Origin of the sequence: Ralstonia flatus (genome assembly GCF_958439105.1) — a bacterium.
In the GTDB taxonomy this organism is placed as follows: Bacteria; Pseudomonadota; Gammaproteobacteria; order Burkholderiales; family Burkholderiaceae; genus Ralstonia; species Ralstonia flatus.
The window spans coordinates 510,120-564,463 of sequence record NZ_CAUDLI010000002.1; the positions used below are offsets into that span (position 1 = coordinate 510,120).

A 54,344-nucleotide genomic window follows, 5' to 3' on the forward strand; every position below is an offset into this window, starting at 1 on the left:
GCGCGTCTTCACCAACATCGACGGCACCGGTTACCCCGACGGCATGGCTGTCGATGAAGAAGGGTGCGTGTGGATCGCGTTGTTTGGCGGAGGCCGGATCGAGCGGTTCTCACCCGACGGCCGATGCGTCGGGCGCGTCGCCTTTCCGTGTTCCAACATCACCAAGCTCGCGTTCGGCGGCGATGATTTGCAGACCGTCTATGCAACCACCGCACGAAAGGGCCTGACGGACGAGGCGTTGCAGAAGGAGCCGCTTGCGGGCGGCTTGTTTATGTTTCGCGCGCCGGTCAAGGGGCTCCCATCCACGGAATGTGCCGTGGACGTTTCCGCAGCGAAGCCCGATCAATCCTGACGGACGAGCCCGCGCGCTGCCAGGTTGCGATACAGCGCGCGGACACCGAACGTCCACGGTGCGATCTCCGTCGACAGGCGGACCGTGTTGACCAGCGCGCCGAGGGGCGGGGCGCTGATCGTCACGCGGTCGCCGAGGTGATGCGTAAAGCCGGCGCCCGGCGCGTCGCGGTCCTTGATCGGCGAGAACATCGTGCCGAGGAACAGCATGAAGCCGTCCGGATACTGATGGTGCGGCCCACAGGTTTGCGCGACGAGGTCGAGCGGGTCACGGCTGATCTCGCTCATATGGCTCACGCCGTCGAGCACGAAGCCGTCGTCAGCGCCCTCAACGCGCAGCGATACCTGCGTCGTGCGAATCGTGTCGATCGTGAAGTGCTCGTCAAACAGGCGCACAAACGGGCCGATGGCGCAGGAGCCGTTGTTGTCCTTGCATTTGCCCAGCAGCAGCGCCGAGCGCCCCTCGATGTCGCGCAGATTCACGTCGTTGCCCAGCGCCGCTCCCACGACATGCCCGGCGCCGCTGACCGCCAGCACGATCTCCGGCTCCGGGTTGTTCCAGCGCGAGGCCGGATGCAGGCCCACATCGGCGCCGAACCCGACTGCCGACATCGGCTGCGATTTGGAAAACACTTCTGCATCGGGGCCGATGCCGACTTCCATGTATTGCGACCACGCGCCACGGCGCTGCAGTTCTTCCTTGAGCCGCATGGCCGCATCGGAGCCGGGCTTGATCTTCGAGAGGTCGGAGCCCACCACGCCGACAATGGATTCGCGCACGTCGCGGGCCTTGGCCGGGTCGCCGCCGGCCTGTTCTTCGATCACACGTTCGATCAGGCTGACGGCGAACGTCACGCCGCACGCCTTGATCGCCTGCAAGTCATTCGGGGCGAGCAGGGTGGGCGCGTTGCCTGCACGATCGGCGGCCAAGGAACGTTCGACGAGCGCTTCGACGCGGCCCAGGTTTTCCCCGGGTGCCTGCCGGGCGATGGCCAGTGCGTCAGGATGCTCGAACAGGTCCGACACGGTCGGCACCGCTTCCGTGATGTCGAAAACGACACCGTTGCGTACCACCACGACGGATGGCCCCTCGCCGTTGGCCGTTGTGCGCCACACCCGACCGACGAGCGTTGCGTGCTCAAGATCGTGCGGCAAGTAGTTGGCGATGTCGGTCATGTGCACTCCGTGAGTAGGACACCCCTGTTGCCGGGGAACCCGCGTGATCGTAGAGACGGCGATGCAGGGTGTCCAACAGCGTGACGCAATTTCCAACCTGTTGGACAATCGAGCCACTCATGAACGGGGCAGGTTTCCAGTGAAGACAGACTATGAGGTGCCGGCGCTCAAGCGCATTCATGACGTGCTGGAGATACTTTGCGCGGCGACGTCTCCTGTGCGGCCAGCGGTGTTGGCGCAGGCGACGGGCATGTCTAGAAGCACGTTGTACCTGCTGCTGGAGTCGCTCGAAAAGCGCCGCTGGATTGAAAAGCGGGCCGACGGCTACCTGATCGGCTTGACGTTGTTTGAGCTGGGCAACGCCTATTTCCGCCACGACAGCTTGCTGGCCGCGTTCCGGCGCGAATCCGCCGCCTTCGTTGCCACGCACAACGAAGTCGTGCAGCTTGCCGTGCTCGACGGCACGGAGGTCGTCTATATCGCCCGGGAGGATGCGCCGCGGCCCGTTCGCCTGGTATCGGATGTTGGCCTGCGCCTGCCGGCCCATTGCTGCGCGCTTGGCAAGGCGCTGCTGGCGAGCCTCGATGACGAAGCGGTGTGTGCGCTGCTGCCGGCGCGTCTTGCCGCCATGACGGAGCACACCACCACGCGCCGTGCCGATTTGCTCGATGAGCTTGAGCGCATTCGCGTGCGGGGCCTGGCGACGGAGCGCGAGGAGGTGGTGGCGGGGCTGGCCTGCTTTGCGGCGTTTGTGGGTGTGACGCCGCTGGGAAAACGCGTTGCGGTGAGTTCCAGCGTGCCCGTCAGCCGACTGGACGCCCGCCGGGAGAAGCGCCTCGTCGTCGGTGTTGCAGGCATGGCGGACCGCATCGGCCGCGCGCTCGGGCAGGCATAGCGGCGGGCTGCTGCGTGGCCGGTTCCGCTATGATCGCCACTCCTCTTTTTTCTTTCCTCTTTTCCTTTGGCGCGTAGGCGTTTCTCATGACCACCGGCACCACACCCCCTCGCATGGCCGATGTTGCGCGCGTTGCCGGCGTGTCGAAGATGACCGTGTCACGGGTGCTGGCAGGCGGCAGCGTGTCGCCCGAAACCCGCGCGCGCGTGCAAGAGGCCATCGACGCGCTCGGCTACGTTGCCACGGCCGCGGCCGGGATGCTGTCCAGCGGCCGATCGGAATTCGTCGCTGCGCTGGTGCCATCGCTGGCGAGTTCCAACTTTGCCGACACCGTGCGCGGGCTGACCGATGCGCTTGCGCCGCATGGCCTGCAACTGCTGCTGGGTGATACCGACTACCACCTCGATCAGGAAGAGGCGCTGGTGAAGTCGCTGCTGCGCCATCAGCCGCGCGGCATTGCCTTGACGGGGCGCCACCACAGTGCAGGCACGCGTGCGTTGCTGGAGCGCGCCGGCATCCCGATCGTCGAGATGTGGGATCTGCCTGAGCGCCCGATCGACAGGGCGGTGGGGTTCTCGAACGCCAAGGCATCGCTCGCGATGGTGCATCACCTGCACGAACGGGGCTACCGGCGCATCGGCTTCCTGTGCGGCGCAAGCGAACTGGACCGGCGCGGCACCGACCGCATGCGTGGATACCTAAGCGGAATCAAGGCGCTTGGCCTGGGTGAGCCGCGTGTGATCCGCCTGGGCGAATCGCCCATCACGATGAGCCACGGTGGCCCCGCGATGGCCGCTTTGCTGGAAGCGTGGCCCGATACCGATGCCGTGATGTGCGTGAGCGACATGTCCGCATTTGGCGCCATCATGGAATGCCACCGGCGCGGCATGTCGGTGCCCGGCGACATCGCCGTTGCGGGCTTCGGCAACTTTGAAGTCGCGTGGTGCTGCCATCCGACCATCACGACGATTTCCGTCGATGCCTATGGCATCGGCCTGCGCACGGGCGAGGTCTTGCTCGATGCGCTCGGCGTTGGCGAGGCCACGGGCGCACCCAAGCTCTCGCGCATCGACTTCAGCGTGGTCGAGCGCGAGAGCGCATAGCCGGCGGCTTTATACGCAGCGTCAATGCGAGTGCCGTGGATTGCCGCGCGTCTCGATCACGTTCAGATACAGGGTTGCCGGCTCCAGGCATCCGCCCGTCGAAAGCTGCCCGACAAACTGCCGATAGATTTCCTGCCAAGGCGTTTGCGACTGCGGCACGCTGAACGTTGCGGTTTCACGCCGGCGCTCAAGCTCTTCCGCATCGACCAGCACATCGACCTTGCGGGCGTTGAGGTCCACACGGATGCGATCGCCCGTGCGCAGGAGCGCCAGGCCGCCACCCGCCGCCGCCTCGGGCGACATGTTCAAAATGGACGGACTCGCCGAGGTGCCGCTCTGCCGGCCATCGCCCATGCACGGCAGCGATTCGATCCCCTGCTTGACCAGTGCCGCCGGTGGCGCCATGTTGACGACCTCCGCGCTGCCCGGATAACCGACCGTTCCGCAGCCGCGGATGACGAGGATGCAGCGCTCGTCGATCGCCAGCGCCGGATCGTTGATGCGGGCGTGATAGTCCTCTGGGCCATCGAAGACGATCGCGCGCGTATCGAAAACATTCTCCGCGCCCGGTTCGCTCAGGTAGGTCTGCCGGAATGCCTCGCCTACCACCGACATCTTCATGATGGCGCTGTCAAAGAAGTTGCCCGACAGCACGATGAAGCCCGCACGATGCTTGAGCGGCGCGTCCACAGGGAAGATGACATCGCGGTCGGCGTCGGGGGCGGCATCGGCAATCGCGCCGATCGTGCGGCCAGATACGGTGAGGCAATCGCGCCGCAGCAACCCGCCCGCGTCCAACTGGCGCAGCACGGCGGGCACGCCGCCCGAGCGGTGGAAGCTCTCCCCCAGATATTCGCCGGCCGGCATGCAGTTCACCAGCAGCGGCACCGATTCTCCGTGGCGCTGCCAGTCTTCGAGGCTGAGTTCCACGCCCATGTGGCGCGCGATTGCGATGAGGTGCGGCGGGCAGTTGGTCGACGCGCCAAGCGCCGAAGCCACCATGATGGCGTTCTCGAACGCCGCGCGCGTCATGATCGTCGAGGGGCGGATGTCTTCACGCACGAGGTCGACGATGCGCTTGCCGGTGGCATAGGCCATCTGCCCGCGCTCGCGATACGCCGCCGGAATGCTGGCGCACCCGGGCAGCGACATGCCCAGCGCCTCGGCTAGGCTATTCATCGACAGCGCGGTGCCCATCGTGTTGCAGTGGCCGATCGACGGCGACGACGCGGTGGTCAGCTCCATGAAGCCTTCGTAGTCGATGTCGCCGGCAGCCAGCCGGTTGCGCGCATGCCAGATGACGGTGCCGGAGCCGACCCGTTTGCCTTCGTGCCAGCCGTCCAGCATCGGCCCGCCAGACAGGACGATGGCCGGCAGGTCCACCGTGGCGGCGGCCATCAGGCAGGCGGGCGTGGTCTTGTCGCACCCGGTGGTCAGCACAACGCCGTCGAGCGGGAAGCCGTGGAGGATCTCGACCAGACCGAGATAGGCCAGATTGCGATCGAGCGCGGCAGTCGGGCGGCGGCTCTGCTCGGCCAGCGGGTGAACCGGAAACTCCATCGGAATGCCGCCCGCGTCGCGTATGCCGGCCTTCACACGCTGCGCCAGCTCGATGTGGTGCCGGTTGCACGGCGCGAGGTCGCTTCCCGTCTGCGCGATGCCGATGATCGGCCGGCCGGACTGCAACTCTTCGCGCGTCAGGCCGTAGTTCATGAAGCGTTCGACGTAGAGGGCGGTCATGTCTGCGTGGCTCGGGTCGTCGAACCAGAGCTGGCTGCGCAGTCGGCGTGGAGGTTGGGCGGGCATGGTGTCTCGGTTGTTATGTGGTGGGCGGTTCCCTCTGCGGGGAATCGGTGTGGCGCTTTCCGGAAGCCTGTGACGCAATTTTGATACCGGTAACAACGCATGGTAGAGCCGGAAGAAGGCGCAGGCAATAGCGCGTGTTGTCAGCCCTGCTTTCGGAGAGGGTGTTTGGATTTGCTGACACCTGCCTGAGCGCAAGCGTTTGCCGCTCCCCCGGCTGGTGGGGGAGGGCTTGCGGTTTCACGATTCTGCAAACAACGCGCCCTATGTTGGGCCGATCTTCGGGGGAAGGACGGGGGCTGCCATGCAGGCGTTATCTGCACGATTCGAAAAGACTGACGCGGGGCGACGTGAAATCGCCACGCGCGGCGGCGTGCTCAGCCGCTCAAGCCGCGCGCTGCTCATCATGGTCGATGGCCAAGTCACGGGCGAGGACCTCGCTGTACGTGCCGGCCAGCTCGGCCTGGGAGCCCAGGCCGTGTTCGAGCTGGTGCAGGCAGGCTTCATTCAGAGCGCAACCGCTGTTGCCGGCGAGTCCGTCTTCGTTCAGGTGGCCGAGCCGCAGCCCGAGACGCCCAAGCCGGCTGCACCGGCGCGCAAGCGTTCGCTGGCGGCGGCGCGCATGTACCTCATGGACATTGCGGCGCGCACATTCAGCTCGGCCGAGCATCCGATCCGCCAGCGCCTGGTGGAGGCCACCGACCGCGCTTCCGTGGAAAGCGCGTTCGATGCGCTGCTGGCGGCCCTGCGCGAAGCCACATCGGCGTCGATGGTGGAGCAGGTGGAAGTGTCGTTCCGTGGGTTTTTGCCGGCCGAGGAGCCCGCGGCCGGCTGAACGGTCACGCAGCCTGCTGCGCCACCCCGTCCTTGAGCAGCCCCCGCGCCCGCTGATTCGACTTGTAGATGTTGTCGCGCACCGGCACCGCACCGGTCTTCACGCTGTGCACCCATTCCTGTGTCGACATGACCGCCGCGAAGCGCGATTGCAGCACCACGCTGAACACACGGTGGATCTCTTCCGCGCTCGCAAAGCCGGCCTGGTTCTGATACGGCACCGCGCCTGATGCGTCGTGCAGAAACTCCACCGCCGTGCCGTTGTGCAGGGCGTGATTGATCGTGGATGCATCGCAGTTGTGCGTCATGTAGCCGACCACGGTGAGTGTATCGATGCCACGCGCTTCCAGCCATTGCGCCAGGTCCGTCTCCGGATAGGCGCTCGGCAGCAGCTTGCGCAGATAGTGGTCATGCGGGCGCGACGCCACCACGGGGTGCAATTGCCAGCCGTCGGTGTCGATGGCAAAAAGCGGCGAGCTGGCCGGCGAGGTCTGCTGCACGACGATCACCGGAATGCCCGCCTCGCGGGCCGCATCCATGGCGACACCGATGTTGGCGACGGTCTGCTGCGGGTCCGGATACTCGATCGGCAGGCCGCCGGTGAAATATTCGTTCTGCACATCGATGACGATCAGGGCGCGCTTCGGGGTGTTGTTCGTAGTCATGGCTGACTCCTCAAGGTCGGTTGGATCGGGCATTTGCGTGAGCCCGTGGACAGCATCTTCGCGGATGACTATCCTTCCCGACAGTGGCCCGAAAGACGTTTATCGAAAGGATCGGGCCAAAGCGCGGAGCCCGTATGCAAGCCCAGCCATCTCAGCATCCCCGGAAAATCGCCGTTCTAGCCTTTAACGACATCAGCCCGTTTCACCTGTCCGTGCCGTGTCTTGTGTTTGAAGACCGCGTCTGGGCAGGGCTGCCGTCCTACCACCTGCGGATCTGCGCCGGCGAGCCCGCGAGGAAGGGCGGCCTGCGCACCACAGCCGGCTTTGCCGTGCAGACGGAGTTCACGCTCGAAGATGCCGCCCGCGCCGACGTGCTGATCGTGCCGTCATGGCGTGATACGGACGAGCGGCCGCCGGCGGCGATGGTGAATGCGGTGGGCGATGCCTATGCGCGCGGTGCCACCGTGGTCGGCCTGTGCCTGGGCGCGTTTGTGCTGGCCGAAGCAGGCGTGCTCGACGGCCATGAGGCGACCACGCATTGGAGCGCCGCCGATGCGTTCTCGCAGCGCTACCCGCGCGTAAAGCTTGTGCCGGATGTGCTCTATCTGGACGCTGCCGAGGGCCGTCTGGTGACGTCCGCAGGCACGGCCGCCGGGCTGGATTGCTGCCTGCACCTGGTGCGCCGTTGGCATGGTGCAGAGGTGGCCAACCGCATTGCACGGCGGCTGGTGGTTGCGCCGCACCGGCAGGGCGGCCAGGCGCAATACATCGAGCAACCGCTGCACGATGCCCCCGGTGGCGATCGCCTGTCGGATCTGCTGAACTGGACGGTGGCCAACCTTGCGGAGCCACACTCGCTGGACTCGCTCGCCGAGCGCGCGGCCATGAGCCGGCGCAATTTCACGCGGCGCTTTCGTGAGCTGACGGGAACCACCGTCGGTCAATGGTTGCTGGGGCAGCGTCTGGCCTATGCGCAGCGCATGCTGGAGACCACGCGCCAGCCTGTCGAGGCGATTGCGCAACTGGCGGGGTTCGGCAGCGCGGTGTCGCTGCGGCAGCATTTCAGCCGGACGTATCACACGTCGCCCAGCGCCTACCGCGCCTTGTTTGCGCAAGCCTGAAAAGAAAAAAAGCGGCTGGTCAGCCGCTGTGGTGTGTTGCTTACTTGCTCAGCTCGTGGCCGATGACGGCGCCGGCTGCGGCACCCCCGATCGTCCCCGCTGTGCTGTGCGTCATTTCGTGGCCGGCCACACCGCCTGCCACCGCGCCGCCGGCCGTACACGCCGTGAGCGTGGGCGCCAGCGCGGCAAGTGCGCATATCAGCGCTGTCTTCCATGCATTCATGATGTCCTCCTGAGTCGCCGGCCAGATGCAGTGGCCGGCATATCCCTCAGTCGAGCAAAGCGCGTGCCGCGCTCACATGAACAGCGGTGACAGCGAAAGATGCGACAGCGCGATCACGATCACCTGCGCGATCACCAGCAGGATCAGCGGAGACAGATCGAGCCGCCCGCCCAGCGGCGGCACCACGCGGCGGATCGGGCGCAAGAGCGGGTCGACCAGCGTGTTGAGCACGGCGCCCATGGGCGATGCCGGGCCCATCCACGACAGCACGGCCGACGCAATGGTGACCCACACCAGCACGTTGAACGCCCACTTGAGCACGGTGAACAGCGCGGCCACAAAGCCCATCGGCACAAGCGCAATCGGGCTCAAGCCAACCGATGCCAGCAGCAGGAAGAGATACACAAGCGCCGTGAGGTAAGCCGCCACCAGCGACGACCAGTCGATATAGCCCGTGGCCGGAATCACCCGGCGCAGCGGGTGCACCAGCCAGCCGGTCAGCTGGAAGATGGCCTGCGACAGCGGGTTGCGCGGTGACAGCCGCACCGCTTGCGTCCACGCGCGCAGCAGCAGCGCCGCGCCAAAGAGCGAGAAGATCGTGTCGAGCAGAAAACGCGTGATATCGCCGAACATGCGTCCGGTTCTCCTATGGTCAGGTCAGGCAAAAGCGCGCGGCAAAACGCGCGTGCTGGGGCGCGGTATTGTCGCACGGCAATCTGACGGGGATCTGTGCGCCGGTGTCTCTGCGCAGCGGCGGCGCATTCGCGTATTGTGGTGCCCGTTCGCCGTTTTCCCTGTGAGGAGACCTGCCTTGAAACCCACCTTGTTTCGCGCGTTGTTGTCGCTGGCGTGCCTGTCTGCCGTGCCGCATGTGCATGCGCAGGCCGACACCACGTTCACCGTGGAATCGCCTGCCTTTGCCGACAACGGCGTCATGGACCGCAAGTACGCCGGGAAGAACCCCGCCAATGCCAATTGCACGGGCGACAACGTCTCGCCGCCGCTGCACTGGTCCAACGTCCCGGCCGGCACCCACAGCCTCGTGCTGATTGCCACCGACCCGCAGGGCGCGGGCGGCCTGGGCGTGAACCACTGGATGGCGTACGGCATCCCGGCCACGCAGACGAGCCTGCCGGAAGGCGCCGGCACCGACAGCGCGCTGCGCATGGGCCAGAACGCCATCGGCAAGCCGGCGTATCTCGGGCCGTGTCCGCCCAAGGGCACCGGCATGCACCACTACGTCTTTGTGCTGATCGCCACGGATCTGGCGCCGGACGCGCTGCCCAATGGGCTGACGCGGGCTGAACTCGACGCAGCCATCAAGGGGCATAGCAAAGGCGCCGCCGCCTGGATTGGCCGCTTCGGCAACTTCTGAACGATGCGTGTCCGTTGGCGGCTCACAGCCCCGCGACGGGGAAGCTCGCCTGCCAGACAGCGCTTTGCACGTTCACCGGTTTCGGAATCAGCTTCTGCTGCAGGAACAGGTCTGCAATCTGCTGCTGCGAAGCCACGATCTGCGGCGTGACCGGCGTGACGCCGTAGGGCACGCGGCGCAGCCAGGTCTCGACAACGGGCTGTTCGATGCCGAGCTTGGGCGCCAGCAGGGCAGCAGTCTCCTGCGGATGCTGATTCACCCATAGCCCTGCCGTGCGCAACTGGGCCAGGATGGCGTTGACCGCGCGCGGATGCGTCTTCACGAATTCCGGCGTGGCTTCGTAGAAGTTGAACACCGGCAACTCGCTGAAATCGCCCAGCGTGCGCGTCTTCAACGCCTTCTGTGCGAGTGCGTAATACGGATCCCACACGACCCACGCATCGACCGCGCCGCTCTCGAAGGCGGCCCGCGCCTCGGCCGGCGGCAGGTAGATCGGCTGAATGTCCTGCACCGTGAGGTTGGCGCGCCGAAGCAGTTGCACCAGCAGGTAGTTGGAGCTGGAGCCCTTCTGCAACGCGATGCGCTTGCCTTTCAGGTCCGCCACGCTGTGCGCGGGCGAGCTGTCCAGCACGAAGAGCGCCTCGTTCGTCTTGCCGCCGGGCTCGGCGCCCACGTAGACAAGGCGCGCGCCAGCGGCCTGCGCAAACACGGCCGGCGGCGCGCCGGTGTAGCCGAAGTCAATGCTGCCCGTGTTGAGCGCCTCCAGCAGTTGCGGCCCGGCAGGGAATTCCTTCCATTCCACCTTGTAGCCAAGCTCGGCCAGCGGTTTGTCGAGTGAGCCCTGTGCTTTCAGCACGGCCAGCAATCCGGCTTTCTGAAAGCCGACGCGCACCGTGCCGGCCGGGTCTGCGGCTTGGGTGAGGCCTGCGCTCAGGGCGAGGCCGGCGCCCAGCAGCGCGGCAAGCCAGCGTCGTCGGCCAGACGATGCGGCGGTATGGGGCGATTGGGTTTGCATGATTCCTCCAGCGAGTCAGGTGTTGTGCGGTCGATGCTACGGACCGCGCACGCGGGAAGGAACGAACAAGATTGCATGTGCATAGACGCGGTTGCGTCAGCCTGTTGCTATGGCAGCCAGTTCAGCCAGGTAGGCCCACGGATAGATGCCGCGCGCATGTCCATCACTGAACACCAGTTGCACGCCGTAACCCGCGGGCGCGATGGTGGTGACGCGCACGGCGGCCGGCACGTTGATCGGCGTGCCGTGATGGCGCTTGAACTGGCACTCCGCGCAGCGGCACGCCGCGCGCAATGCCGCGTGGTCGAGTGCGACCACGGCGTCTGCCCAGTGCAGCCGCAGCCGGCCTTGTGCGACGTCGTTGTCGATGCGCTCAGGGGGCTGCACGGGCGCTCTCGATTTGTGCCAGCGCAATCCGCACCGCCTTGACGACTTCAGGGTCGCCATCGGTTTCTGCGCTGCGCAGGGCGGGCAGGGCAGAGGCTTCGCCGATTTCCCCCAAGGCGAGCGCGGCTTCCTTGCGCAGATTGCTGATCGGGTGCGTGAGCAGCGCGGCGAGCGCATCGACGGCATGCGCAGCACGCCAACGGCCGAGCGCCCGGGCGGCCTGCAGGCGAACTTGCCAATACGCATCGGCCAGCGCCTCGACCAGCGCCTGCGTGACATGCGCATCGGGAGCGAGCGCCCGCAGCTTGCCGAGCGTGCTGGCGCTCTCCTCGCGCACGCGCCAGGCGGTGTCATGCAGCGCAGCGAGCAGCGCGGGCAGCACAGCGGCATCGGTGGCGAGGCCGAGGGCGCCGACTGCGGCACGGCGCACGTCGACATCTGCGTCATGACGGGCGCGTTCCGCCAGCGCAGGCAATGCGCCAACATGCTTGCGCCAGCCGAGCACCGCAACGGCCTCGCGGCGCACGGCGGCGTCAGCGTCTTGCAGCGCGTGCAGCGCGGGCGCTTCGCTCTCGGGCACGCGCAGTTCACGCAACCCACGCAACGCGGCGGCGCGCACAAAGGCGCTGGCATGGTCGACGTAAGGCAACAGCGCGGGCGCCGAGTCGGGCGATTTCAAATCCGCCAGGCCGATTGCCGCTGCGTTACGCACGGTGCCATCCACGTCTTCCAGCGCACGGGCAAGTGCGGCCACGGTGTCCGGCTGTTCCCAGGTCGCCAGGATGCGCGCGGCTTCCAGCCGGATTTCCGGCGCCGGGTCCTGCGCCAGCAGCGCAATCACATCGGGCAGCGCGTCGGCGTCTTCGGCATCGGCAAGCTGGAGGAGGGCGACGCGGCGGGTGGCGGCGTCCGCGTCGTGCAGGCGCGCCAGGAGGGTTGTCGTCATCGCGGCCTCAGCGCAGCAGATACGGGATGTCGACCTTCACCGCGCCGGTCGGGCAATCCTGCTCGCACGGCATGCAGTACCAGCATTCGTCGAACTGCATGAAAGCCTTGCCTTTGGTCAGGTCGATGGCGAGCAGGTCGAGCGGGCAGACATCGACACACACGGTGCAGCCCTTGTCGGCAATGCACTTGGCTTCGTCGATGGTGACGGGCGCGCTGCTGCGCGAGGTGATGTCGTGCGGCGTGTGGGTGAAATGAACGGTCGTCTGTTGCATGGTCATGCAGCCTTCGGAATGCGCATGTGCGCGTAGGAATCGGTGCCGAGCACGTCGACGGGGATGACGTACGGTTCGATGGCCTGCTTGCGGCTGGCCATGGCGCCGTGTGCGTCCTTGTACAAGCGTGTGTGGCAGAACCAATTGGCGTCGTCGCGTTCGGGGTAGTCCACGCGATGGTGATACAGGCCCCAGCGGCTTTCGGTGCGGAAGAGCGAGGCGCGCGCGGCCATCTCGGCGCAATCGCGGATGAAGCTGACTTCCATCGCGCGCATCAGCTCGTGCGGATTGCGGGCGTGCAGGTGCGTGATGTCTTCGGCAATTTCGTCGAAGCGGCGCAGGCCGATTTCCATCTTGCGCGTGACCTTGGGCGGCTGGAGGTAATCGTTCACCATGCGGCGCAGCTTGTATTCCACTTGCGCGGGCGCGAGGCCGTGGTCGCGTTGCAGCGGCGCAAAGATGCGTGTGCGCTCGGTTTCGATTTGCGCGTCGTCGATGCGGGCGTCGCCTTGCCGGCCGGCGATGTAGTCCGCCGCGTTCTGCCCCGCAAACCAGCCGTACGTGAATGCGCCGAGCATGTAGTTGTGCGGCACGGCGGCCATGTCGCCCGCTGCGTAAAGGCCCGGCACGGTGGTTTCCGCGCGCGCATTCACATACACGCCAGAGGCGCTGTGCCCGCTGCAGAAGCCGATTTCCGAGATGTGCATCTCCACCATCTGCGTGCGGTAATCGGTGCCGCGCCCCGCGTGGAAGCGGCCGCGGCTCGGGCGCTCGTTGGTGTGCAGGATGGTCTCGATGGTCTGGATGGTTTCTTCGGCCAGGTGGTCGAGCTTGAGAAACACCGGCCCCTTGCCGCCCTGCAGCTCCTGGTAGAATTCCCACATCATCTGGCCGCTCCAGTAGTCGCACTGGATGAAGCGCTCGCCGCGCGCGTTGGCGGTGTAGCCGCCCAGCGGGCCGGTCACATACGCACAGGCGGGGCCGTTGTAGTCCTTGATGAGTGGGTTGATCTGGAAGCATTCCAGGTTGGAAAGCTCCGCGCCTGCGTGATACGCCATCGCGTAGCCATCGCCCGCGTTGGTGGGGTTTTCGTACGTGCCCATCAGGTAGCCGGAAGCCGGCAGGCCAAGGCGCCCGGCGGCGCCGCAGCTCAGCACCACGGCCTTTGCGCGCACCACGAGAAAATCCGCCGTGCGGCAATCGAAGCCGAGCACGCCGCAGGCGGCCCCATCGGCATCCGTCAGCACGCGCGTGACGACGATGCGGTTCGTGATCTCCACCCGCGCACGCTTGAGCTGCCGATACAGCACCTTCTTGATGTCGTGCCCCTCGGGCATCGGCAGCACGTAGCTGCCCATGTGATGGACCTTCTTGACGGCGTAGTCGCCGGTTTCGTCCTTCTCGAACTTCACGCCCCAGCGGTCAAGCTGCTCAATGGTGGTGAAGCTGTGCTGCGCATAGGCATACACGCCCGATTGATCGACGATGCCATCGTTGGCCAGCGTGATCTCGCGCGTGTATTGCTCCGGCGTGGCATGCCCGGGAATGACGGCGTTGTTCAGCCCGTCCATGCCCATGGAGATCGCGCCGCTGCGCTTCACATGCGCCTTGTCGATCAGCAGCACACGCAACGCGGGGTTGCGTTCTTTTGCCTTGATGGCCGCCATCGGGCCGGCCGTGCCGCCGCCCACGACGACGAGGTCGTACTCCAGTTCCAACGTGTTCATACGGTGCCTTGCAAAGGAAGGATGGATTGCGCATGCGCCGCCACCTGCCGATCCAGCCGAAGCCGGTACTGGAAGGCGTCGCCGCGAAAATAGAGCCGTTCGAAGTCGATGGGCGCGCCCTGTGCGTCGTGCGTCAGGCGCTCCACGCGCAGAAGTGCCGCGCCTGCGCCCGTGTCGAGCGCGGTGGCTGTCGCGTGATCGGCCAATGCCGCATCGATGGCCAACGTCGCGTGGCCCAGCGCCACACCCGCGTCCTGCTCCAACACGAGAAACACATCGCGCGTGACGAGGTCCGCCCGGGCGACGACGCTGCCCAGTGCTTCCGGCAGCCACGTCACCTCGAGCGATACGGGCGATTGGTCCAGCAACCGCACGCGATGCAACTCCACGACGGCTGTGCCGGGCGCCAGCTGCAGCGCTTGCGCCACGTCGGTCGGCGCCGGGACGGTCCGCAGCGTCAGCACGCGATTGCGAATCGCGTGACCTTGTGCCGACATCGCCTCGGCAAAGCCCTGCAGCGCGGTCACGTTCTGGAAGGCCTTCGGCTGGCTCACAAACGTGCCCTTTCCGTGGCGGCGGAAGATCAGCCCTTCGTTCTGTAGATCGGCCAGTGCCTGGCGCACGGTGATGCGGCTGGCGTGGAACTGCTCGCCCAGCGCCGCCTCCGAAGGCAGCAGCGAGGCGGGCGCGTAGTGGCCGCTGAGAATGCCCTCGCGCAGCGTGCCCTTGATGCGCTCATAGAGCGGCGGGGCAGGTTGGCGGTGCAAATTAGAGGTGGTCATCGATGGGCGCAACTCGTCATAACAAGTGCGCCCAGTGTAAAAAGCAGACGTATGCAGCGGAACGAAGCTTTTTCGATATGCATGCTCGGTTTCTGACAGGCGCCGCAGCTATAGTGACGAGAGTGTTTTGAGCCGCCGCGCACCGCACACGCGGGCCGGCACCGGACGCACGGAGCGCCGCACTTCAGACGGCGCACGAAAACAACGGATACGGGTGATGGACCAGGGCACGCGCCTGCAAGATTTTTCTGCCGGCTTTGCTGACACGTTGCGGCAAGCCATGCACGACGTCGGCTTCGAGTGGCTCTCGTTTGGCCTGATGGAATACATCGGCGAGGCGGGCAAGCAGCGGGGCGAGCAACGCGTGCTCTACAACACCAATTCCCCCGTCGGCTGGGAAGAGCGCTATCTGGAGCAGCGCCATTTCGAGATCGACCCGCGCATCGCGCTGCAGGGCGACTGCGGCCTGCCTCTGGCGTGGGACATGCCCTACCTGCGTGAGCGCGTCGGCAACAGCCCGGGCGACCCCCGCGTCGAACCTTCCTTGCCGATCTGGCGCGCTTCAACCTGCACAGCGGCATCGTGTGGGGCGCGCCATTGCGCCATCAGATGACACCGCGCTCGACCTGGATCGTCTTCTGCAGCCTGTCGTCTTCCAGGCCAGACCGCGCGTGGATGAACGACACGGTGATGGGCGGTGCCATGCGCATCATCGTGCGCGCCTGCACGCATCTGGAAGAGGCGCGCGACAGCGCCCAGCGCAACAAGGAGATCGCCACGCGCGCGTCGTTGCCCGCGCATGTCCTGCGCCGCGTGATCGACTTTGTGGAAGCGAACGTGACGCAGCCCATCAGCGTGCGCGACATGGCCCAGATTGCCGACCTGAGCGTGCATCACTTCGCGCGCAGCTTCAAAGAGGCCAGCGGCCGCACGCCGCATCAGTACGTGACTGAGCGCCGCCTGCAGCTTGCCAGCCGTCTGCTGACCGAGACGCGCATGTCCATCCTGGAGATCGCAACCGCGGTGGGCTTCGAAAGCGCGAGCCACTTTGCGGTGGTCTTCCGCCGCCGGCAGGGCCTGTCGCCCAATGACTTCCGGCGCCAGCGCGTGGCCTTCTCGCACGTGGCGGCATCGCTGGCCGAATCGGGCTGATCGGCCGCCCCTGCGTCGCGCCTTCACCTGCGCGCGCGATTTTGGTGCGCCGCACGATGCGCAAACGCACCGTCTGATACCAAAACCGATATCGGTAAGCCCCCAAAAAAGCATTAGACGGTCATGTCTCGCTGTCCATACCATGGCTCAGCACGAATCACCGGCACGGCAAGATGCGCGCCGCATGCCGGATTCGACTCGTGTATCGCGTTGCAAAGACGACGTGCGCAGCCCCGGGGGTAGTCACCGGCTGCGTTCCACCATAACGGAGACAAACGATGCAAAAAACGAGCGCTGCGTGCGCCAGACGGACCGTATTGACCTTCCTGGCTACGGCCGGGGTGCTGCTGGCCACGGGCTTGACGACAGCGGCTCACGCGGCCGACAAGTCGTTCACCATGGGTTTCGCCCAGGTGGGTGCCGAAAGCGAATGGCGCACCGCCAATTCGGAGTCCATCAAATCGACGGCCAAGGCGCAGGGCGTGAACCTGAAGTTTTCCGACGCGCAGCAGAAGCAGGAAAACCAGATCAAGGCGATCCGCTCGTACATCGCGCAGAAGGTCGATGTGATTGCGTTCTCGCCGGTGGTGGAATCCGGCTGGGACACCGTGCTGCAAGAAGCCAAGGCCGCCAAGATCCCGGTCATCCTGACCGACCGCGGCATCGACAGCAAAGACACCTCGCTCTACACCACGTTCATCGGCTCGGACTTCGTCGAGGAGGGCCGCAAGGCGGGCCGCTGGCTGCTGGAGAACGTCAAGCCCAAGGGCGACGTGAACATCGTCGAGCTGCAAGGCACGGTCGGCTCCGCACCCGCCATCGACCGCAAGCGCGGCTTTGAAGAGATCATCAAGGCCGACCCGCACTACAAGATCATCCGCTCGCAAACCGGCGACTTCACCCGCGCCAAGGGCAAGGAAGTGATGGAGGCCTTCCTGAAGGCCGAGGGCAAGAAGATCAACGTGCTGTACGCGCACAACGACGACATGGCGATCGGTGCCATCCAGGCCATTGAAGAGGCGGGGCTCAAGCCGGGCAAGGACATCACCATCATTTCCATCGACGGCGTGAAGGGCGCGTTTGAAGCCATGATGGCCGGCAAGCTGAACGTCACGGTGGAATGCAGCCCGCTGCTCGGGCCGCAACTGATGGACACCGCGCGCGACGTGCTGGCAGGCAAGACCGTGCCCAAGCGCATCGTCACCAAGGAAGGCATCTTCCCGATGGAAGTGGCGGCCAAGGAGTTCCCGAACCGCAAGTACTGAGGCGGGCCATTCGCAAGCCCTTTGCTGAATCGGGGAATGCAGGCAGGGCGGGTGACGGTGACTCGCCTTGCCGGTATGCACCCTCAACAGGCCACACCCATGTCCGATCACGTTGATCAACCCGCCGCGACAGATGCACGCGGCGCGCTGCTGCACATGCGCGGCATCTGCAAGAACTTTCCCGGCGTGCAGGCGCTGGCCGGGGTGGATTTCCGCTTGTTTCCCGGAGAAGTCCATGCCCTGATGGGGCAGAACGGTGCCGGCAAGTCGACGCTCATCAAGGTGCTGACCGGCGTTGAAGCGCCGGATGCGGGCGAGATCCTGCTCGGCGGTCAGCCCATCGCGCCGGGCTCGCCGCTGGAGGCGCAAAAGCTCGGTATCAGCACGGTGTATCAGGAGGTCAACCTCTGCCCGAACCTGACCGTGGCGGAGAACATCCACATCGGCCGCTTTCCCATGCGGCTGGGCAGCATCGACTGGCGGGCCACCAACCGGGCGGCGCAGGCGCTGCTTGCGGATCTGAACATCCACATCGACGTGACGCTGCCGCTGTCGCTGTATCCAGTGGCCATCCAGCAGATGGTGGCGATTGCGCGCGCGCTTTCCACCGAAGCCCGCATCCTGATCCTGGACGAGCCCACCTCCAGCTTGGACGACGATGAAGTGGCGCGCCTGTTTACCGCCATCCGCACGCTCAAGGCACGCGGCATGGCCGTGCTGTTCGTCACGCATTTTCTGGAGCAGACGTACGCGATTGCCGACCGCATTACCGTGCTGCGCAACGGCCGGCTGGAAGGCGAATACGCCGCGCGTGATCTGCCGCAGCTGCAACTGATCAACAAGATGGTCGGGCGCGACATCGACGCGAGCCGCTTCGAGCGCACCGAAGTGCCGCCCGTGGACGACACGGCGCCCCCATTCCTGAGCGCGCGCGGCATGGGCCGCCGTGGCGTGGTGCAGCCGCTTGATCTGGACGTCCGCCCCGGGCAGGTGTTGGGCCTGGGAGGCCTGCTGGGTTCGGGCCGCACCGAGACCGCGCGCCTGCTGTTCGGCGTAGACCGCAACGATGCGGGCTCGATCAACGTACAGGGCCGGTCGCACCAGTTCAGCTCGCCGCGTGACGCCATCCGGCAGGGCATCGGCTTTTGCCCGGAAGACCGCAAGACCGAAGGCATCATTGCCGAGCTGTCGATTCGCGAGAACATCATCCTCGCGCTGCAGGCCAAGCGCGGCCTGTTCCGCTATCTGCCCAAGAAGCGCCAGCGTGAGATTGCCGACCAGTACATCGCCCAGCTCGGCATCAAGACGCCCGACGCTGAAAAGCCCATCGGCCAGCTCTCGGGCGGCAACCAGCAGAAGGCCGTGCTCGCGCGCTGGCTGGCGACCGACCCCGCGATGCTGATCCTGGATGAGCCGACGCGCGGCATCGACATCGCCGCCAAGCTCGACATCATGGACCTGGTGACCGCGCAGTGCCGCAAGGGCATGGCGATCCTGTTCATCTCCAGCGAGCTGCCGGAGGTGCTGCGCGTGAGCCACCGGCTGGCGATCCTGCGCGATCGCAAGAAGGTGGGCGAGCTGGCCGGCGCCGATGTGACGGAAGACAACCTGTGCCACGTGATTGCCGGCGGCGACGTGCCCACCAGCCAGTCCAGCACCCAGTCCACCACCACCGGAGGCGCCGCATGAATGCCGCCAATCTGCGCGCACTGACCGGCCACCGATTGTTCTGGCCCGGCGTGACGCTGCTTTTGCTGTGTCTGCTCAACGCGTGGTTCAACCCGCATTTCTTTCACCTTGACTTTCGTAATGGGCATCTGTACGGCAGCCTGATCGACATCCTCAACCGCGCAGCGCCGCTGATGCTGGTCTCGCTCGGCATGACGCTGGTGATTGCGGTGGGCGGCATCGATATTTCGGTGGGCGCGGTGGTTGCCATTTCCGGTGCCATTGCGGCATCGCTTGTCGGCGGCACGCTGGTGGTGCAGAACGGCCTGCCCGTGTACGTGACGAAGGTGCCGCTGCTGCTTGCGCTGTTGGCGGCCGTGGGCGCGGCGCTGGTGTGTGGCATGTGGAACGGCCTGCTGGTGGCGGGCGCGGGTATGCAGCCCATCATCGCCACGCTGATCCTGATGGTGGCCGGCCGCGGCGTGGCGCAGCTCATTACCGGCGGGCAGATCATCACCGTCTACTACGAGCCGTTCTTCTTCGTGGGCAACGGCTATCTGTTCGGGCTGCCGTTCGGGCTGTACATCGCGGCCGCTGTGCTGGCTTTGCTGTTGTTGTTGATGCATCGCACGGCACTGGGCTTGTTTATCGAGGCCGTCGGCATCAACCCCGTGGCCGCGCGGCTTGCGGGGTTGAACACCAAGGCGCTGCTGTTTGGCATCTACGCGTTCTGCGGTGCCATGGCCGGTGTTGCGGGGCTCATCATCTGCTCCAACGTCAAAAGCGCGGACGGCAACAACGCCGGGCTGCTGCTGGAGCTTGACGCCATCCTGGCCGTCACGCTGGGCGGCACCTCGCTGGCGGGCGGCAAGTTCAGCCTGTGGGGCAGTGTGATCGGGGCGCTCATCATCCAGACGCTCACCTACGCGATCTACTCCATGGGCGTGCCGCCGGAAATCAACCTCGTGGTGAAAGCCGTGGTGGTGTTTGCCGTGTGCCTGGCGCAATCGCCGGCGTTTCGCAGCATGCTCTTTCAACGCCACAGCCGTGCAGGGGCGCAGTCATGAGAATCAATCCACGGCGCTTGCCGTTCTACGTCACGCTGTTTCTGTTTGCGCTGTTGTTCGGCTTCGGCTCGGTCACTTACACGGGCTTCTTCAGCGTGCAGGTGTTTCTCAATCTGCTGATCGACAACGCGTTCCTGATCGTCGTTGCCATCGGCATGACGTTCGTCATTCTGTCGGGCGGCATCGATCTATCGGTGGGGGCGGTGGTGGCGCTCACCACCATGGTCTCCGCCGCGCTGGTCGAGCACCACGGCTGGTCGATCGGTGTGGTGGTGCCGCTGGTGCTCGCCGTCGGCTGCCTGTTCGGCCTCGTGATGGGCGTGCTGATCCAGGTGTTCCGCATTCAGCCGTTCATCGTCACGCTGGGCGGCATGTTCCTCGCGCGGGGGCTGTGCTACCTCATCAGCATCGATTCGATCAGCATTACAGACCCGATCTATACCGCGCTCTCGCAGCACAAGATCCAGGTGGGCGGCGGCAACTACGTGTCGCCCAGCGTGGTGATTGCGCTGGTCGTGTTTGCCGTGGCGGCGTGGCTTGCGCATTGCAGCCGCTTTGGCCGCACGGTGTACGCGCTGGGCGGCAATGAACGGTCTGCCTTGCTGATGGGCCTGCCCGTGGCGCGCACGCGCATCCTCGTCTATGTGCTCAGCGGATTCTGCTCGGCGCTGGGCGGGGTGCTGGTTACGTTCTACATGCTGTCCGGCTACGGGCTGCACGCGCAAGGCATGGAACTGGACGCCATTGCCGCCACGGTGGTCGGCGGCACGCTGCTCACCGGTGGCGTTGGGCTCATCAGCGGCAGTGTGGTGGGCGTGCTGTTGCTGGGCGTCATCCAGTCGTTGATCACCTTTGACGGCACGCTCAGCTCCTGGTGGGCGCGCATTGCCATTGGCGTGTTGCTCTGCGTGTTCTGCCTCATGCAGCGTTTCCTGGGGCGCGCGCAACGCGGCGCGGCATTGCCGCCGTCTACTCCGCACCGGCCGGCGCGGCCATCGAACGAGACGGCCAAGGACACCCCGGCCTCGGCCATCCTTATGCAGTCGCACGCCGTACCGCCTTTCAATTAGGCGCACACAGTCACGTTTTTTCGTAGGCATGCCGGCCTTGAAAAGGTTGTTTCATGCAACTATATTGGTTGCGCGAAACAACTAACTGAGGCCCGGCATGGACATCATCGAAGCCCCCGCGCAGTCACGCGAACAGACCATCCGTGAGCTGCGCGAGGTCTCGCGCAAGCTTGTCCGCGAACTCGGCTTCATGCGCAACACGCTGGCCGAGAGCGACCTGCCGCCCTCTGCCGTACACGCGATTCTGGAGATTGCCGGTGCGCCCGGCATCCAGGCGCGCGATCTGGCCGAACGCCTGCGGTTGGACAAATCGAGCACCAGCCGCCAGGTCACCCGGCTCGAATCGGCCGGGCTGATCGAACGCCGCACGTGCGCCGACGATGCCCGATCTTCCGAACTGCACCTCACCAAAAGCGGCCAGCAAGTGCGCCGCAAGATCGACGCATTTGCCTCCGAACAGGTTTCCAACGCGCTGCGCCACCTGACCCCGGCAGACCAGCAACGGCTCGTCGCGTCGCTGTCGCAGTACGTCAGCGCGCTGGCCGATGACAACGACCACAAGCCCGCGCAGGCCTCCGCCGATGCCGGCCCACAGATCGTGCAAGGCTACGTGCCTGGGTGCATTGGCGACATCGTCAGCCTGCATGGCCGCTTCTACGCGCAGCACTGGGGGTTTGGCGTGTTCTTCGAGCGCCGCGTCGCCAAGGAGTTGGCCGACTTTGCGCAAGCCTTGCCCGACCCCGACAAGGCGCTCTGGCTCTGTGTGGAAAACGGCCGCTGCCTCGCATCGCTGGCGATCGACGGCAATCCGCACTATCGTGCTGCACACCTGCGCTGGTTCATCGTGGATGATTCCCTGCGCGGCACCGGCATTGGCCGTAAGCTCATGTCGCAAGCCATGCGCTTTGTCGACGAGCGCTTTGACGAGACCTACCTGAACACCTTCAAAGGCCTGGATGCCGCCCGTCATCTCTACGAATCGTTCGGCTTTCAACTCACACAAGAAGAAGCCGGCACGCAGTGGGGCAGCACCGTAATCGAACAGCAATTCCGCCGCCGCAAACCGGGCTGACCTTGCGTCGCCCCAGGCGCACAAGGAGACCGCACGTGACATCGCAACTCAACCTGGACGCCTATTTCAACCGCATCCAGTGGGGCGGCAGCGCCAGCCCAACCTACGACACGCTCGCGCAACTGATGCGGGCGCACATGCGGCACATCCCGTTCGAAAACCTAGACGTGCTGCTCGGACGCGGTATCCGGATCGACCTGGAAAGCCTGCAGAACAAGCTCGTCCACGCGCGCCGCGGCGGTTACTGCTTCGAGCACGCCACGTTGTTTGCCGCCGTGCTGGAGCAGCTTGGTTTTCAGCCGACGCGCCATTCGTCGCGCGTGGTCCTGCTTTCCCCGCGCACTGAAGCACCCCGCACGCACATGTTCCTGACGGTGCCGCTGCCCGAAGGCACCTTCGTCGTCGACCCCGGTTTTGGCGCACTGGCGCCTCGCGTGCCGGTGCCGCTGGATGGCACGCAAGCCAACATCGACGGCGAACTGCACTGGATGGTGCGCGACGAAGACCGCTGGATACTCCGCGCGCAAGTACGCAGCGACACGCCCGTCGACGCCTGGGTCACCACGATGGAGCAGGACTATCCGGTCGATTTCGAAATGGCGAACCACTACACGTCAACGTATCCGGCATCGCCGTTCATGAATCGCATCCTGATGCGCGCCCTGACGGACGAAGGCCGCGTGACGGTGATGAATCGGGATGCAACGATCTGGCGCGGGAATACGCCGCACAGGTTTGAGCTTGAAGACCGGCGCGCGTTGCGCGGGCTGCTGGCTGAGTACTTTGGGATTGACCTGCCGGAGGTGGAGCGGATGCGGGTGCCTGGGGTGGAGGGGTGGAATTGAAGCGGATGGCGTTTCAGTCGTCGTTGGGTGCGGTACATCAGGCGTCTGATTGCTGCATCGGCCTATGCCGGCTGTGTTGAGTGCGCTCGATAGCGTCTCGACCGCAAGCTTCCCCGCCCGTCCCGGGGAAACCAACTACCTGTTCTTATTGATCCCCGCCCCCGCGGAGTTTCTTCAACAGCTCCCACCGATACAGATCCACCGGCACGCCCTCCAGCGTGGCCATCACATACATGCCAATCGCATCCAGAAAACCGGCCTGGTATTCAGCCGACTTTTCGCAGGCGTGTATCTGAAACTCCCAGCGCAACAGCTTCGGATCGAAGTATTGATGCAGCTTCATTCCGGACTGCGTGCGTCGCAGGAAATCTCGCGCAGCCAGCGCGCCGGCCAGGTATTGGCGATTGTTTTCGAGCGTCATCGCACACCTCCGTAATCGGCGCGGCGAGTCGTGCAAGGCAGGGTGGAGAAGGTCGCGGAGCAACGTCCGCACGTGATGGGAACAGCGTGAATCGGTAAAACCATCGTCTTGCCCTCGAATGGGTTGAGTAGCGAGCCGCCCACCACGAGGGGTGGGCGGGCACACGGCAAGGTCTGCAATACCGATCAAAAAAACCAAAAAACCGGCAGGGCCGAAGCCCTCCCCACCGGGGCCCGCCCGTAAAGGCGAACAACGGCACGCGAGAGCCATAACGGCACTCACGGGATTTTTTTGATTCGGGATTGCAGTCCCGGCTGCGCTTGGTTTGCGCGAGCGGGACTGAGTTTATGGGCGGCGAAGGGCGGCGGCAAGTCGCGGTTTGCCGTGGTGGCGGATTCGAAGCGCATCCCCCCAGTCCCAAACGCCTCGCACGGGGTTCCGGACTCGCCGCGCCGAGTTCCGAACCTCAAACGCCGAGCAAAAAGCCTGACACGCCGGGTTCCGAGCCCCAACCGTCGAGTCCAGAACACCAATGGCCGAGTTCAGAACCTCAACGGTGGAGTTCAGAACCTCAACCGTGCCCAAAAAAGCAGCATGTGTTGCTGAAAAAAGCAGCAAGCGTGAGGCAAAAAGGGTCACGCGTGGAGTTCAGAACCCCATGCATGGCGTTCGGAACGCCGTGGGTCGAGGTCAAAGGTCCGACCCATTGCTGAAAAAAGCAGCAGCGGCGAGGCAAAAAGCCTCGTGGTTGGGCCTTGGAGGGCCGAGCGCGAGGGTTGGAGGTCGGGGCTTGGAGAAATCACCTCGATACGCGAAAAAAAGGCGTGCCGTCTGGCACGCCCATCGTGATCGACAGGCCGGATTCCGCACGCCGTCTTGGCAGCGTGCGGACCGGCCGGATTGCGCTTCGCCTTCGCGCTTAGTTGTAGGTGTAGACCATGCTCTTGAGGCTGTTGTCGAGCATGCGGTAGTTGAACAGCACCGAGCGCGTGCCCGAGGTGGTCAGCGCCGGCACTTGTTGCGGGTTCGGCAGGTTGATGACCGCCGATGTCGCGCCCCGGGCCACGTTGGTTGTGGCGCTGTAGGTGCCCTTCGTATCCACCGTCACAGCCGCACCGCCGATCTGTTGCGCCGACGGGTTCTGCGCCCAATCCAGTGCCAGCGAAGACAGCACGCCGTTCGTGGCGGCATTGGACGGATTCAGCGCGGCCAGCGTCTGGTTGCCCGCCGTATTCCACGGCAGGTTCACGGCCTGGGTTGCCTGCACCAGGTCCGTCAGCAGCGTCTTGTGATAGACGCGGTCCGGCGTGGTTTGCGAGCCGTAGAACAGTTCGAACTGATACCGCGCGTTCTTCACGACAGGGTTCGGATCAAGGCTGTCCGATGCCTGTGCCCAGACCGGATTGCTGAAGTCGCTACGCGGTGCTGCCAGTGTCGTCGCTGCCGAGCCGGTCAGGCCAACCGTACGCGCGAACCAGAAGTTCGGGCAGTTATAGGTGGCCGTACCGCCGTTGCTGCAACGGGTGGTAGCCGGAACCGTGCCGGACTTGTTGCTCACATCCATGTACACCTGCGTCGGCTCGTTGCTGTCGCCGGTGGGGGCGATATAGACGAGACCGTTGGTGGGCAGGCCCGGCCCTGTCACTCGCACGAAGTTCAGGTTGCCGTTGTTGTTGACGCTGCCGGGGCCCTTGGCGTTGATCCAGAACTGGATACCCGTCTGGAAGTGGCTGTAGTTGTTGCTGTTGGCGCTGGTGCCCGCAAAGTTCGGGTTGACCTGCTCGACGCGGCGAACCTGCAGCCGCTCGTTGATTTCCACCGGTTGCTGATTGCCCACCACCCACCAGTTGGACGGGTGAGCAGCCGACGTGCCCGAAGCGATGTAGCGCGCCAGCACGATGATGTTGCCGGGGTTGCCGCTGGCGTCAACGAACTTGGTGTTCAGGATGGCCGTGTCGTACGTGGGCGACGAGGGCGAGCCAGCCGGGTAGAACGCCATGACTTCCGGCACGCTGAATTTGGCGCCGGTCATGCTATCGCTCATTAGGTAGCCGAGGAACCACTGGCCGAACGCATACCCGTTGTGCAGGAAGGCGATGCCGCCGGCATTGCTCGGGTCCGATGCAATGTTCTGGCAGGCCGGCGCCAGCGACGTCACCTTCGGGCCGCCTTGCGTGGCGGGCACCGTGAAGTCGGTCCCGAGCACGCGCTGCGAGGCCGGCAGTGCAAAGCAGGCCGTCAGCGCATTCGCCAGCGCTTGCGCGCCTTGCGGCAGGCTCGAAACGTTCGACGCCGGTGCGGGCAACGTCGAACCGCCGCCGGTGGCGGTCGCCAGCGGCACGGGCGTGCCATCGACCGTACCCAGTCGCAGTTGGCCGGTGGCCGGGTCCTTCGACACCGTCACCACGTCCAGGATCTGGTCAGCCGTGTTGCCGACGCCAGACGCCGTGGCAGCGGAAATGCTGGTGGCAAACGGGTCATAGTTGGCCGGCGCACCGATGGCGGACAGCACCGACGACAGCTGCGCCACGACGTTTGCCGTGACGGCTTTGAGCGCATTTGTATCCACCGTCTTTGCGTTGACCAGCGTCAGCGGATTTCCGTCCGGAGCCAGTTGCGCCAGGATGGCAGTCGTCAGCGGGGTGGCGTTGAGCGTGAGCGGCGTGCCGGCCGGTGGCGTGGTCGTGGTCACGCTGACCAGCGGCGCGGTATTGCCGGTCGGGTCGGTCACGACCACGAAGAACGGTGCCGTCTCGCCAGATTTGAGCGTGCAGGTGTACGTGCCGAGAGCGCTCGTGGTGATGGCGGTTTCAACGCACGGCGAATTGCCGGTGCTGTCGGTCACGACAACGTTGGCGTTGGCGAGCGCGCTACCTGTGGCCGCGGTGCCGGTCAGCGTTGCGGCTGCAGGCGTGGTGGTGTTGGTGCCGCCCGAAGCAGCGCTATCCGAACCGCCGCCACCGCAACCGGCAACCAGCGTGACTGCGGCCAATGCAATGGCCGTCGCAGCCGAACTCATTTGCCAGAGACTCTTGGCGTACCTTGCTTTCATCAAAAACCCCCCTGTTTTGTTTTTTCAAGACGTTGCGCAAATGGGCGCTTTCGATAAAGAAAGGCGTGATGCAGCAACGTCTGTATGTGCGCGGGCGAGTGCGCTCGCGCAAGCGGATGCTAAGGAAAAATGTGGGGGGAATCTATCCCTACATCGTGGGATAACCGTTTGGTTAGGTGACGATCGCGCTTATTTCATCTGCATGAAACAAGCAGGCTTTATTAGCTTGGCTGCTTTAACTTTGGCGGCAGCGATGGGCTGATTTACCTGGCCCCGCGAAACGCCTGAATCCGCTCCGCCTGCCATCCCGCCAACGCAGTGCGTGCCTGGGCTTCCTCTTCCTGAGACGCCTTCCGGGTTTGATAGGGCGACGAACTGGCGGACAAAATCGGCGCGGAATTGTGTATGTCGCCAGCGAGCCAGCTCAAGTAATCCCGACCTTCGTCGCGATACCGCTGAACCTCCGCTGCGGTCAGGCGAATCATGAAGCTGTAGCCGAAAACCCCATGATTGCAATTGGCATCGAGATACAGCGCGCCATTCGCTTCGAATAAAAACCAGCGCTGCGGTTCGTGGTCGAGCACCTGCATTCGCGTCTCCGAGGCGAGGCGTTTTTGTTTTGGGAATAGCGTTCAACCCAATGAGGGCGCCGGCTGATCGAGCGACCATCCGGGATTGGGCACGTTCTTGCCTTCGCGATACGTCCAGTTCGCGCCGCACGTGCGGCAGATGAACGTGCTGACCGTGACGGCTGCGGCCTTGGAAACCTTGATGCGCTGCGTGTCGGTGATTCTCAGGAGGGCATGGCCTGGCGCACCAAGCTGGTGGACTTCAATCGCAAGGCAAGCGGGGCAGAGTGTCATGCCGATTCCTCTTTCAAATAACGTGGATCTGATATGCCGCAGACGCCGTCTAGACGCCAAAGACAGGCGCGCCGTACTTCAACAGTAACTGCTCGATCTGGCTCATGTCGTCGGTGCGCGGTGTTCTATCTTCCGTCACGCGTGACGGCCCGCCATAGACCGCGGCCACATGCCGGCGCACCGTCAGTACGTCATTGGCCGGTGGCGCGACAATGATCGCCTCCCCCGGCACGTGACGATAGCTGCCATCTTTCCAGCCATCGGGGGTCAGATGCAACTCTTCCCATTCTTCGCTAACAGACATGGTGATTTCCTTTGTGTTGTTGGCTGGCGTGTGCCTGTGTTGCCGCAACAGCAACATGCCGCTCGGCGCGGCTTGCGTGGTTCAGTTCTTGTTATGACGGGGCGAGGGCCCGGTCGAACCGGATGCCGCGTTTGCCGATGTCGTGCGCACGTTCGCTGCGGGCGGTGGCAAGGGCATGAACGTTACGGCGCCGTTCAAGCTCAAGGCGTTTGCAATGGCCGACGAGCGCAGCGAGCGCGCAGCATTGGCCGGTGCCGTCAACGCAATGAAGTTCGAAGGCGGCCGCATCCTCGCCGACAACTTCGACGGCATTGGGCTCGTTCGCGACATCGAGATCAACCTCGGGCTGCCCATGTCCGGCAAGCGCGTGCTGATGCTAGGGGCGGGCGGGGCCGCGCGCGGCGCCCTGCTGCCGTTCCTGGAGGCCAGGCCGGCGGAGTTGGTCAGTGCCAACCGCGATGTCGCAAAAGCGCAGGCGCTGGCCGCGCAGGTCGCCGGACGGGGCGCAGTCGTCGCCTGCGGATATGCCGAGCTGGAGGCAATGGGCCGCTTCGATCTGGTGGTCAATGCCACTTCGGCCAGTCTCACGGGCGACCTGCCGCCCGTTCCGCCAAGCATCTTCCGCCCGGAAGGGATGGCCTACGAACTGGCGTATGGCAAGCGCCTGACGCCGTTCCTGCGGCTTGCCCGCAACGCGGGTGTGCGCAATCTCGCCGACGGTGTCGGCATGCTGGTCGAACAGGCCGCTGAGGCGTTTGCGTGGTGGCGCGGCGTGCGTCCGGACACGCGCCCGGTGATCGATCGGCTGACCGTCCCGCTTGATTGACGTGACGCGACCACGGAGGCCCGAATGAAGCGCATCCTGATGCTGCATGGCATCAATCACAACATGTTCGGCAAGCGCGACCCCGTGCAGTACGGAACGATCACGCTGGCCGAGATCGACGCAAGGTTGCAGGCGTTGGGCGCCGAACTTGGCGTGCAGGTGGAGTCGTTCCAGACGAACAGCGAAGGGGCGATGTGCGAGCGCATTCACCTTGCGTTCGAAGACGGCCAGGACGCCGTGCTGATCAACGCCGGCGCGTGGACGCATTACAGCTACGGCATTCGCGATGCGCTGGCGATCCTGACGTGTCCGGTCGTGGAATTGCATATGTCCAATATCCACGCACGCGAGCCGTTCCGGCATCACTCGGTGTTTGCCGACATTGTGAGCGGACAGATCTGCGGGTTTGGCGTGCAGAGCTACCTGTTGGCCCTGCGCGCGGCGGTCTCGGCAATCGATCAGGCTTAGCCTCGGCCAAGGCTATGGATGAAGCGTCTCGCCCTTGTTCAGCATGTCGACGAATTGAGCGATCTTTTTTGCGCGCGTTTCGGCCTTTTTCACGTTCTGGATCCTGAACAGAATCGCGTACCGGTTCTGGCCGTTTAGCGTGGCGAAGAATCGCTTGGCCTTCGGGTTGGCGTCGAGCGCCTGCTGCAGATCATCGGGCACCGTGGATGCACTGGGAGACGAATAGGCAGCCTCCCAGCGTCCGTCTTGCTTGGCAAGATCGATGGCGCGAAGGCCAGCGGGGCGCATCCTTCCAGCGGCAATCAACGTTTCGGCCTTGGCGGTGTTGATCTTCGACCAGATGCTTTTGGCGGTTCGGGGTGTGAACCGCTGCAGCCAGTAGTGCTCGTTTTCTGCCTGCTTTTGCCCGTCGATCCATCCGTAGCACAGGGCGCTCTCAACGGCCTCTGCATACGACACGGTGGCGTCTTTGGCCGATCGTTTTGCGATGCGGAGCCAGACGCCGGCCGCCGTCTCGCCGTTGGCTTCGAGCCAGGCCTCCCAGGCTTGCTGGCTGGGGAACGTCAGTGTTGGATTGTGCATTGCGCTAGATTACCCGCCGTCGAATTCGTAGACCCGCTTACTCGCGCGTGAAACGGAGTACGCCTCTTCCCGTCGGATGCCCGGACATCAGAGGATTCGGCATCCATGCCGTGCGGACCTCGAGTGTGTCTCCGTCCAGCGTGTAGAACCGCTCCTGCTCCGTGCCGGTCCAGGCTTCATTCCAGGACGCGTCGACCTTCGTGATGAAGCGGTCCCCCTCGACGCGATACCGCCCCGTATAGGCCATCACCGTACGGAACAGCGCCAACAGTTTTTCGTCCGTATTGCCGGGCTCCCGCGCCTTTGCGGTCAGAAGCACCATCATGCGGCCATCAACGCCAAAGACCAGTGAACCCTTGGGATCCGGGCCCCAGGGCTGCGAGCGCTCCTTTGTGTCTTGAAGCTCGGTCTCGAAAGAGACCAACCGCCAACTGCCGTGCAGCTTTGTGTGGTGTTCAGGCATATCGTGTCCTGTCGTCGTCCGTTGAACAGCTTGCCCCGGGGTTGACTCGGCTTTGCCAGCGTCAGGATTTGCATATTAGTACCCGCGCCATCCGAACGTGCCGCACACGCCGCGCCGGACATCGGCGATCGACCATCGGGGGGAGGGGCGCGCCATCCTTTAGAATCGCGGACTTTGCCCGTACTCCCATGTGGTTCAAAAACCTTCAGCTTCATCGTCTGCCGGCGCCTTGGGCCGTGACCCCCGACCAGCTTGAAAAGTGGCTGGCACCCCACGCGTTTCAACCGGGCAACAGCGTAGAGAAACAGACCTCCGGCTGGGCTTCGCCGCGCGAAGACGGCGCGCTCGTCTATTCGAACAACGGGCAGATGCTGCTGGTGTTCCGCGCCGAAAAGAAGCTGCTGCCGGCGTCCGTCATCAACCAGGTGACGAAGGCCCGGGCGCTGGAGCTGGAGGAACAGCAGGGTTTCAAGCCCGGCCGCAAGCAGCTGCGCGAACTCAAGGAGCAGGTGACCGACGAACTCCTGCCGCGCGCCTTCAGTATTCGCCGCGATACGCGGGTGTGGATCGATACGGCAAACGGCTGGCTCGTGATCGATGCGGCTTCGCAGGCGGTGGCCGACGACGTGCGCGGCCTGCTCGTGAAGTCGATCGACCAGTTGCCGCTCACCAATGTGCACGTCGCGCATTCGCCGGTGGCCGCCATGACGGAGTGGCTGCTATCCGGCGAAGCGCCCGGCGGCTTTACCGTCGACCAGGACGCCGAGTTGCGCTCGACGGGCGAGGGCGGCGCCACGGTGCGATACGTGGGCCACGCGCTCGAAGCAGAAGACATGCGCCGTCACATCGAGGCGGGCAAGCAGTGCATGCGCCTGGCCATGACGTGGGACGACCGGGTCTCGTTCGTGCTGACGCCGTCGCTCCTCATCAAGCGTGTGACGCCGCTCGACGTGATCAAGGAAGCCGAAGACCCCACCGCGCAGAACGACGACGAGCGCTTCGACTCCGATGTCGCGCTCATGACCGGCGAACTGGCGCGGATGCTGAGCGACCTCGTCGACAGCCTGGGCGGCGATCAGCTCGACGCCATGCAACAGGCCAAGGCGGCCTGAGTTTCGTCAGCCGGCTGGCGGTTGTCCGGTGAACACCGCCAGTTGCGCCTCAAAAGCGCGCCGATAAGCGGGCCTGGCTTCGCCGCGTGCGACATAGGCGGCGAGGCTCGGGAATTCGTCGAGAAGCCCCGACGACCTCAGCCGGAGCAGCACGGACACCATCAGCAAGTCCCCCGCGCTGAATGCGCCATCGAGCCAATCCGCATTGCCCAGGCGTGCAGAAAGTTGATCGAGCCGGCTGCGGATGCGGTCCATGATCAACGGCAGGCGTTCGGGGGTCCAGGGTTTGTCGCCTTCCTGGAGTTTGGCAGTGGCGAGTTCGAGAATCGGCGGTTCGATGGTGTTGAGCGCCGCAAACATCCACGTGATTGCCCGCGCCCTGGCATGACTGTCGAGCGGTAGCAGGCCCGCATGCCGCTCGGCGATATGGAAGACGATGGCGCCTGTTTCGAACAGGGCCAGGTCGCCTTCCTCGTAGGTGGGAATCTGGCCGAACGGATGCAGGCGCAGATGCGCGGGGCCTTTCATCGCCTGGAACGAAACCAGCCGCACGTCGTAGGGCTGGCCCGCCTCTTCCAGGGCCCAGCGAACGCGTGTGTCGCGCGCCAGTCCTTTGCCGCCGTCGGGCGAGCGTTCAAAGGCAGTAATGGTGGGGATCATGCATGCGCTCCGGTGCGTGCCTGGCGCCGCCCGCGAAAGCCGTGGCAGCCGTGGCCCCTGCGTTGGTTTGGAGTCCGGGGTGCGCGGGCAGTAACGCTGCCGCCGCTGCCACAGGCAGTCAGGAACACCTTGCCGCGGTGCGCACCAAGAAGGCGCATGGTAGCGCGATCACCCCCTAGGGAGGGGGCTGCAGCGCCCGATGCACAGCGGCTTTCCCACGTAAAATCCGGAACGCGCGCTGCCATGCCCGGCGCCCAGTTTTGATATCCGGATGTACGTCGATCTCCTGACTCTTTATCTCCTTGCCGTCGGAATTCTGCTTGCCAGCGCGGGAATGCTGTTCTGGGAGCATCGGACCAACCCCCGGCGCAGCAAGGCGTTGCGCCTTCTGGCCGCCGGGTTTACGACGCTCGCGTTCGGCTGTACGGCAGTGCTGTTCCGCCACGCGCTGCCGGGTGCGACGGGCGCTGCACTCTGCAACCTCATCATGCTGTGCGGCTATTTGCTGGTGCTGTCCGGCGTTGCGGCGCTGAGCGGGCGGCAGCACCGCGGCGCCGCTGCGGGCGTGCTGATCGGCATGGCCCTGGTCTGGGTGGTATGGGGCGCGCAGTGGCAAGACGTGCTCTGGAACCACGTCAGCGCCATTCCGATCGCGTTGGTCAGCGCGATGACGGCCCGCGAAATGTGGCGATGCGACGCGATGAAACCGCTGCGCCCGCGCCAGCTCGTCGTGGCGGTGACGGCCCTGCATGCGGTGCTCTACCTCGCACGTGCGCTTGCGCTGCCGTGGCTCGTCTCGGCCTATGGGCCGGCCATGCAGGCGCTGGCCAGCAAGTTGACGATGATCGAAGGCGTCCTGTACGCGATGGTCTTGCCGATGACGCTGCTGAAGCTCATTCGCGACGAGGCGCACGGCCAGCTTCTGACCGAATCCCAGACGGACTATCTGACCCGCCTTGGCAATCGCCGCTGGTTCTTCGAGCAGGGCGCGCGGCTGATCGAAGGCGTTGGCAGCCGCCCGGTCGCCGCGCTCGTGTTCGACCTCGACCGTTTCAAGGCCATCAACGATCGCTACGGCCATCAGGCCGGCGATACCGTGCTCAAGGTGTTTGCCGAGATCGCGCAACGCGTGCTCGGCCCCGACGTGATGCTTGCGCGCATCGGCGGTGAGGAATTCGCTGCGCTGCTGTCCGGCGACGATGCGCGCCACGCCAGGGCGCGGGGCGAGGCCGTGGCCCGGTGCTTTGCCGAGGCGGTTCAACGCCGCAGCGACGGCGCCGGAATCCTGGCGACGGTCAGCATCGGCATGGCGCAGTTTGACGCGGCCATGCCGTCGCTCGCGGATGCCCTGGCGGCGGCAGACAAGGCGCTGTATCGCGCCAAATCGCTGGGCGGCAATCGGCTTGAGGTCGCGCAGGCGGCGGGCCAGGTTGACGAGGCCGTGTTGTCGTAACGTTGAGCGTTGCTCAGTCCGCCCGCCCGGCGCGCAGGTCGCTCTTGCGGATGAGCTGCAAGAGCGTCTCCGCAGGTTTGCTCAGGCGCCGTGCCGACAACGTGATGAATTCGATGGCCGGCAGCGGCGGTAAAACGTCGCCGTTGACCGGCGGCACAAGCCCGCCGCCCGCCAGGTTCTGCGCACGGACGGTAATCCCCAACCCGCCGCGCGCCGCGGCAATACATCCGGAATGACTGCTGCTGGTGCAGACGATGCGCCACAGCCAGCCCGCTGCGGCCAGCGTGTCCAGCACGATCGAGCGCGTCACGCTCGGCTCGTTGACGAGGATCAGCGGCAGCGGCTGACTCACGTCGACCACGGTGCCGGGCCGGGCCAGCCATTCGAGCTGCCCGCGGAACAGCGGCACACCGCGTCGCCCGCCTTCGCGGCGCTTGCCGACAATCAGGTCGAGCGAGCCGTCTTCGATACCCTCGTACAGCTTGCTGGTCATGCCCATCGTGATCTCGAGTTCGACATCCGGATGCGTCGCCCGAAACGCAGCCAGCAGATTGGGCAGCGGCCCCTGCGCGAGGTCTTCCGACGAACCGAGCCGGACACGCCCCTGCAATCGGGGCGCGCTGAACTGCAGCTCGGCGCGCGCCAGGGATTCGAGGATCAGCTTCGCGTGGACGAGCAGCGCCTCGCCGTCGGGCGTGAGCGACACCGAATGGGTGTCGCGCACAAACAATCGCCGGTTCACGCTGTGTTCCAGCCGGCGGATGTGATCGCTGACCGACGATTGAGACAGGTCGAGCTGCCGCCCGGCCTCCGTAAAGCTATGGGCCGCGGCCACGGTGGCGAAGGTTTGGATCCAGACGGGATTGAGCATGCGGGCATTGTCATCGGAGATTCCGATAACAGTCAACGTCTCTAGAGGGGTTCCCGATTGGCTTGCCATCGGTAGCATTGCGTGTGGATGTCCGGCGCCTTCCGGACAGGCATTCCAGGATTCACATGCAGACCGCCCCCACTCCCGCCGCCCCACAGAGCGCTTCGCAAAACGCCATGCTGTGGATCGTCTTCGCCGGCTTTTTCATGCAGGCGCTGGACACAACCATCGTCAATACCGCGTTGCCGTCGATGGCGCGCAGCCTCGGCGAAAAGCCGCTCGACCTGAAATCGGTGGTGGTGGCTTACACGCTCACCATGGCGATGCTGACGCCGGCATCAGGATGGCTGGCGGACAAGTTCGGCACGCGGCGCGTGTATTTCACCGCGATCCTGATTTTTGTTCTCGGCTCGGTGTTCTGCGCGACGGCCCATACGCTGCCCCAACTGGTGATCGCACGCGTGCTGCAGGGCGTTGGCGGCTCCATGCTGTTGCCGATCGGCCGGCTGGCCGTGTTGCGCAATATTCCGGGCGAGCAGTACATCGCCGCATTGGCCTTCGTGTCGGTGGCGGGGCAGGTGGGCCCGCTCCTGGGGCCGGCCCTGGGCGGCTGGCTTGTGCAGGATGTCTCGTGGCACTGGATTTTCCTGATCAACGTGCCGGTGGGTTTCGTAGGGTTGTTCGCGGTACGGCGCTATCTGCCGCACGACGCCGTGCGCGCCGTGGCGCCATTCGACTGGCTTGGCTGCGGGCTGCTGTCGCTGTGCATGGTGACGTTCTCGCTGGCGCTCGAAAACGGCGCGCAGAGCCCGTGGAGCGCGGTGCTGATCGCGGTGAGCGTGATTAGCGCGCTGCTCTATATTCCGCACGCGAAGCGGCGTGCGGCGCCGCTGTTCCGGCTTGCGCTGTTTCGCGAACCGAACTTCAGCGTCGGGCTCGTCGGCAACCTGTTCTGCCGGATTGGTTCGGGCGCCGTGCCGTTCCTGCTGCCGCTGCTGTTCCAGTTGCAGCTTGGCTATTCGCCGCTCCATTCGGGGTTGCTGCTATTGCCGATTGCCATTGCCGGCATGCTCGCCAAGCGCTGGGTCGTTCCCTTGGTGAACCGTTTCGGATATGACGTGTTCCTGCAGGTCAACACGTGGGTGGTGGGCATCTCGATTGCCTCGTTTGCAGCCATGTCGCCGGGCTGGCCGCTGGCGCTGTCGATCGTGCAACTGTCGGTGTTCGGCTGGGCGAATTCGATGCAGTTCGCGGCCATGAACAGCATCACGCTCAAAGGCTTGTCGCATCAGGACGCCGGCAGCGGCAACAGCTTGTTTTCGATGGTGCAGATGCTTGCCATCGGCCTGGGCGTATCGATTGGGGGCGGGCTTGTCAGCCTGTTCTCGGTCAAGCTTGGCGTGGCAGCGCCGGCGTATCGGCTGGCCTTCTTCACCATGGGCGTGGTGACTGCGTTTTCTGCGCTGATTTTCCGCAAGCTCGATGCCAAGTCCAAGCCGGCGGGTGCCAAGAATGTCGAGGCCGAGGCTGTGCAGGCGCGCTGACCCTGCACGCTTCACGCTGATGCCAATCAATTGTTGAGAGCAGAAGGGCGGACGACTTATCCGCGCATGCGCAAGAGGTCGGCGTAAGAGACCAATTTGCGCTTTCCTGGTCCCAGCGTCTTGCGCTTTGGCGCGGAGCGGGCGGGCTTGTTGCGCTCGAATTTGGCGGCCGCACGTGCATCTTCCTTGGCATGCACGCTCGCGGATTTGCTTTCCGCCTTGATGCGTTCCGCTTCCAGCCGCGCAGCAACGCGCTCTTCGCGGGCGATTTCCTGGGCGGCCGAGAGGATTTCCGCCTTGAGCAGATCACGTCGCTGTTTGGCGGCGACACGGGCAGCCTGCAGTTGTTCTTTGCGTTGCCGGAGCCAATCTTTTCGGTTCACCGGCGCGGGCCGTGCCTCCGCGGGCACGCTGAGCCGCAAGGCGCGGCTGACGGCGACTTTCTCGGCGTGGACCTGGCGGCGCGGATCGTGTTTCGCATCACTCATGGTGCGTGACGCTCCCTGGCGGCACCGCTGTGCCGCCGTGCACCAGCAGGGGATGGCGGGTCATGGCGTTCATTTCGACAACCGTACCATAGGGCTTCATGTCACGCAGGGGTGATGCTTAGCCGATCAACCTTCCCGACGCTGGCCCGGCTGGGGCGAGAATGCCCCGTCATGGCGCTATTGCCGTGCGGTATCCCGCATCCGTCAAGCTGCGCCAAACCGTCGAGCCGCGAGCGTTCGATGCCCCGGGGCTCACGTCGGGCGGGCAATGTTTTTCCTCTGCCGGCAATACCGCATGTGCGTCAATACGCAACCAAATTGCATCGCCGTTAGCGCAAAATAGCGGTTTGGGCGTTTTTGCGCCCCCTTGCACTCATGGAGACGGTATGAACAACGTTGTCGAATCGGCCATTTCGATCGAGAAGCGCCCGAACCCTGTTCCGGCGGAAGAACGCGCGCGCCTGCTGGAAAACCCCGCTTTCGGCCGCGTATTCACGGATCACATGGCCACCATCCGTTACACCGAGGGCAAGGGCTGGCACGACGCCAAAATCGGCGCGCATGGCCCGATCCAGTGCGATCCGTCCACGCTGGTGCTGCACTACGCGCAGGAAATTTTCGAAGGCATGAAGGCCTATCGCCTGCCGGACGGCGGCGGTGCGCTGTTCCGCCCGGAAGCCAATGCGCGCCGGTTCCAGAACTCGGCCAAGCGCCTGGCGATGCCCGCGCTGCCGGAAGATCTCTTCCTGCAGGCCGTGCGCGAGCTGGTCAAGCTTGACCGCGACTGGATTCCGTCGGGCCAGGGCTCGGCGCTGTACCTGCGCCCGTTCATGATCGCTACCGAAGTCGTCCTGGGCGTGAAGCCTTCGGCCGAATACCTGTTCTGCGTGATCGCGTGCCCGGTGGGCGCGTACTTCAAGGGCGATGCGTCGTCGGGCGTCACCATCTGGGTGTCGGACAACTACACGCGCGCGGCGCCCGGCGGCACGGGCGATGCCAAGTGCGGCGGCAACTACGCTGCCAGCCTGGTCGCCCAGGCCGAAGCCACACGCGAGGGCTGCGACCAGGTCGTCTTCCTCGACGCGGTGGAGCGCAAGTGGATTGAAGAGCTGGGCGGCATGAACGTGTTCTTCGTCTTCGACGATGGCTCGCTGCAGACGCCGCCGCTCACCGGCACGATCCTGCCGGGCATCACGCGCGATTCGCTGATCACGCTGGCGCGCGGTATGGGCCTGACCGTGCGCGAAGAGCCTTACTCCATCGACCAATGGCAGGCCGACGCGCAAAGCGGCCGCCTGCGCGAAGCCTTTGCCTGCGGCACCGCAGCGGTCGTCACGCCCATCGGCAAGGTCAAGGGCCACAAGCACAACTTCACCATCGGCGATGGCAAGGCTGGCGAGTTGACGACCAAGCTCAAGGCGGCGCTGGTGGACTTGCAGAACGGCCGCGCACCGGACCCGCACGGCTGGCTCGACCGCCTGTTCTGAGCCGCGGATGGCTGAATCGCTTTCCGCACCGTCCGTTGACGGGACCGAAGCCTGGATCACCACGCCCGATGGCCGGCTTTATGCCCGGCAATGGGGCGGCCCGGTCGACGATGCCGCCAAACCGCCCATCGTGCTGCTGCACGATTCGCTCGGCTGCGTCGCGCTGTGGCGTGATTTTCCGCAGCGTCTGGCGCAGTCGACCGGGCATGCAGTCATCGCCTATGACCGGCTCGGCTTTGGCCAATCCGACGCATATCCGGGGCAGTTGGATCCGGGCTTCATTCAGCAGGAAGCGTACGGCGGCTTTGCCGCGCTGACGGACCAGCTTGGCGTGGACCGCTTCATCGCTTTCGGCCACAGCGTCGGCGGCGGCATGGCGGTGTCGATTGCCGCAGCGTATCCGGGCCGCTGCGCGGGCTTGATCACCGAATCGGCCCAGGCCTTTGTGGAAGAGCAAACGCGCCAAGGCATCCGTATCGCCCAGGCGCAGTTTGCAGAGCCCGGCCAGATGGGCCGGCTTGAGCGGTACCACGGCAGCAAGGCGCAATGGGTGCTGGATGCGTGGGTGAACACGTGGCTGTCTCCGGCATTTGCGCAGTGGTGCCTGGACGATGCGCTGCTTGCCGTGCGCAGCCCGGTGCTGGCGCTGCACGGCACCGAAGACGAATACGGCTCCACCGCGCAGCCGGAGCGCATCGTCACGCTGGCGGGCGCGCCCGCCACGCTCAAGCTCGTGCAGCGTTGCGGGCATGTGCCGCATCGGGAGCAGGAAGCGGCGGTGCTCGCCGCGGTCAATGCCTTCCTGAGCGCCTCCGCCTGATCCTGGGCGTTGGCCAGATGGCCGAAGTGCGCCGCATCGGCATTCGCAACCCAGCCTCCTTTCAGCTGCGTCGCACCAAAATCGAACGACCGTTTTTAAATCGTTCGTTTCAATCGCCTGCTTTTTTCCCGCCTTCAGAGGGCTGCCCGGCGGCCCTTTTGTTTGGAGTTTCGCGCCTAGTTTCCGGCGTTGGTCTCTTCTCCTGCTGCGCCTATAACGCAGATGTCGGGCACGACCCCGGCGGCGCACGCATGTGCGTACACAAGCCAAGCCACCCAGCGGGGCAAAACAGGAGGAAGACACATGGCAACACCCGGCATGGTCGCGTCCGTGGAATGGACCGACGGCAAGCGCTATCTCTGGATGCTCGGCGCGCTGACCATCACGCTGCCCATCGTCGCGGCCGTCTCGGCGCTCGCGACCGGTTGGCATCCGCTCTGGTGGGCGGGGCCGTTCATCGTGTTCACGATCATCCCGCTGCTCGATTTCCTGATCGGCGACGACCGCGACAACCCGCCCGAAGACGTCGTCCCCGCGCTGGAAAAACAACGTTATTACCGCCGCATCGTCTACCTCGCGACCACCGTGCTCTACGTGAGCTTTGCGGTGGCGATGTGGGTGCTGCGCACGTATGACTTGGTGTGGTACGACTACATTGCGTTCGCGTTTTCGGTGGGCGTGGTGACGGGCATCTCGATCAATACCGCCCATGAGCTTGGCCACAAGACCGACGGCTTCGAGCGCTGGCTGGCCAAGATCACGCTTGCGCCCGTGGCGTATGGGCACTTCTTCGTCGAGCACAACCGCGGCCACCACGTGCGCGTGGCGACGCCCGCCGACCCGGCAAGCGCGCGCTATGGCGAGTCGTTCTGGGAATTTCTGCCGCGTACGGTGGTGGGCAGCGTCAAATCGGCATGGGCACTGGAGAAGCGTCGGCTGGAGCAGCACGGCCACTCGGTGTGGTCCTGGCGTAACGATGTCCTCAACGCCTGGGCGATGACGGTGGTGCTGTGGGGCGTGTGCATCGCGTTTGTCGGGCCCAAGGCGGTGCCGTTCCTGATCATCCAGGCCATCTACGGCGCATCGCTGCTGGAGGTGGTGAACTACCTGGAGCACTACGGCCTGTGCCGCCAGCAATTGCCCAGCGGCCGCTACGAGCGATGCACGCCGCAGCATTCGTGGAACAGCAACCACGTGGTGACGAACCTGTTCCTGTATCAACTTCAGCGGCATGCCGATCACCACGCCAACCCGACGCGGTCATTCCAGGCGCTGCGGCACTTCGAGCATTCGCCGCAACTGCCAGCCGGCTATGCCGCGATGATCCTGATCGCCTATGTGCCGCCGCTGTGGTTCCGGGTGATGAACCCGCGCGTGGTGGCGCACTACAACGGCAACATGTCGCTGGCGAACATCAAGCCGTCGATCCGCGACAAGGTGCTCGCGCAGTATCCCGCGCGCGCTTGATTGCCCAACCGGCCTGAGGTGTGCCGCGGCTGGCGAGCCGTCGCCAGCCGATGCGACGGCGTTGGCGCAGAATGTCGAAGCGAAGACTGCCCACGCCTGCCATGAACGCCATCACGCCCGCCGCCTTGCTTGAACCCGCCCCCGTCAGCCTGCGCTCCAGCGAGGGACTCGGCTGGGACGGCTTTGCTGCCACGCTGCTCAGCGTCCGTCCCGGGACATACCGGGTGCCCGCCATGGCGCATCACCGGATCAGCGTGCATGTCGGCCCACCCGTGCGGGCGAATTGCGTATGCGATGGCCGCCGCACTTCGCGCATCCAGGCGCATGGCGATGCGGACGTCATTCCCGCCGGCGTGCCCGGCATGTGGACAGACGACGCCGACTGTCGGTTTCTGCGCATCGCCCTCAGCGACACGTTTGTACGCAGCATCGGCGAACAGGTTGGCGTGCGGGCCGACATCACGCCACGTCTGCACTGGCGCGATGCGCGCGTGCATCATCTTGCCGCTGCGCTCGGGGCCGAGCTGGAGGCGGAAGACACCTCCAACGCGTTGTATGCAGAAAGCCTGTGCACGGCTTTGGTCGTTCGTCTGCTGAGCAGCAGCCGGGACGTGGCTGGCGGGATGGCCCACAGCGCCGGCACGTTGGCGCCCCGCGTGGCCACGCGCGTGATCGACTACATCGAAGCCCATCTGCATGCGCGCCTGACGCTGACCGAACTGGCTGCGCAAGCCGGCTTGAGCGTGCCGCATTTCAACGCGCTGTTTCGTGCAACGCTGGGCGTGCCGGCGCATCGCTACGTCGTGCAGCGCCGGGTGGAGCGCGCGAAAGCACTGCTGCTGGAAGGCCACCGCAGTGCGTCGCAAATCGCGCTTGAAGTCGGCTTTGCGCACCAGAGCCACCTGACGCAGTGGATGCAGCGGCTGCTCGGCGTGACGCCACGTGAGGTCATCCGAGCCGGCAAGGCGTCGGCTGCAGCGGCCGACACGCCCGCCGCGTAGTCCATCCACCGAATCTGCCAAATTCCTCCGTTCCTGCAAGTCGGGTTTGCGGTGGCGCCCTAAGCTCGTGCCTCCCACTTGAGAGGAGCACGAACATGTTTGTCATCTTTGGGGCATCGGGCAAGGTTGGGCACGCGACCGCCGTTGCGCTGCGTAATGCAGGGCAGCCTGTGCGGGCGGTCGTGCGCCGCGCGCGGCAAGGCGAGGCGCTGGCCAAGATCGGCTGCGAAATGGCGACTGCCGATCTGACGGATCCCGCCTCGGTTGCTTCGGCCATCAAGGGTGCCGCGGCCGTGCAGATGCTGTGTCCTGTGCCGGTGGGCGACATCGATCCGGCCTCGACCATGGAACGCATGATCGACGTGGCCGCCCATGCGCTGCGTGCCGACCCGCCGCCCGCGGTGCTGGCCTTGTCGGATTACGGTGCGGAGCTGGACGAGGGCACGGGTCTGACGCGGCTGTTTCATCTGCTGGAAGCGCGGCTCAAGCCGCTGGCGACGCACCTGACGCTACTGCGTTCAGCCGAGCACATGCAGAACTGGGCGGCGATGCTGCCCGTCATGCTCGCAACCGGGCGGCTGCCAAGCCTGCATCAACCGCTTGATCGCGCCTTCGCGACCGTCGCCACGCAGGACGTCGGTGCGCTGGCGGCCGAGTTGTTGCTGGAGGCGCCATCGACAAAGACGCCCCGTATCGTCAGCGTGGAAGGCCCGCGCCGCGTCAGCCTGATCGATGTGGCACGCGCGTTCAGCCCCGCCGTCGGCCGCGACATTGTTGCCGAAGCCGTGCCTCGCACCGCGTGGGCGCCGATGCTGCAACGCGCCGGTCTGAGCCCGAACCATGTGCAGCTCATCACCGAGTTATACGACGCGGTGAATGTCGGACAGATCGATGTCGAGAAAGGTGTTTCAGAGCAGCGCTTCGGCAAGACCGAGTTGCCCGACGCGTGTGCCTCGATGCTCGCCGCGCATGTGAAATCGCGGTAGCGGGTCGGGAGCCCACGCCTGCAAATGCGAATGCCTCTTATGCGGATTTTTATCTGCGGCCCCCGGTTATTCCGCACAGTACGCGTCCGCCCCACTATGATCTCGGGATTGCTCGGGGGAGGTCATCATGGTGGGTGCACACGTCGCGCGCGCGATTGGAACAGCGGTTGTGTTGTCGGCATGTGCGCTGCCGGCGCACGCGGTGTTGCCCGACGAGATTCAGGTCTACACCGGGGACATCAACGCGCCGGGCGAGTTGGGGCTGGAGCTGCATGTCAATACCACGCCCAGCGGCATCGGCGCGCCCGGCTATCCGGGTGAAGTCACGACACCGCACGGCTGGCGCGCCACGGCCGAATTCTCCTATGGCCTGACGCCTTCGCTGGAGCTTGGGCTTTACGTGCCGACCACGCTCACGCGCGAGAACACGTTCTACGTGACAGGCCCGAAGGTGCGGATGAAATGGATGCCCGTGCGGCCCGTTGACGGCGTGGGCAACTTTGCAGGCATCAACGTCGAACTCGCCCACGTGGCCGGCCGCTTTGAGGCATCGCAAAACGCGGCAGAACTGCGACCGATCTATGGGTATCAGAACGACCGCTGGCTTTGGGCGGTCAACCCGGTGCTCGATTGGAACCTTTCGGGGGACGGCCGCAGCGGTGTGCCGGAGGCCGCGCCCAGTTTCAAGATTGCGCGTACGGTTGCGGCAGGCGTGCGCGCCGGCACGGAGTATTACGCCGGGCTGGGCCCCATCAACCACATCGCGCCATTGCATGAACAGCAGCACACGGTGTTTCTGGCCTTCGATGTGGATCGCAAGCCTTTCGTCTTCAACTTTGGCATCGGCCGCGGCCTGACACGCGCCTCAGACCGCTGGACGCTGAAGTGGATTTTCGAGATTCCGCTGAGCTGATCGCTGGCCGCTGAGCCGCCCACCGCCTATGCTTGGCAGCATTGCTCAAGCCGACGCCGTGTGCGGGCGAGGAGGCTGCCGTAATGATTGCTCTGCGCTGTCTTGTTGTGGCCCTGCTGCTGGCGGCGCCCGCCGCCCACGCAGACGACGACCTCCAGAACCGCGGTCACGACCCGTTCTTCCAGATTTCCTCCGGTGTTGCCGACTGCCCTGAGCCTGCCGGCCCGCGCATCAGCGAAGCCGAGTGGAAACGCGATTCGCACCATCGCATCGAGCACGGCAACCATTGCTGGGTCGAAGGCCGCTGCCGCTTGCCCAACGCGTTTTCTTACGACGACGAGATTGCCGAGACGGCCAAGCGGCGCCTGCAATGGATGTCCATCCACGTGCCGGGATGGAAGCAGAACACCACGCTATGGGTGACGATATGGCAGCGCTGGATGCTCGTGCAGGGCTGCGTGGCGCCGGGCTACACGTTGGCGCCGTTCATGACCGCGCTGCGCGAGGTGCCCGATGTGGAACGCTTCATCGACGAGACAACGGCACATCCGGAGCGCGGTGTGCCGTATGCGTTGTTTCGCCGCGGCGCAGTGGTGCCGGGCAGCGCAAAAACGCCCGCATCACCGCTTAAACCGTAGGCGGATCGCCCAGTTCTTTAGGCGAACCACCCCAGCGCCAATGCCGCCACCGCAGGCACCGTCTGCACGAAGAGAATCCGTTTGTTGACCGTGATGGCCCCCCAGATGCCGGCCACCGCCACGCAGATCAACCCGAACAGCGCAAACGCAGCGTTGATGGTCGGGTCCGGCGCGACCAGCCCAATGACCAGCGCCGCCACCAGAAAACCGTTGTACAAACCTTGGTTGGACGCCATGGCCGCAGTCTCAGCGGCTTTCTCGGGCGTGATGCGGAAGACCTTGGGGCCGCGCGTCTTCCACAGCACCATCTCGAGTACGACGATGTAGACGTGGATCAGCAGCACGAGCAGATAGACGAGCAGGGCGAGGGTTTTGATCATGGCGGTCATCAAAAGTGAACGTGCCGCCATGATAGAGATTTTGTGCCGCGTGCCTGCACCCGGATGGTGGGGTATCAGCGCGGCAACGGCGCGCAATCCCCTTTGCCCGCGAGGCGTCGGCTGCAAATTTCATCGTCCGGGACTATCCTGTGCGCTTTCGTTCCAGGCAGAGGAGCCATCGCATGACAGCATCGCAAGGATCCATGATTTCGTTCAAGCGCCCGGATGGGCAGGAACTCCAGGGCTATCTGGCCAAGCCGGCCAAGGCGGAAGGTGCCCCGGGCATCGTCGTCATCCAGGAGTGGTGGGGCCTGAACGACCAGATTCGCGGCGTGGCCGACCGCCTCGCGCGCGCGGGCTACGTGGCCCTGGTGCCCGACCTCTATCGCGGCACCATGACGGTGGAAGAGGAAGAAGCGCACCACCTGATGACCAACCTCAACTTTGGCGACGCGGCCACGCAGGATGTGCGCGGCGCCGTGCAATACCTCAAGCAGACCTGCGCACGCGTCGGCGTGACGGGCTACTGCATGGGCGGCGCGCTGACGCTCCTGACGCTGAGCAACGTGCCGGAGGCGGATGCCGGCGTGGTGTGGTACGGCTATCCTCCGCTGGAATACATCGACGCCTCGAAGATCAAGGTGCCGGTGCAGGGCCACTGGGGCACGCAGGACACCGCCTTCAAGATCGAAGGCGTCGATGCGCTGGAAAAGAAGCTCGTCGATGCCGGCGTCGATGTCGATTTCCATCGTTATCTCGCGCATCACGCATTCGCCAATGAAACGGCCGTGGGCGAAAACCGCATCGCCATCACGCAATACGACCCGGTGTGGGCGCAACACGCCTGGGACCGCGCGCTGACGTTCTTCGGCCGCACGCTCTGGTAAGCCCACACAGGACGGCGGGTTTGGCGGTACGGCGCGATCACGAAATGCTGCAATTTCGCATGTGGGCTGCGCTGTTGCCGCCGCTATAATTCACGGCGCTGCCGCACCAACGGTAGCTGGGTTTCGCAGCCTATCTTTTCCCGTATGGCCGGACGGCCGCCTTGTGCGGCTTTTTCACGTCCGCGCTCGCGCACGCTTGTACTTTGGCGGGCCGGGCAGGGAGACCGAAAGGTCTGCCGGCGTCCTACGGGCCGGTCTGCGAACCCTGTCGTCGGGCCCGCCACCCTCGTTCGCAGCGAAACGTCGGGCCTTTTGCAATCCGTAGGAGGCTCCATGACTGTTGTATTCAGCGGGCGTCGCCCCGCGTCTTTTCCCTCTCCACCTTGGCTGTGCCCCGTTCCGTTGCGATTCGGGAGCCGCCAATGACACTCACCAAACGCCGCGTCTACCTTGATGGTGCGCTGGAAGCGCGAGCCTTCCTCTGCCGAACGCAGGCCTACGTGCTCGAGTTCGGGCAGCATCGGCCACGTCTCTTGCGGCAGCAACTGATGGAGTACACGGGCGGCGCATATCCGCCCGCATTTGCGCGCGGGTTTGTCGACATGATCGGCGCGTACCTGTCGTTGGCACTGGAGCGCAGCGATATCGATCCGGCCACGTGGGAATTGATGGCCGAGGTTGAGCGGCTACCTTAGAAGCCCAGCGGCAGCCCCGCAATCAGCCGCCCAGAATGCGCCGCGCCGCGCGATCCCCCCACCACGCCGCTTCTTCAAAAACCGAATAGCCGGACAGGTCCGCATGCGCGTAGTGGATCGGCCCGGCGCTTTCACGCAAGCGCGCAATGCCGGGTCGGGAGAGGAAGCCGGGTGTGGGAATCGCCATCGCATGGCCGCGTAGCGTCAGGTCGGCCCGGCGGATCTGCGTGCGCAGGCGGATGCCGTACACGGTATCCAGATCGGCCAGCGCGCGATCGAGCAGCGCTTGCGGCGATGCCTTCAGCAGCCATTCACGTGCCGCCTTTGGCGTCATGTCCGACAGCGCCACGTAGGCGGTGAAGACGCTCTGCGCGGGTGGCCCGACGCGAATGTCCTGGTGATTGGCCACCACATAACCCAACCCCGTACCGCGATACACCACGTTGTCCCACGCCAGCGGCGTGTCGTCGTGTTCGGGCGGGAAGCCGTCGATGAGCAGGTTGGCGAGCAGCCACGGCGCGGTTTCGGGCAACTCGGCGGCGGGCACGTCAAAGCCGTCGACGATGTGTTTGGCAACGTGCAGCGGCATTGCGCTGACCACGTGATCTGCCAGCAGCCGCACGACGCGGCCATCCGCTTGCAGCACATCGGCGAAGACGCGGGCGCCGGCCTCGGTTGTGGTGCCGATGCGCGCGATGCTGCCCGGCAGCAGGCGGCCGGGTTCATTCAGGCCGGCGGCTTCGAACAGCCGCTCCGCCATCCAGTCCAGGCCCTCTGGCCACGTGAGCACGGTGCCTTGTTCGGCATTGCTGGCCATGCCGCCTCGGCTGGCGAAATAGGCAATACCGGCCCAGGCGGAAACGTGATCGGCGGTGACGCCGTAATCGTCGCGGCAGCAGTAGTCGGCATACCAGTGCAGCGTGGCGGCGCGGTAGCCCTCGCGGTGCAGCCAGTCGCGGAAGGTGAGTGCGTCTAGCGCGCGCCACGCCGGGTCTGCGGATGAGAGCGCCGTCGGCACGGCAAAGACGCGGCGGCCGTCGGCGCCGGTGGTCTGGCGCAGCCGGTCGATGTGGGCGAAGAACCGTGTGTGCTCGGCGCGTTCCGCTTCGGTAATGCCTTCATGCGGCACAAAGCCGTCTTGCCAGCGATTGCCGAGCCACAGGCGTTCATCGGGCGCGTGAACGAGCACCCGTTCGTCGTATGTCGGGCGCAGGGCAAACGGGTCGCGCTCGATCACGCCAAAGTCGGCCAGCATCTCGCGCACGTGCGTCGATTCCATCGACGGCAGCGGCAGGTAATGCGCACCGGTCGGGAAGCGCTGCGTACCGAAGGCGCCGCCAGCGGCATTGCCATAGCGCTCCGGGCCTTCCACGACCACCGCGTCGCGCCGGCCGCTTTTTGCGAGTCGCCACGCACAGCTCAATCCGCCGATGCCGCTGCCGCAAATGGCAACGCCCACGCGCCGCGTTTCCGATGGTGCCGGCAGCGTGCGCAGATCGCGCAGCCGGTGGCCCGCAGCCTGGCCGGGCATGCGCACGTTGGGCGTGATTTCGGTAAAGGCGCGAAAGCCTGCCCACGAAGCGGCACCCGCCGCAGCCACACCGGCCGCAGCTGCGCCCACAAGAAAGCTGCGTCGCGTTGCCATCAGCGCAGCACGCCGTGCCAGTCTTCTTCGAAATACCGCACCAGCGATTGGTTGTTCAGCCGGTTCGGTTCTACCCGCGGGCGCGGCATGTCGGGCGCGAAGCTGAACATCTGGTGCGTGGTGTCGGCGTCCAGGAAGCGCGTCGGCACGCGGTACGACATGGGCGGTTTGAAATCCGCGCGGCCCGGTGCGGCCAGGATGAAGCCCCATTCGCCAAACGACGGCACCAGCGCGTGATAGGGCCACGTGCGATAGCCGGCTTCCTTCAGCGTCGCATCCACACACCAGTACGAACGGGGCGCGAAATAGGGCGACGTCGCTTGAATGACGACCAGGCCCGTATCCGCCACATGGCGCGACAGCAGCCGATAGAACGGCACCGAATACAGCTTGCCGATGCTGAAGTTGGACGGGTCCGGAAAATCGACGATGGCCACGTCGAACATGTCGGTGGCCGTCTGCATCCATTGCGCCGCATCGGCGTTGACCACCGTCACACGCGGGTCGCTGAACGCATGCTGATTGAGCGCGACCAGTGCCTCGGCGTGCGAGAACAGGTTCGTCATGCGCGGGTCCAGGTCGACCAGCGTCACGTGCTCGATTTGCGGGTACTTCAGGATCTGCCGCAGCGCGAGGCCGTCGCCGCCGCCCAGCACCAGCACGCGCCGCGCACCGCGCACGGATTCCAATGCGGGCAGCACCAGCGCTTCGTGATAGCGGTATTCGTCGCGCGAGGAAAACTGCAGGTTGCCGTTGATGTACAGGCGCACGTCGTCTTTCCAGCGCGTCACCACCAGCCGTTGATACGGCGAGGAAATCGCGTGGATGATCTCGTCGCCAAAGAGCGCGCGTTCCGACCAATGCGTGAGTTTGTCCGATGCGCCAAAGCCCGCAAGCAATGCCGCTGCCACTGCGCCGGCGCGCCACGCCATCGCCGTGCGCATGCGCGCCGTGAGCGCCAGCTCGGCGCGAAAGTGCCACAGCGTCCAGACCGCTATCGCCGTATTGAACAGCCCGAAGAGGAAGCCGGTACGCACCAGCCCCAGGCGCGGCGCCAGCACCAGCGGAAACAGCAGCGACACCGCCAGCGCACCGAGGTAGTCGAATGTCAGCACGCGGCTGACGAGATCGGAAAACTTGGCCTGCCGGCGATGCAGCATGCGCATCACCAGCGGGATCTCCATGCCGACCAGCACGCCGATCACCGTGACCAGCGCGTACAGCACCAGCCGGAACGGCGCCGATTCCAGCGCAAACAACGCAAACAGCGCCGCCGCAGACACGCCGCCAAACAGGCCGACCAGCAATTCCAGATCGACAAAGCGGGCGAGCAGCGCGTCGTCGGCCACGTAGCGCGAGAGCCATGAGCCGATGCCCATGGCAAACAGATAGGCGCCGATGATGGAGGAGAACTGCAGGATGGAATCGCCCAGCAGATACGAAGCCAATGCCCCGGCAATCAATTCGTACGCCAGCCCGCACGAGGCCACCACGAAGACGGCGAGGACCAGCAGGGCATTGCCGCGGCCGGCTGGCTGCGTGGGTTCGTATGTGGCGTCAGGCTGCGGCGTCGACATGCTGCGAAGGTGAAAAATGAACGGGCGTTAACAAACGGCGGATGCGAAGGCGAGCGCGATTGTGCCGCCTTTTTTCCCGGCCTGCGAGCCGACTGGTGCAGGGCCGCATCGGGGGGTACGCAAGCGGCGCATCAGCCGCTATAGTGGCGCCACCTATGTACTGCACGGCCATCCCATGCCTGACATGACCGCTTCCGTGATCGCCTATGCCTCGCACCTGCTGGCGGGCGCCGTGGTGTTTTCCGGCTTCTTCTTCGTCTACCTGCGCCTGACGCCGTATGACGAGTTCAAGCTGATCCGCGAAGGCAATATCGCGGCGGCGCTGTCGCTGGCCGGGGCGCTGCTCGGCTTCGTGCTGACCATCGCGTCGAGCATCACGCATGCCGATGGCCTGGTGCCGTTCCTGTTCTGGGCGGTGATGGCGTCGGTGGTGCAGCTGATCGTCTTCCTGGTGCTCACGCGGCTGATGCCGGACTACCGGCTGCAGATCGAGCACAACAACATCGCCGCCGGTATGCTGTTTGGCGTGAGTGCGCTGGCCGTTGGCGTGATCAACGCGGCGTGCCTGTCGTGACCTTGTCCTGATTGTTCCTGCCCCGCGAATCATCGCGAAGGAGTTTGCTGTGAGCCTGTCCAGTTTCATCAAGAAGCAGTTCATCGACATCCTGCAATGGACGGAAAGCGAAGACGGCGTGCTCGCCTGGCGCTATCCGATGCAGGACATGGAAATCCAGAACGGCGGCACCCTGGTCGTGCGCGACTCGCAGATGGCGATGTTCGTCAACGAAGGCCAGATCGCTGATGTGTTCAGCGCGGGCACCTTCAAGCTGACCACGCAGACGCTGCCCGTTCTCACGTATCTGAAGAACTGGGACAAGCTGTTCGAGTCCCCCTTCAAGTCCGACGTCTACTACTTCAGCACGCGCCAGCAACTCGGCCGCCGCTGGGGCACGCCGCAGCCCGTGACGGTGCGCGACAAGGACTTCGGCATGATCCGCCTGCGCGCGTTTGGCGTGTACGCCTACCACGTGGCCGACCCGAAGTTGTTCTATCAGCAGGTGAGCGGCACGCGCGACATCTACACCGTGGATGAAGTCGAAGCGCAACTTGCCCCCGTCATCATGGGTGCGATGGCCACGGCGTTTGGCGAATCCGGTGTGCCGTTCCTGGACCTGGCCGCCAACCAGATGCTGATGTCGAACAAGGTGCGCGAGGCGCTGCTGCCGCAGTTCACGCAGTACGGCCTGGCGCTCGACAGCTTCCAGGTGTCCAGCGTCACGCTGCCGGACGAACTGCAGGCCGCGCTGGACCGCCGCATCAGCATGGACATGACCGGCGACATGCAGCGCTTCACGCAATACCAGACGGCCGAATCGCTGCCGTTGGCCGCACGCAACGAAGGCGGCATCGCCGGTACCGGCGCGGGTTTGGCGGCCGGGCTGGCAATGGGCCAGGCGATGGCCGACAGCCTGCGCACGGCGGTGCAGGGCAACGCCAGCGGTGCGGCGGCTCAACCTGCTGCTGCCGCCGCACCCGCGGCTCCTGCAGCGGACGACCCCACCGCGCGCCTGGCCAAGCTGAAGGAACTGCTGGACAAGGGCCTCATCACGCAAGCCGACTTTGACGCCGGCAAGGCTGCTGTGCTCAAGGCGCTGACCGGAGGCTGAGCCTCGGCCTCGCTGATCGGATGACCGGGCGGCACCGCTAGCCGCCCGTTTTTCTGCGCCATCTTTTGCGCAATCGAACGACCTGACCATGTTTCATGCCAACTGCCCGGCGTGTGGCGCGCCGGTGGAACTGAAGTCTGCCGCGGCCGTCATGGCGGTGTGCAGCTTCTGCAAAAGCACGCTCCTGCGCGACGGCGAGACGCTTTCCGACATCGGCAAGATGTCTGCCGTGCTCGAGGACTACGCACGCGTGCAGATCGGCACCACCGGGCGCTACAAGAACAAGGCGTTCACCGTCGTGGGCCGCATCCAGTTGCGCTACGACGCGGGTTTCTGGAACGAGTGGTACGTGCTGTTTGACGACGGCACCGACGGCTGGCTGGCCGAAGCGTCCGGGCAGGTCACGATGACGTTCGCGCGCGGCACGCCCGCCAATGCGGTCGCCTTCGAGGCGCTGCGCCCGGGGCAGCTGTACGACGCCGAGGGCAAGCAGTACGTGCTGTCCGATGTGCGTGAAGCCGATTGCACCGGGGGCCAGGGCGAATTGCCGTTCCGCGTGGGCGAAGGCTGGCATGCACGCGTGGCCGATGGCCGCAGAGAAGACGCTTTCATCACGCTGGACTACTCCGACGGTACGGCGCCAACGCTTTACGTGGGCGAAGCCACCACGCTCGACCTGCTCAAGTGCCAGCTTCTGCGCACCGACGCCGAGATCAAGGAAACCGCTGGCCGCGTCCCGGGCAAGCTCACGAATCTCGATTGCCCGCAGTGCGGCACGTCGATCCCGTTCAGCCCCGGCGTGACCGGCCATGTGCTGTGCCCCGGCTGCGGCGCGGCCATCGATGCAGCGACGCCGCGCGGCGACATCATTGCGCGCGCACGGTCGGTCCCGCAGGTCGCCACCACGCTCGAGCTGGGCGACAAGGCGCTCATCGACGGCCTGCAGTGGCAGGTGATCGGCGTGATGCGTCGCACGGTGGTCGACGGTGGCGGCGAATGGTTCGAATATCTGCTGTACACGCCCAAGCGCGGTTTCAGCTGGATGGTCGAAACCGATGACGGCTGGTTCCGCGCCAACGTGCTCGACCGCTGGCCCACCCAGCGCGACGGCCGCACCGCGGTGCTCGACGGCAAGGTCTACGCCCGCGATGAGGATTACACCTCGCGCGTGACGTATGCCGCTGGCGCCTTCAACTGGCGTGTCCAATCGGGCGACCAGACGCGCGTAGTCGAATACACGGCCGGCGAGGAAAGCCTCGCGGCGGAGAGCGACGCGCATGAGCTGACGTGGTCCAAGAGCACGCCGGTCAGCGCCGCGCAGATCAAGGCGTGGTTCGGCAAGGTGGTCGCCGAGCCCGTCAAGGCATCGTCGTCGAACTACATGACGGTGGCGGTGGTCGCCTGCGTGCTGCTCGGTCTGCTGAACCTCGTGCCGTTTTTCATGGCGCCGGGCTCGGTGTTCGGGATCACGTTCTTCGCGGCGCTGCTGTTGCTGGTGCCGGCGTGGCTGGTCGCCAAGATTGGGGGCGGGGAATGAAGAACTGGTTCGTTCTCTATGCCGTGGCCGTGGTGATCGGCGCGACGTATATGGACTGGAAGGCCGGCTTTGCCGCGCCGCGCACGCCGTCGTACGGCAGCAGTAGCACGGGCGGGTCGTCCTATTGGGGCGGTTCTTCGGGCGGTAGCGGCTATGGCGGCGGTTTCAGCGGGGGCCACAAGTGACGCGTACCGACGCAGCGCTGTCTGCGGATGAAGCCTCCGCCGCCGTGGGCGAGCATCTTCTGCTCGATCTTTATGGCGTGGCGCCCGCGCTGCTGCGCGATGCGGCGGCGCTGGAAACCGCGCTGCGCGATGCGGCCGATGCGCTCGGGGCGACCATCCTGCATGCGCACCTGCATCGTTTCGATTCCGTGCGCACTGGTTTGCCCGTTGGCGAGCAGGGCGGCGTGACCGGCGTGTTGCTGCTCGCGGAGTCGCACCTTTCGATTCACACCTGGCCCGAGCACGGCTTTGCCGCCATCGACGCATTCATGTGCGGCACCGGCACGACGCATGCCGCGCGCGCCGTGTTCGAGCGCGCGTTGACGCCGCAACGTGTTGATGTGCGTATCGCCCAGCGCGGAACAGCGCCCGTGTCAAACTGAGTTACACCGGCTGGCCGTCGAATATCACGCGATTGCGCCCCAGCCGTTTGGCGGCCAGCAGGGCCGCATCGGCACGCATGATGAGGTCCGAGGGCGTGCACAGGTTCTTGCCCGCCTCGCAGCTTGCCAGGCCCACGCTGATGGTGCAGCGGATGTTGGCCGCTGGCGTGGCGATTTCCAGCGATTCCACTGCGCTGCGTAGCCGTTCCGCAATGCTGGTGGCCTGCAGTGTGGTCGTATCCGGCAGCACCACCAGGAATTCCTCGCCGCCGTAGCGGCCCACCGCGTCGACGGGGCGCGAATTCACGCGCAGGGCGCGGGCGATCTCAACCAAGACCGCATCGCCTGCGGGGTGGCCGTAGGTATCGTTCACGCGCTTGAAGTGGTCCACATCCACCACCAGCAAGGACAGCGGTTGCCCGTGCAGCATGGCGTGGCCGCATTCGCGCGTGAGCAGTTCCATCGCCGCGCGCCGGTTCCAGATGCTCAGCATCGGGTCGGTCAGGCTTTCGTGGCGTGCCACCTGCAGTTCCGTCAGGATGGAGCGCTGCGTTTCGCTCAGCTCGCGCTCGCGGAAACCCGATTCCACCCAGCTGGCCAGGTCATTGAGCAACTCCCGCTCGGCCTGTTCAAACGGCCGCGGCTTCTGGTCGATCACGCAGAGCGTACCGACGGCATAGCCCGCCAGATTCTTGACCGGCCGCCCGGCATAGAAGCGGATATGCGGCGCGCCGGTCACGAGCGGGTTGTCGGCAAAGCGCGGGTCGGCCTGGGTGTCGGGAATGACCAGCATCTGCTCTTCGGCCACGGCATGGCCGCAGAACGAGATGTCGCGCGGCGTCTCACGCACGCTCAGGCCGATGCACGATTTGAACCATTGACGCTGGGCGTCGATGAGCGACACGAGCACGATCGGGGCGTCGAACACGCGCTTGGTCGTGCGCGTGACGCGGTCGAACAACTCCTCGTCAGGTGTGGACAACAACAGCATGTCTTGCAGCGAGGCAAGACGTTCGGGTTCGTTCGGCGGGATGGGGGCGGGTTTCATGCGCAGGGAGCGCCGGCCGGACCGGCGCGCTTGAAACGGGCAACAAAAAAAGAGGATAGCCCAGGTCTAGCAAGCCCTGGGCCAGCGAGAGATCACTCAGCGGCCAACCATGTTCTCTGGCCGCACCCACGCATCGAACTGTTCGGGCGTGACATAGCCGAGCGCCAGGGCGGCCTCGCGCAGGCTGGTGCCTTCCTTGTGCGCCTTCTTGGCGATCTGCGCCGATTTGTCGTAGCCGATATGCGGGTTGAGCGCCGTCACCAGCATCAGCGAGCGTTGCACCAGCTCGTCGATGCGATCACGGTTCGGTTCGATGCCCACGGCGCAGTGATCGTTGAAGCTGCGCATGCCGTCGGCCAGCAGGCGCACGCTGTGCAGGAAGTTGTACGCGATCATCGGGCGGAACACGTTCAGCTCGAAGTTGCCCGACGCGCCGCCCACGTTCACGGCGACGTCGTTGCCGAAGACCTGCGCGCACAGCATCGTCACGGCTTCGCTCTGCGTGGGGTTGACCTTGCCGGGCATGATCGACGAGCCCGGCTCGTTCTCGGGGATGGAGATTTCGCCCAGGCCGCTGCGCGGGCCGCTCGCCAGCCAACGGATGTCGTTGGCGATCTTGGTCAGGCTGGCCGCGAGCGTTTTCAGCGCGCCGTGCGCATGCACCAGGCCATCGGCCGACGCCATGGTCTCGAACTTGTTCGGCGAGGTGACGAAGGGCAGGCCGGTCAATTGCGCCAGCTCTTCGGCCACCTGTTCGGCGTAACCGGCCGGTGCGTTGAGACCGGTGCCGACCGCCGTGCCGCCCAGCGCGAGTTCGCACAGGTGCGGCAGGGCGGCGTTCAGATGCGTTTCGTTGTGCTGCAACTGGGCGACGTAGCCGGAGAACTCCTGGCCCAGCGTGAGCGGCGTCGCGTCCTGCAGGTGCGTGCGGCCGATCTTGATGATGTCGTTGAAGTCGGCGGCCTTCTTGGCCAGCGTCTCGCGCAGCGTGCGCAGTGAGGGCAGGAGATGACGCGTGATGGCCGTCACGGCGGCAACGTGCATTGCGGTCGGGAACACATCGTTG

The 54,344-nt window shown here is 65.2% G+C and carries 59 protein-coding genes and 1 pseudogene (2 of these 60 cut by a window edge); 34 read left to right on the plus strand and 26 right to left on the minus strand.

Annotated features, from left to right (window positions below):
* On the plus strand, positions 1–352 hold the 3' end of the coding sequence (locus R2676_RS05990; protein ID WP_206273638.1) for an SMP-30/gluconolactonase/LRE family protein. 554 nt of this gene lie to the left of the window's left edge; 352 of the gene's 906 nt are visible here — the last part of the coding sequence; its start codon lies beyond the left edge, outside the window; its stop codon occupies positions 350–352.
* On the opposite strand, the gene R2676_RS05995 is transcribed toward R2676_RS05990, so the two are convergent.
* Complete coding sequence (locus R2676_RS05995; RefSeq protein ID WP_206273637.1) at positions 343–1,527, minus strand: fumarylacetoacetate hydrolase family protein; 1,185 nt, start codon at positions 1,525–1,527, stop codon at positions 343–345. The genes R2676_RS05990 and R2676_RS05995 overlap by 10 nt on opposite strands.
* Before the next feature lie 139 nt (positions 1,528–1,666).
* On the opposite strand from R2676_RS05995, the gene R2676_RS06000 reads away from it, so the two are divergent.
* Both R2676_RS06000 and R2676_RS06005 read left to right on the plus strand, forming a co-directional pair.
* The gene (locus tag R2676_RS06000) at positions 1,667–2,422 is read left to right on the plus strand and encodes an IclR family transcriptional regulator (RefSeq protein ID WP_206273636.1); all 756 of its coding nucleotides are present in this window, start codon (positions 1,667–1,669) and stop codon (positions 2,420–2,422) included.
* A gap of 86 nt (positions 2,423–2,508) precedes the next feature.
* The gene (locus R2676_RS06005) at positions 2,509–3,525 is read left to right on the plus strand and encodes a LacI family DNA-binding transcriptional regulator (protein WP_316856804.1); all 1,017 of its coding nucleotides are present in this window, start codon (positions 2,509–2,511) and stop codon (positions 3,523–3,525) included.
* Positions 3,526–3,546: 21 nt separating this feature from the next.
* Here R2676_RS06005 and R2676_RS06010 read toward each other — a convergent pair whose 3' ends face one another.
* Positions 3,547–5,331, minus strand: coding sequence for an IlvD/Edd family dehydratase (locus R2676_RS06010; protein WP_206273634.1), 1,785 nt, complete (start codon positions 5,329–5,331; stop codon positions 3,547–3,549).
* Positions 5,332–5,632: 301 nt separating this feature from the next.
* On the opposite strand from R2676_RS06010, the gene R2676_RS06015 reads away from it, so the two are divergent.
* Complete coding sequence (locus R2676_RS06015) at positions 5,633–6,163, plus strand: hypothetical protein (protein WP_206273633.1); 531 nt, start codon at positions 5,633–5,635, stop codon at positions 6,161–6,163.
* 4 nt (positions 6,164–6,167) lie between these two features.
* Here the strand turns inward: R2676_RS06015 and R2676_RS06020 are convergent, their stop codons facing one another.
* Positions 6,168–6,827, minus strand: coding sequence for a cysteine hydrolase family protein (locus R2676_RS06020; RefSeq protein WP_027679265.1), 660 nt, complete (start codon positions 6,825–6,827; stop codon positions 6,168–6,170).
* 134 nt (positions 6,828–6,961) lie between these two features.
* Here R2676_RS06020 and R2676_RS06025 point away from each other — a divergent pair, with 134 nt between their 5' ends.
* A complete protein-coding gene (locus R2676_RS06025) occupies positions 6,962–7,948 on the plus strand; it encodes a GlxA family transcriptional regulator (RefSeq protein ID WP_206273632.1) in 987 nt (328 codons plus the stop codon).
* Between the two features lie 40 nt (positions 7,949–7,988).
* Here R2676_RS06025 and R2676_RS06030 read toward each other — a convergent pair whose 3' ends face one another.
* Positions 7,989–8,171, minus strand: coding sequence for a glycine zipper 2TM domain-containing protein (locus R2676_RS06030; protein ID WP_027679263.1), 183 nt, complete (start codon positions 8,169–8,171; stop codon positions 7,989–7,991).
* A 72-nt stretch (positions 8,172–8,243) separates the two neighbouring features.
* Positions 8,244–8,804 (minus strand): YggT family protein, encoded by a 561-nt coding sequence (locus R2676_RS06035; protein ID WP_027679262.1) that lies wholly within the window; start codon positions 8,802–8,804, stop codon positions 8,244–8,246.
* Positions 8,805–8,982: 178 nt separating this feature from the next.
* Here R2676_RS06035 and R2676_RS06040 point away from each other — a divergent pair, with 178 nt between their 5' ends.
* The gene (locus R2676_RS06040; protein ID WP_206273631.1) at positions 8,983–9,546 is read left to right on the plus strand and encodes a YbhB/YbcL family Raf kinase inhibitor-like protein; all 564 of its coding nucleotides are present in this window, start codon (positions 8,983–8,985) and stop codon (positions 9,544–9,546) included.
* Positions 9,547–9,568: 22 nt separating this feature from the next.
* Here R2676_RS06040 and R2676_RS06045 read toward each other — a convergent pair whose 3' ends face one another.
* The 6 genes from R2676_RS06045 to R2676_RS06070 all read right to left on the minus strand — a co-directional run bounded on the left by R2676_RS06045 (position 9,569) and on the right by R2676_RS06070 (position 14,677).
* Positions 9,569–10,561: a sulfonate ABC transporter substrate-binding protein gene (locus tag R2676_RS06045; protein WP_206273630.1), complete on the minus strand. Its 993-nt coding sequence runs from the start codon at positions 10,559–10,561 to the stop codon at positions 9,569–9,571.
* 96 nt (positions 10,562–10,657) lie between these two features.
* A complete protein-coding gene (locus tag R2676_RS06050) occupies positions 10,658–10,948 on the minus strand; it encodes a gamma-butyrobetaine hydroxylase-like domain-containing protein (RefSeq protein ID WP_206273629.1) in 291 nt (96 codons plus the stop codon).
* Entirely contained in the window at positions 10,935–11,894 is a 960-nt protein-coding gene (locus R2676_RS06055) for a HEAT repeat domain-containing protein (protein WP_206273628.1), read from the minus strand. Before R2676_RS06055 ends, R2676_RS06050 begins: the two co-directional genes overlap by 14 nt.
* 7 nt (positions 11,895–11,901) lie before the next feature.
* Positions 11,902–12,168: a 4Fe-4S dicluster domain-containing protein gene (locus R2676_RS06060; RefSeq protein WP_004627681.1), complete on the minus strand. Its 267-nt coding sequence runs from the start codon at positions 12,166–12,168 to the stop codon at positions 11,902–11,904.
* Positions 12,169–12,170: 2 nt separating this feature from the next.
* Positions 12,171–13,895: a fumarate reductase/succinate dehydrogenase flavoprotein subunit gene (locus R2676_RS06065; protein ID WP_206273627.1), complete on the minus strand. Its 1,725-nt coding sequence runs from the start codon at positions 13,893–13,895 to the stop codon at positions 12,171–12,173.
* Positions 13,892–14,677: a GntR family transcriptional regulator gene (locus R2676_RS06070; protein WP_206273626.1), complete on the minus strand. Its 786-nt coding sequence runs from the start codon at positions 14,675–14,677 to the stop codon at positions 13,892–13,894. The genes R2676_RS06065 and R2676_RS06070 overlap by 4 nt, the downstream gene beginning before the upstream one ends.
* Before the next feature lie 217 nt (positions 14,678–14,894).
* Between R2676_RS06070 and R2676_RS06075 the strand changes: the two genes are divergently transcribed.
* The 8 genes from R2676_RS06075 (at position 14,895) to R2676_RS06110 (ending at position 22,816) form a co-directional block, all read left to right on the plus strand.
* Positions 14,895–15,290 (plus strand): autoinducer binding domain-containing protein, encoded by a 396-nt coding sequence (locus tag R2676_RS06075; protein ID WP_316856798.1) that lies wholly within the window; start codon positions 14,895–14,897, stop codon positions 15,288–15,290.
* Entirely contained in the window at positions 15,287–15,829 is a 543-nt protein-coding gene (locus R2676_RS06080) for an AraC family transcriptional regulator (protein ID WP_316856796.1), read from the plus strand. The genes R2676_RS06075 and R2676_RS06080 overlap by 4 nt, the downstream gene beginning before the upstream one ends.
* Before the next feature lie 278 nt (positions 15,830–16,107).
* Complete coding sequence (locus tag R2676_RS06085) at positions 16,108–17,094, plus strand: ABC transporter substrate-binding protein (protein WP_206273623.1); 987 nt, start codon at positions 16,108–16,110, stop codon at positions 17,092–17,094.
* Positions 17,095–17,193: 99 nt separating this feature from the next.
* Entirely contained in the window at positions 17,194–18,783 is a 1,590-nt protein-coding gene (locus tag R2676_RS06090) for a sugar ABC transporter ATP-binding protein (protein ID WP_206273622.1), read from the plus strand.
* Positions 18,780–19,829, plus strand: coding sequence for an ABC transporter permease (locus R2676_RS06095; RefSeq protein ID WP_206273621.1), 1,050 nt, complete (start codon positions 18,780–18,782; stop codon positions 19,827–19,829). The genes R2676_RS06090 and R2676_RS06095 overlap by 4 nt, the downstream gene beginning before the upstream one ends.
* Positions 19,826–20,899, plus strand: coding sequence for a galactofuranose ABC transporter, permease protein YjfF (gene yjfF, locus R2676_RS06100; RefSeq protein WP_206273620.1), 1,074 nt, complete (start codon positions 19,826–19,828; stop codon positions 20,897–20,899). The genes R2676_RS06095 and yjfF overlap by 4 nt, the downstream gene beginning before the upstream one ends.
* Positions 20,900–20,996: 97 nt before the next feature.
* Positions 20,997–21,971 carry a helix-turn-helix domain-containing GNAT family N-acetyltransferase gene (locus tag R2676_RS06105; RefSeq protein ID WP_206273619.1) on the plus strand — a complete coding sequence of 325 codons (975 nt, stop codon included), beginning with the start codon at positions 20,997–20,999 and terminating at the stop codon, positions 21,969–21,971.
* 35 nt (positions 21,972–22,006) lie between these two features.
* On the plus strand, positions 22,007–22,816 hold the full coding sequence (locus R2676_RS06110; RefSeq protein WP_316887231.1) for an arylamine N-acetyltransferase family protein: 810 nt from the start codon (positions 22,007–22,009) through the stop codon (positions 22,814–22,816).
* Positions 22,817–22,961: 145 nt separating this feature from the next.
* On the opposite strand, the gene R2676_RS06115 is transcribed toward R2676_RS06110, so the two are convergent.
* On the minus strand, positions 22,962–23,237 hold the full coding sequence (locus tag R2676_RS06115; protein ID WP_206273617.1) for a hypothetical protein: 276 nt from the start codon (positions 23,235–23,237) through the stop codon (positions 22,962–22,964).
* 919 nt (positions 23,238–24,156) lie between these two features.
* A complete protein-coding gene (locus R2676_RS06120) occupies positions 24,157–26,256 on the minus strand; it encodes a hypothetical protein (protein WP_206273616.1) in 2,100 nt (699 codons plus the stop codon).
* Between R2676_RS06120 and R2676_RS06125 the strand changes: the two genes are divergently transcribed.
* Positions 26,234–26,551: a hypothetical protein gene (locus R2676_RS06125; protein ID WP_316856793.1), complete on the plus strand. Its 318-nt coding sequence runs from the start codon at positions 26,234–26,236 to the stop codon at positions 26,549–26,551. The two genes, R2676_RS06120 and R2676_RS06125, sit on opposite strands and share 23 nt — an antisense overlap.
* Position 26,552: 1 nt before the next feature.
* Here the strand turns inward: R2676_RS06125 and R2676_RS06130 are convergent, their stop codons facing one another.
* The 3 genes from R2676_RS06130 to R2676_RS06140 are packed head-to-tail and all read right to left on the minus strand — an operon-like array spanning position 26,553 to position 27,456.
* Positions 26,553–26,879, minus strand: a complete 327-nt coding sequence (locus R2676_RS06130) for a hypothetical protein (RefSeq protein ID WP_206273614.1) — start codon at positions 26,877–26,879, stop codon at positions 26,553–26,555.
* 42 nt (positions 26,880–26,921) lie between these two features.
* Positions 26,922–27,152, minus strand: a complete 231-nt coding sequence (locus tag R2676_RS06135) for a hypothetical protein (protein ID WP_206273613.1) — start codon at positions 27,150–27,152, stop codon at positions 26,922–26,924.
* 49 nt (positions 27,153–27,201) lie between these two features.
* Positions 27,202–27,456 carry a translation initiation factor 1 gene (locus R2676_RS06140; RefSeq protein WP_206273612.1) on the minus strand — a complete coding sequence of 85 codons (255 nt, stop codon included), beginning with the start codon at positions 27,454–27,456 and terminating at the stop codon, positions 27,202–27,204.
* Between the two features lie 103 nt (positions 27,457–27,559).
* Here R2676_RS06140 and aroE point away from each other — a divergent pair.
* A pseudogene (gene aroE / locus R2676_RS06145) lies at positions 27,560–28,282 on the plus strand (shikimate dehydrogenase); the annotation flags it as partial.
* 24 nt (positions 28,283–28,306) lie between these two features.
* Complete coding sequence (gene aroQ, locus R2676_RS06150) at positions 28,307–28,750, plus strand: type II 3-dehydroquinate dehydratase (RefSeq protein WP_206273610.1); 444 nt, start codon at positions 28,307–28,309, stop codon at positions 28,748–28,750.
* Between the two features lie 12 nt (positions 28,751–28,762).
* Here the strand turns inward: aroQ and R2676_RS06155 are convergent, their stop codons facing one another.
* Both R2676_RS06155 and R2676_RS06160 read right to left on the minus strand, forming a co-directional pair.
* Positions 28,763–29,332, minus strand: a complete 570-nt coding sequence (locus R2676_RS06155) for a YdeI/OmpD-associated family protein (RefSeq protein WP_206273609.1) — start codon at positions 29,330–29,332, stop codon at positions 28,763–28,765.
* 37 nt (positions 29,333–29,369) lie between these two features.
* Positions 29,370–29,795 (minus strand): lipocalin-like domain-containing protein, encoded by a 426-nt coding sequence (locus tag R2676_RS06160; RefSeq protein ID WP_206273608.1) that lies wholly within the window; start codon positions 29,793–29,795, stop codon positions 29,370–29,372.
* 188 nt (positions 29,796–29,983) lie between these two features.
* On the opposite strand from R2676_RS06160, the gene R2676_RS06165 reads away from it, so the two are divergent.
* Complete coding sequence (locus tag R2676_RS06165; RefSeq protein WP_206273607.1) at positions 29,984–30,907, plus strand: recombination-associated protein RdgC; 924 nt, start codon at positions 29,984–29,986, stop codon at positions 30,905–30,907.
* A 6-nt stretch (positions 30,908–30,913) separates the two neighbouring features.
* On the opposite strand, the gene R2676_RS06170 is transcribed toward R2676_RS06165, so the two are convergent.
* Positions 30,914–31,567: a glutathione S-transferase family protein gene (locus R2676_RS06170; protein WP_206273606.1), complete on the minus strand. Its 654-nt coding sequence runs from the start codon at positions 31,565–31,567 to the stop codon at positions 30,914–30,916.
* Positions 31,568–31,838: 271 nt separating this feature from the next.
* Here R2676_RS06170 and R2676_RS06175 point away from each other — a divergent pair, with 271 nt between their 5' ends.
* Positions 31,839–33,020 (plus strand): GGDEF domain-containing protein, encoded by a 1,182-nt coding sequence (locus tag R2676_RS06175; protein ID WP_206273605.1) that lies wholly within the window; start codon positions 31,839–31,841, stop codon positions 33,018–33,020.
* 13 nt (positions 33,021–33,033) lie between these two features.
* Here the strand turns inward: R2676_RS06175 and R2676_RS06180 are convergent, their stop codons facing one another.
* Positions 33,034–33,891, minus strand: a complete 858-nt coding sequence (locus R2676_RS06180) for a LysR family transcriptional regulator (protein WP_154205737.1) — start codon at positions 33,889–33,891, stop codon at positions 33,034–33,036.
* Positions 33,892–33,974: 83 nt separating this feature from the next.
* Here R2676_RS06180 and mdtD point away from each other — a divergent pair, with 83 nt between their 5' ends.
* The gene (gene mdtD, locus R2676_RS06185) at positions 33,975–35,435 is read left to right on the plus strand and encodes a multidrug transporter subunit MdtD (protein WP_316856786.1); all 1,461 of its coding nucleotides are present in this window, start codon (positions 33,975–33,977) and stop codon (positions 35,433–35,435) included.
* Positions 35,436–35,491: 56 nt separating this feature from the next.
* Here the strand turns inward: mdtD and R2676_RS06190 are convergent, their stop codons facing one another.
* Complete coding sequence (locus tag R2676_RS06190; RefSeq protein WP_206273604.1) at positions 35,492–35,923, minus strand: hypothetical protein; 432 nt, start codon at positions 35,921–35,923, stop codon at positions 35,492–35,494.
* A 386-nt stretch (positions 35,924–36,309) separates the two neighbouring features.
* Between R2676_RS06190 and R2676_RS06195 the strand changes: the two genes are divergently transcribed.
* The 7 genes from R2676_RS06195 to R2676_RS06225 all read left to right on the plus strand — a co-directional run bounded on the left by R2676_RS06195 (position 36,310) and on the right by R2676_RS06225 (position 43,235).
* Positions 36,310–37,410, plus strand: coding sequence for a branched-chain amino acid aminotransferase (locus tag R2676_RS06195; protein WP_206273603.1), 1,101 nt, complete (start codon positions 36,310–36,312; stop codon positions 37,408–37,410).
* A 7-nt stretch (positions 37,411–37,417) separates the two neighbouring features.
* Positions 37,418–38,230, plus strand: coding sequence for an alpha/beta fold hydrolase (locus tag R2676_RS06200; RefSeq protein WP_206273602.1), 813 nt, complete (start codon positions 37,418–37,420; stop codon positions 38,228–38,230).
* 303 nt (positions 38,231–38,533) lie between these two features.
* Positions 38,534–39,697 carry an alkane 1-monooxygenase gene (locus tag R2676_RS06205; protein WP_206273601.1) on the plus strand — a complete coding sequence of 388 codons (1,164 nt, stop codon included), beginning with the start codon at positions 38,534–38,536 and terminating at the stop codon, positions 39,695–39,697.
* A 101-nt stretch (positions 39,698–39,798) separates the two neighbouring features.
* Positions 39,799–40,698: a helix-turn-helix domain-containing protein gene (locus R2676_RS06210; RefSeq protein WP_206273668.1), complete on the plus strand. Its 900-nt coding sequence runs from the start codon at positions 39,799–39,801 to the stop codon at positions 40,696–40,698.
* Between the two features lie 95 nt (positions 40,699–40,793).
* Positions 40,794–41,684, plus strand: a complete 891-nt coding sequence (locus tag R2676_RS06215) for an NmrA family NAD(P)-binding protein (RefSeq protein WP_206273600.1) — start codon at positions 40,794–40,796, stop codon at positions 41,682–41,684.
* A 127-nt stretch (positions 41,685–41,811) separates the two neighbouring features.
* Positions 41,812–42,597: a hypothetical protein gene (locus R2676_RS06220; RefSeq protein WP_206273599.1), complete on the plus strand. Its 786-nt coding sequence runs from the start codon at positions 41,812–41,814 to the stop codon at positions 42,595–42,597.
* Positions 42,598–42,680: 83 nt separating this feature from the next.
* Entirely contained in the window at positions 42,681–43,235 is a 555-nt protein-coding gene (locus R2676_RS06225) for a BON domain-containing protein (protein WP_206273598.1), read from the plus strand.
* A gap of 17 nt (positions 43,236–43,252) precedes the next feature.
* Here the strand turns inward: R2676_RS06225 and R2676_RS06230 are convergent, their stop codons facing one another.
* Positions 43,253–43,615 (minus strand): DUF1304 domain-containing protein, encoded by a 363-nt coding sequence (locus R2676_RS06230; RefSeq protein WP_102079442.1) that lies wholly within the window; start codon positions 43,613–43,615, stop codon positions 43,253–43,255.
* 182 nt (positions 43,616–43,797) lie between these two features.
* Here R2676_RS06230 and R2676_RS06235 point away from each other — a divergent pair, with 182 nt between their 5' ends.
* Together R2676_RS06235 and R2676_RS06240 are read left to right on the plus strand one after the other, a co-directional pair.
* Entirely contained in the window at positions 43,798–44,502 is a 705-nt protein-coding gene (locus R2676_RS06235) for a dienelactone hydrolase family protein (protein ID WP_206273597.1), read from the plus strand.
* Between the two features lie 422 nt (positions 44,503–44,924).
* Positions 44,925–45,197: a hypothetical protein gene (locus R2676_RS06240; protein WP_206273596.1), complete on the plus strand. Its 273-nt coding sequence runs from the start codon at positions 44,925–44,927 to the stop codon at positions 45,195–45,197.
* 22 nt (positions 45,198–45,219) lie between these two features.
* On the opposite strand, the gene R2676_RS06245 is transcribed toward R2676_RS06240, so the two are convergent.
* On the minus strand, positions 45,220–46,842 hold the full coding sequence (locus R2676_RS06245) for an NAD(P)-binding protein (protein ID WP_206273595.1): 1,623 nt from the start codon (positions 46,840–46,842) through the stop codon (positions 45,220–45,222).
* Positions 46,842–48,419, minus strand: a complete 1,578-nt coding sequence (locus tag R2676_RS06250) for a polyamine aminopropyltransferase (RefSeq protein WP_316887232.1) — start codon at positions 48,417–48,419, stop codon at positions 46,842–46,844. Before R2676_RS06250 ends, R2676_RS06245 begins: the two co-directional genes overlap by 1 nt.
* Before the next feature lie 175 nt (positions 48,420–48,594).
* Between R2676_RS06250 and R2676_RS06255 the strand changes: the two genes are divergently transcribed.
* The 5 genes from R2676_RS06255 (at position 48,595) to speD (ending at position 52,230) form a co-directional block, all read left to right on the plus strand.
* Positions 48,595–48,993, plus strand: coding sequence for a DUF350 domain-containing protein (locus R2676_RS06255; protein ID WP_009240530.1), 399 nt, complete (start codon positions 48,595–48,597; stop codon positions 48,991–48,993).
* A 49-nt stretch (positions 48,994–49,042) separates the two neighbouring features.
* A complete protein-coding gene (locus tag R2676_RS06260) occupies positions 49,043–50,086 on the plus strand; it encodes an SPFH domain-containing protein (RefSeq protein WP_206273593.1) in 1,044 nt (347 codons plus the stop codon).
* 88 nt (positions 50,087–50,174) lie between these two features.
* Positions 50,175–51,623 (plus strand): DUF4178 domain-containing protein, encoded by a 1,449-nt coding sequence (locus R2676_RS06265; protein ID WP_206273592.1) that lies wholly within the window; start codon positions 50,175–50,177, stop codon positions 51,621–51,623.
* Entirely contained in the window at positions 51,620–51,808 is a 189-nt protein-coding gene (locus R2676_RS06270; RefSeq protein ID WP_027679205.1) for a hypothetical protein, read from the plus strand. The genes R2676_RS06265 and R2676_RS06270 overlap by 4 nt, the downstream gene beginning before the upstream one ends.
* A complete protein-coding gene (gene speD / locus R2676_RS06275) occupies positions 51,805–52,230 on the plus strand; it encodes an adenosylmethionine decarboxylase (RefSeq protein ID WP_206273591.1) in 426 nt (141 codons plus the stop codon). Before R2676_RS06270 ends, speD begins: the two co-directional genes overlap by 4 nt.
* 1 nt (position 52,231) lies before the next feature.
* On the opposite strand, the gene R2676_RS06280 is transcribed toward speD, so the two are convergent.
* Together R2676_RS06280 and fumC are read right to left on the minus strand one after the other, a co-directional pair.
* Entirely contained in the window at positions 52,232–53,278 is a 1,047-nt protein-coding gene (locus R2676_RS06280) for a sensor domain-containing diguanylate cyclase (protein WP_206273590.1), read from the minus strand.
* A 96-nt stretch (positions 53,279–53,374) separates the two neighbouring features.
* A protein-coding gene (gene fumC, locus R2676_RS06285; RefSeq protein WP_027679202.1) for a class II fumarate hydratase crosses the window boundary here: on the minus strand, positions 53,375–54,344 show its 3' portion. Its footprint extends 416 nt past the window's final position; the window shows 970 of its 1,386 coding nt (coding positions 417–1,386); the start codon falls outside the window, past its right edge; its stop codon occupies positions 53,375–53,377.

Excerpts from the sequence above, each read along its gene's own strand:
- R2676_RS06160 (WP_206273608.1), bottom strand. The coding sequence starts at position 29,795 with ATGCCTGAACACCACACAAAGCTGCACGGCAGTTGGCGGTTGGTCTCT.
- R2676_RS06030 (WP_027679263.1), bottom strand. The coding sequence starts at position 8,171 with ATGAATGCATGGAAGACAGCGCTGATATGCGCACTTGCCGCGCTGGCG.
- R2676_RS06230 (WP_102079442.1), bottom strand. The coding sequence starts at position 43,615 with ATGATCAAAACCCTCGCCCTGCTCGTCTATCTGCTCGTGCTGCTGATC.
- R2676_RS06015 (WP_206273633.1), top strand. The coding sequence starts at position 5,633 with ATGCAGGCGTTATCTGCACGATTCGAAAAGACTGACGCGGGGCGACGT.
- R2676_RS06265 (WP_206273592.1), top strand. The coding sequence starts at position 50,175 with ATGTTTCATGCCAACTGCCCGGCGTGTGGCGCGCCGGTGGAACTGAAG.
- aroQ (WP_206273610.1), top strand. The coding sequence starts at position 28,307 with ATGAAGCGCATCCTGATGCTGCATGGCATCAATCACAACATGTTCGGC.
- R2676_RS06205 (WP_206273601.1), top strand. The coding sequence starts at position 38,534 with ATGGCAACACCCGGCATGGTCGCGTCCGTGGAATGGACCGACGGCAAG.
- R2676_RS06010 (WP_206273634.1), bottom strand. The coding sequence starts at position 5,331 with ATGCCCGCCCAACCTCCACGCCGACTGCGCAGCCAGCTCTGGTTCGAC.
- R2676_RS06155 (WP_206273609.1), bottom strand. The coding sequence starts at position 29,332 with ATGCACAATCCAACACTGACGTTCCCCAGCCAGCAAGCCTGGGAGGCC.
- R2676_RS06080 (WP_316856796.1), top strand. The coding sequence starts at position 15,287 with ATGACACCGCGCTCGACCTGGATCGTCTTCTGCAGCCTGTCGTCTTCC.
- R2676_RS06075 (WP_316856798.1), top strand. The coding sequence starts at position 14,895 with ATGGACCAGGGCACGCGCCTGCAAGATTTTTCTGCCGGCTTTGCTGAC.
- R2676_RS06225 (WP_206273598.1), top strand. The coding sequence starts at position 42,681 with ATGATTGCTCTGCGCTGTCTTGTTGTGGCCCTGCTGCTGGCGGCGCCC.
- R2676_RS06020 (WP_027679265.1), bottom strand. The coding sequence starts at position 6,827 with ATGACTACGAACAACACCCCGAAGCGCGCCCTGATCGTCATCGATGTG.
- R2676_RS06195 (WP_206273603.1), top strand. The coding sequence starts at position 36,310 with ATGAACAACGTTGTCGAATCGGCCATTTCGATCGAGAAGCGCCCGAAC.
- R2676_RS06055 (WP_206273628.1), bottom strand. The coding sequence starts at position 11,894 with ATGACGACAACCCTCCTGGCGCGCCTGCACGACGCGGACGCCGCCACC.
- R2676_RS06200 (WP_206273602.1), top strand. The coding sequence starts at position 37,418 with ATGGCTGAATCGCTTTCCGCACCGTCCGTTGACGGGACCGAAGCCTGG.
- R2676_RS06005 (WP_316856804.1), top strand. The coding sequence starts at position 2,509 with ATGACCACCGGCACCACACCCCCTCGCATGGCCGATGTTGCGCGCGTT.
- R2676_RS06215 (WP_206273600.1), top strand. The coding sequence starts at position 40,794 with ATGTTTGTCATCTTTGGGGCATCGGGCAAGGTTGGGCACGCGACCGCC.
- R2676_RS06270 (WP_027679205.1), top strand. The coding sequence starts at position 51,620 with ATGAAGAACTGGTTCGTTCTCTATGCCGTGGCCGTGGTGATCGGCGCG.
- R2676_RS06175 (WP_206273605.1), top strand. The coding sequence starts at position 31,839 with ATGTACGTCGATCTCCTGACTCTTTATCTCCTTGCCGTCGGAATTCTG.
- R2676_RS06095 (WP_206273621.1), top strand. The coding sequence starts at position 18,780 with ATGAATGCCGCCAATCTGCGCGCACTGACCGGCCACCGATTGTTCTGG.
- R2676_RS06085 (WP_206273623.1), top strand. The coding sequence starts at position 16,108 with ATGCAAAAAACGAGCGCTGCGTGCGCCAGACGGACCGTATTGACCTTC.
- yjfF (WP_206273620.1), top strand. The coding sequence starts at position 19,826 with ATGAGAATCAATCCACGGCGCTTGCCGTTCTACGTCACGCTGTTTCTG.
- R2676_RS06210 (WP_206273668.1), top strand. The coding sequence starts at position 39,799 with ATGAACGCCATCACGCCCGCCGCCTTGCTTGAACCCGCCCCCGTCAGC.
- R2676_RS06130 (WP_206273614.1), bottom strand. The coding sequence starts at position 26,879 with ATGCAGGTGCTCGACCACGAACCGCAGCGCTGGTTTTTATTCGAAGCG.
- R2676_RS06045 (WP_206273630.1), bottom strand. The coding sequence starts at position 10,561 with ATGCAAACCCAATCGCCCCATACCGCCGCATCGTCTGGCCGACGACGC.
- R2676_RS06025 (WP_206273632.1), top strand. The coding sequence starts at position 6,962 with ATGCAAGCCCAGCCATCTCAGCATCCCCGGAAAATCGCCGTTCTAGCC.
- R2676_RS06125 (WP_316856793.1), top strand. The coding sequence starts at position 26,234 with ATGGCCGTCGCAGCCGAACTCATTTGCCAGAGACTCTTGGCGTACCTT.
- R2676_RS06035 (WP_027679262.1), bottom strand. The coding sequence starts at position 8,804 with ATGTTCGGCGATATCACGCGTTTTCTGCTCGACACGATCTTCTCGCTC.
- R2676_RS05995 (WP_206273637.1), bottom strand. The coding sequence starts at position 1,527 with ATGACCGACATCGCCAACTACTTGCCGCACGATCTTGAGCACGCAACG.
- R2676_RS06170 (WP_206273606.1), bottom strand. The coding sequence starts at position 31,567 with ATGATCCCCACCATTACTGCCTTTGAACGCTCGCCCGACGGCGGCAAA.
- R2676_RS06220 (WP_206273599.1), top strand. The coding sequence starts at position 41,812 with ATGGTGGGTGCACACGTCGCGCGCGCGATTGGAACAGCGGTTGTGTTG.
- R2676_RS06070 (WP_206273626.1), bottom strand. The coding sequence starts at position 14,677 with ATGACCACCTCTAATTTGCACCGCCAACCTGCCCCGCCGCTCTATGAG.
- R2676_RS06165 (WP_206273607.1), top strand. The coding sequence starts at position 29,984 with ATGTGGTTCAAAAACCTTCAGCTTCATCGTCTGCCGGCGCCTTGGGCC.
- R2676_RS06115 (WP_206273617.1), bottom strand. The coding sequence starts at position 23,237 with ATGACGCTCGAAAACAATCGCCAATACCTGGCCGGCGCGCTGGCTGCG.
- R2676_RS06280 (WP_206273590.1), bottom strand. The coding sequence starts at position 53,278 with ATGAAACCCGCCCCCATCCCGCCGAACGAACCCGAACGTCTTGCCTCG.
- R2676_RS06140 (WP_206273612.1), bottom strand. The coding sequence starts at position 27,456 with ATGTCTGTTAGCGAAGAATGGGAAGAGTTGCATCTGACCCCCGATGGC.
- R2676_RS06235 (WP_206273597.1), top strand. The coding sequence starts at position 43,798 with ATGACAGCATCGCAAGGATCCATGATTTCGTTCAAGCGCCCGGATGGG.
- R2676_RS06060 (WP_004627681.1), bottom strand. The coding sequence starts at position 12,168 with ATGCAACAGACGACCGTTCATTTCACCCACACGCCGCACGACATCACC.
- R2676_RS06180 (WP_154205737.1), bottom strand. The coding sequence starts at position 33,891 with ATGCTCAATCCCGTCTGGATCCAAACCTTCGCCACCGTGGCCGCGGCC.
- R2676_RS06245 (WP_206273595.1), bottom strand. The coding sequence starts at position 46,842 with ATGGCAACGCGACGCAGCTTTCTTGTGGGCGCAGCTGCGGCCGGTGTG.
- R2676_RS06105 (WP_206273619.1), top strand. The coding sequence starts at position 20,997 with ATGGACATCATCGAAGCCCCCGCGCAGTCACGCGAACAGACCATCCGT.
- R2676_RS06240 (WP_206273596.1), top strand. The coding sequence starts at position 44,925 with ATGACACTCACCAAACGCCGCGTCTACCTTGATGGTGCGCTGGAAGCG.
- R2676_RS06190 (WP_206273604.1), bottom strand. The coding sequence starts at position 35,923 with ATGAGTGATGCGAAACACGATCCGCGCCGCCAGGTCCACGCCGAGAAA.
- R2676_RS06250 (WP_316887232.1), bottom strand. The coding sequence starts at position 48,419 with ATGTCGACGCCGCAGCCTGACGCCACATACGAACCCACGCAGCCAGCC.
- R2676_RS06065 (WP_206273627.1), bottom strand. The coding sequence starts at position 13,895 with ATGAACACGTTGGAACTGGAGTACGACCTCGTCGTCGTGGGCGGCGGC.
- R2676_RS06090 (WP_206273622.1), top strand. The coding sequence starts at position 17,194 with ATGTCCGATCACGTTGATCAACCCGCCGCGACAGATGCACGCGGCGCG.
- R2676_RS06255 (WP_009240530.1), top strand. The coding sequence starts at position 48,595 with ATGCCTGACATGACCGCTTCCGTGATCGCCTATGCCTCGCACCTGCTG.
- R2676_RS06120 (WP_206273616.1), bottom strand. The coding sequence starts at position 26,256 with ATGAGTTCGGCTGCGACGGCCATTGCATTGGCCGCAGTCACGCTGGTT.
- R2676_RS06135 (WP_206273613.1), bottom strand. The coding sequence starts at position 27,152 with ATGACACTCTGCCCCGCTTGCCTTGCGATTGAAGTCCACCAGCTTGGT.